General features: G+C 71.7%; 50 protein-coding genes (1 of these 50 only partly in view). 28 read left to right on the top strand and 22 right to left on the bottom strand.

Features of this window, described 5'->3' with window-relative positions:
• The first annotated feature begins 493 nt into the window (after nt 1–493).
• Genes panD through ABZ622_RS28625 form a run of 3 tightly spaced genes read left to right on the top strand, consistent with a single transcriptional unit; the run spans nt 494 to nt 1980 of the window.
• Entirely contained in the window at nt 494–919 is a 426-nt protein-coding gene (gene panD, locus ABZ622_RS28635; protein ID WP_360547978.1) for an aspartate 1-decarboxylase, read from the top strand.
• Nucleotides 920–948: 29 nt separating this feature from the next.
• Nucleotides 949–1311 (top strand): GNAT family N-acetyltransferase, encoded by a 363-nt coding sequence (locus tag ABZ622_RS28630; RefSeq protein ID WP_360547976.1) that lies wholly within the window; start codon nt 949–951, stop codon nt 1309–1311.
• 42 nt (nt 1312–1353) lie between these two features.
• Entirely contained in the window at nt 1354–1980 is a 627-nt protein-coding gene (locus tag ABZ622_RS28625) for an aspartate/glutamate racemase family protein (RefSeq protein ID WP_360547974.1), read from the top strand.
• A 352-nt stretch (nt 1981–2332) separates the two neighbouring features.
• On the opposite strand, the gene ABZ622_RS28620 is transcribed toward ABZ622_RS28625, so the two are convergent.
• Complete coding sequence (locus ABZ622_RS28620; RefSeq protein ID WP_360547972.1) at nt 2333–3709, bottom strand: helix-turn-helix domain-containing protein; 1377 nt, start codon at nt 3707–3709, stop codon at nt 2333–2335.
• A gap of 204 nt (nt 3710–3913) precedes the next feature.
• On the opposite strand from ABZ622_RS28620, the gene ABZ622_RS28615 reads away from it, so the two are divergent.
• Nucleotides 3914–5329 (top strand): M64 family metallopeptidase, encoded by a 1416-nt coding sequence (locus ABZ622_RS28615; protein ID WP_360547970.1) that lies wholly within the window; start codon nt 3914–3916, stop codon nt 5327–5329.
• A gap of 1 nt (nt 5330) precedes the next feature.
• On the opposite strand, the gene ABZ622_RS28610 is transcribed toward ABZ622_RS28615, so the two are convergent.
• The 3 genes from ABZ622_RS28610 to gndA form a co-directional block, all read right to left on the bottom strand.
• Nucleotides 5331–6128, bottom strand: coding sequence for a family 1 encapsulin nanocompartment shell protein (locus ABZ622_RS28610; RefSeq protein ID WP_360547968.1), 798 nt, complete (start codon nt 6126–6128; stop codon nt 5331–5333).
• Entirely contained in the window at nt 6128–7207 is a 1080-nt protein-coding gene (locus ABZ622_RS28605; protein WP_360547966.1) for a Dyp-type peroxidase, read from the bottom strand. The genes ABZ622_RS28610 and ABZ622_RS28605 overlap by 1 nt, the downstream gene beginning before the upstream one ends.
• Nucleotides 7208–7375: 168 nt before the next feature.
• Nucleotides 7376–8818: an NADP-dependent phosphogluconate dehydrogenase gene (gene gndA / locus ABZ622_RS28600; protein ID WP_360547964.1), complete on the bottom strand. Its 1443-nt coding sequence runs from the start codon at nt 8816–8818 to the stop codon at nt 7376–7378.
• 171 nt (nt 8819–8989) lie between these two features.
• Between gndA and ABZ622_RS28595 the strand changes: the two genes are divergently transcribed.
• Nucleotides 8990–9598, top strand: a complete 609-nt coding sequence (locus ABZ622_RS28595; RefSeq protein WP_360547962.1) for a TetR-like C-terminal domain-containing protein — start codon at nt 8990–8992, stop codon at nt 9596–9598.
• Complete coding sequence (locus ABZ622_RS28590; RefSeq protein WP_360547960.1) at nt 9591–10502, top strand: alpha/beta hydrolase; 912 nt, start codon at nt 9591–9593, stop codon at nt 10500–10502. Before ABZ622_RS28595 ends, ABZ622_RS28590 begins: the two co-directional genes overlap by 8 nt.
• Nucleotides 10503–10585: 83 nt before the next feature.
• Here ABZ622_RS28590 and ABZ622_RS28585 read toward each other — a convergent pair whose 3' ends face one another.
• The 4 genes from ABZ622_RS28585 to ABZ622_RS28570 form a co-directional block, all read right to left on the bottom strand.
• Nucleotides 10586–11905, bottom strand: coding sequence for a haloacid dehalogenase-like hydrolase (locus tag ABZ622_RS28585; RefSeq protein WP_360547958.1), 1320 nt, complete (start codon nt 11903–11905; stop codon nt 10586–10588).
• A 157-nt stretch (nt 11906–12062) separates the two neighbouring features.
• Entirely contained in the window at nt 12063–12848 is a 786-nt protein-coding gene (locus ABZ622_RS28580; RefSeq protein WP_360547956.1) for a 3-oxoacyl-ACP reductase, read from the bottom strand.
• A gap of 5 nt (nt 12849–12853) precedes the next feature.
• The gene (locus tag ABZ622_RS28575; RefSeq protein WP_360547954.1) at nt 12854–14242 is read right to left on the bottom strand and encodes an aldehyde dehydrogenase family protein; all 1389 of its coding nucleotides are present in this window, start codon (nt 14240–14242) and stop codon (nt 12854–12856) included.
• 103 nt (nt 14243–14345) lie between these two features.
• On the bottom strand, nt 14346–15710 hold the full coding sequence (locus ABZ622_RS28570) for a glutamine synthetase family protein (RefSeq protein WP_360547952.1): 1365 nt from the start codon (nt 15708–15710) through the stop codon (nt 14346–14348).
• 266 nt (nt 15711–15976) lie between these two features.
• Here ABZ622_RS28570 and eat point away from each other — a divergent pair, with 266 nt between their 5' ends.
• From eat to ABZ622_RS28555, 3 genes are all read left to right on the top strand, one after another.
• On the top strand, nt 15977–17446 hold the full coding sequence (gene eat, locus ABZ622_RS28565) for an ethanolamine permease (RefSeq protein ID WP_360547950.1): 1470 nt from the start codon (nt 15977–15979) through the stop codon (nt 17444–17446).
• Between the two features lie 123 nt (nt 17447–17569).
• Nucleotides 17570–18289: a gamma-glutamyl-gamma-aminobutyrate hydrolase family protein gene (locus tag ABZ622_RS28560; protein WP_360547948.1), complete on the top strand. Its 720-nt coding sequence runs from the start codon at nt 17570–17572 to the stop codon at nt 18287–18289.
• 132 nt (nt 18290–18421) lie between these two features.
• Complete coding sequence (locus ABZ622_RS28555; protein WP_360547946.1) at nt 18422–19834, top strand: transglycosylase family protein; 1413 nt, start codon at nt 18422–18424, stop codon at nt 19832–19834.
• Here the strand turns inward: ABZ622_RS28555 and ABZ622_RS28550 are convergent.
• Nucleotides 19804–20973, bottom strand: a complete 1170-nt coding sequence (locus tag ABZ622_RS28550) for a DMT family transporter (protein WP_360547944.1) — start codon at nt 20971–20973, stop codon at nt 19804–19806. The genes ABZ622_RS28555 and ABZ622_RS28550 overlap by 31 nt on opposite strands.
• Nucleotides 20974–21207: 234 nt before the next feature.
• Here ABZ622_RS28550 and ABZ622_RS28545 point away from each other — a divergent pair, with 234 nt between their 5' ends.
• The 3 genes from ABZ622_RS28545 (at nt 21208) to ABZ622_RS28535 (ending at nt 25331) form a co-directional block, all read left to right on the top strand.
• Entirely contained in the window at nt 21208–21903 is a 696-nt protein-coding gene (locus tag ABZ622_RS28545) for a (2Fe-2S)-binding protein (protein ID WP_360547942.1), read from the top strand.
• 204 nt (nt 21904–22107) lie between these two features.
• Nucleotides 22108–22722 (top strand): hypothetical protein, encoded by a 615-nt coding sequence (locus ABZ622_RS28540; protein WP_360547940.1) that lies wholly within the window; start codon nt 22108–22110, stop codon nt 22720–22722.
• Nucleotides 22723–22730: 8 nt separating this feature from the next.
• Nucleotides 22731–25331, top strand: a complete 2601-nt coding sequence (locus ABZ622_RS28535) for a PA14 domain-containing protein (RefSeq protein WP_360547938.1) — start codon at nt 22731–22733, stop codon at nt 25329–25331.
• Nucleotides 25332–25386: 55 nt separating this feature from the next.
• Here the strand turns inward: ABZ622_RS28535 and ABZ622_RS28530 are convergent, their stop codons facing one another.
• The 3 genes from ABZ622_RS28530 to ABZ622_RS28520 form a co-directional block, all read right to left on the bottom strand.
• A complete protein-coding gene (locus ABZ622_RS28530) occupies nt 25387–25842 on the bottom strand; it encodes an ATP-binding protein (protein ID WP_266430109.1) in 456 nt (151 codons plus the stop codon).
• A 99-nt stretch (nt 25843–25941) separates the two neighbouring features.
• Nucleotides 25942–27567, bottom strand: coding sequence for a CHASE3 domain-containing protein (locus ABZ622_RS28525; protein ID WP_360547936.1), 1626 nt, complete (start codon nt 27565–27567; stop codon nt 25942–25944).
• On the bottom strand, nt 27564–28799 hold the full coding sequence (locus tag ABZ622_RS28520) for a fused response regulator/phosphatase (RefSeq protein ID WP_360547934.1): 1236 nt from the start codon (nt 28797–28799) through the stop codon (nt 27564–27566). Before ABZ622_RS28520 ends, ABZ622_RS28525 begins: the two co-directional genes overlap by 4 nt.
• Nucleotides 28800–29099: 300 nt before the next feature.
• Here ABZ622_RS28520 and ABZ622_RS28515 point away from each other — a divergent pair, with 300 nt between their 5' ends.
• The 3 genes from ABZ622_RS28515 to ABZ622_RS28505 all read left to right on the top strand — a co-directional run bounded on the left by ABZ622_RS28515 (nt 29100) and on the right by ABZ622_RS28505 (nt 33681).
• Nucleotides 29100–30584 carry an SDR family NAD(P)-dependent oxidoreductase gene (locus ABZ622_RS28515; RefSeq protein WP_360547932.1) on the top strand — a complete coding sequence of 495 codons (1485 nt, stop codon included), beginning with the start codon at nt 29100–29102 and terminating at the stop codon, nt 30582–30584.
• Between the two features lie 347 nt (nt 30585–30931).
• Nucleotides 30932–31108, top strand: a complete 177-nt coding sequence (locus tag ABZ622_RS28510) for a hypothetical protein (RefSeq protein ID WP_360547930.1) — start codon at nt 30932–30934, stop codon at nt 31106–31108.
• A gap of 209 nt (nt 31109–31317) precedes the next feature.
• Complete coding sequence (locus tag ABZ622_RS28505) at nt 31318–33681, top strand: alpha-L-fucosidase (protein WP_360547928.1); 2364 nt, start codon at nt 31318–31320, stop codon at nt 33679–33681.
• Here the strand turns inward: ABZ622_RS28505 and ABZ622_RS28500 are convergent.
• From ABZ622_RS28500 to ABZ622_RS28490, 3 genes are read right to left on the bottom strand one after another with little or no spacing between them, the layout of a single operon-like run.
• Complete coding sequence (locus ABZ622_RS28500; protein WP_360547926.1) at nt 33659–35095, bottom strand: lipase maturation factor family protein; 1437 nt, start codon at nt 35093–35095, stop codon at nt 33659–33661. The two genes, ABZ622_RS28505 and ABZ622_RS28500, sit on opposite strands and share 23 nt — an antisense overlap.
• 19 nt (nt 35096–35114) lie before the next feature.
• Nucleotides 35115–35639: a DUF1990 domain-containing protein gene (locus ABZ622_RS28495; RefSeq protein ID WP_360547924.1), complete on the bottom strand. Its 525-nt coding sequence runs from the start codon at nt 35637–35639 to the stop codon at nt 35115–35117.
• The gene (locus ABZ622_RS28490; RefSeq protein WP_360547984.1) at nt 35636–36481 is read right to left on the bottom strand and encodes a YndJ family protein; all 846 of its coding nucleotides are present in this window, start codon (nt 36479–36481) and stop codon (nt 35636–35638) included. The genes ABZ622_RS28495 and ABZ622_RS28490 overlap by 4 nt, the downstream gene beginning before the upstream one ends.
• A gap of 158 nt (nt 36482–36639) precedes the next feature.
• Here ABZ622_RS28490 and ABZ622_RS28485 point away from each other — a divergent pair, with 158 nt between their 5' ends.
• Nucleotides 36640–37095 carry a hypothetical protein gene (locus ABZ622_RS28485; RefSeq protein WP_360547922.1) on the top strand — a complete coding sequence of 152 codons (456 nt, stop codon included), beginning with the start codon at nt 36640–36642 and terminating at the stop codon, nt 37093–37095.
• A 16-nt stretch (nt 37096–37111) separates the two neighbouring features.
• Here the strand turns inward: ABZ622_RS28485 and ABZ622_RS28480 are convergent, their stop codons facing one another.
• The 3 genes from ABZ622_RS28480 to ABZ622_RS28470 are packed head-to-tail and all read right to left on the bottom strand — an operon-like array spanning nt 37112 to nt 40275.
• Nucleotides 37112–38176, bottom strand: coding sequence for an iron chelate uptake ABC transporter family permease subunit (locus tag ABZ622_RS28480; RefSeq protein WP_360547920.1), 1065 nt, complete (start codon nt 38174–38176; stop codon nt 37112–37114).
• Nucleotides 38173–39207, bottom strand: a complete 1035-nt coding sequence (locus ABZ622_RS28475) for an iron ABC transporter permease (RefSeq protein ID WP_360547918.1) — start codon at nt 39205–39207, stop codon at nt 38173–38175. The genes ABZ622_RS28480 and ABZ622_RS28475 overlap by 4 nt, the downstream gene beginning before the upstream one ends.
• Nucleotides 39208–39225: 18 nt before the next feature.
• Nucleotides 39226–40275 (bottom strand): iron-siderophore ABC transporter substrate-binding protein, encoded by a 1050-nt coding sequence (locus tag ABZ622_RS28470; RefSeq protein ID WP_360547916.1) that lies wholly within the window; start codon nt 40273–40275, stop codon nt 39226–39228.
• Nucleotides 40276–40685: 410 nt separating this feature from the next.
• On the opposite strand from ABZ622_RS28470, the gene ABZ622_RS28465 reads away from it, so the two are divergent.
• Nucleotides 40686–41738: a chitinase gene (locus ABZ622_RS28465; protein WP_360547914.1), complete on the top strand. Its 1053-nt coding sequence runs from the start codon at nt 40686–40688 to the stop codon at nt 41736–41738.
• Between the two features lie 67 nt (nt 41739–41805).
• On the opposite strand, the gene ABZ622_RS28460 is transcribed toward ABZ622_RS28465, so the two are convergent.
• Nucleotides 41806–43173, bottom strand: coding sequence for an FAD-dependent oxidoreductase (locus ABZ622_RS28460; RefSeq protein WP_360547912.1), 1368 nt, complete (start codon nt 43171–43173; stop codon nt 41806–41808).
• A gap of 258 nt (nt 43174–43431) precedes the next feature.
• On the opposite strand from ABZ622_RS28460, the gene ABZ622_RS28455 reads away from it, so the two are divergent.
• The 10 genes from ABZ622_RS28455 to ABZ622_RS28410 all read left to right on the top strand — a co-directional run bounded on the left by ABZ622_RS28455 (nt 43432) and on the right by ABZ622_RS28410 (nt 54179).
• Nucleotides 43432–45498 carry a SpoIIE family protein phosphatase gene (locus ABZ622_RS28455; RefSeq protein WP_360547910.1) on the top strand — a complete coding sequence of 689 codons (2067 nt, stop codon included), beginning with the start codon at nt 43432–43434 and terminating at the stop codon, nt 45496–45498.
• A 156-nt stretch (nt 45499–45654) separates the two neighbouring features.
• Complete coding sequence (locus ABZ622_RS28450; RefSeq protein WP_360547908.1) at nt 45655–47043, top strand: wax ester/triacylglycerol synthase family O-acyltransferase; 1389 nt, start codon at nt 45655–45657, stop codon at nt 47041–47043.
• A 146-nt stretch (nt 47044–47189) separates the two neighbouring features.
• Nucleotides 47190–48182 (top strand): aldo/keto reductase, encoded by a 993-nt coding sequence (locus ABZ622_RS28445; RefSeq protein WP_360547906.1) that lies wholly within the window; start codon nt 47190–47192, stop codon nt 48180–48182.
• Nucleotide 48183: 1 nt separating this feature from the next.
• Complete coding sequence (locus tag ABZ622_RS28440; RefSeq protein ID WP_360547904.1) at nt 48184–48495, top strand: L-rhamnose mutarotase; 312 nt, start codon at nt 48184–48186, stop codon at nt 48493–48495.
• A 1-nt stretch (nt 48496) separates the two neighbouring features.
• The gene (locus tag ABZ622_RS28435) at nt 48497–49354 is read left to right on the top strand and encodes an amidohydrolase family protein (protein ID WP_360547902.1); all 858 of its coding nucleotides are present in this window, start codon (nt 48497–48499) and stop codon (nt 49352–49354) included.
• Nucleotides 49355–49387: 33 nt separating this feature from the next.
• Complete coding sequence (locus ABZ622_RS28430) at nt 49388–50248, top strand: DNA-formamidopyrimidine glycosylase family protein (RefSeq protein WP_360547900.1); 861 nt, start codon at nt 49388–49390, stop codon at nt 50246–50248.
• 88 nt (nt 50249–50336) lie between these two features.
• The gene (locus tag ABZ622_RS28425; protein WP_124720457.1) at nt 50337–51089 is read left to right on the top strand and encodes a LytTR family DNA-binding domain-containing protein; all 753 of its coding nucleotides are present in this window, start codon (nt 50337–50339) and stop codon (nt 51087–51089) included.
• A 62-nt stretch (nt 51090–51151) separates the two neighbouring features.
• Nucleotides 51152–51514 carry a hypothetical protein gene (locus tag ABZ622_RS28420; RefSeq protein ID WP_360547898.1) on the top strand — a complete coding sequence of 121 codons (363 nt, stop codon included), beginning with the start codon at nt 51152–51154 and terminating at the stop codon, nt 51512–51514.
• Nucleotides 51511–52992 carry a cation acetate symporter gene (locus ABZ622_RS28415; protein WP_360547896.1) on the top strand — a complete coding sequence of 494 codons (1482 nt, stop codon included), beginning with the start codon at nt 51511–51513 and terminating at the stop codon, nt 52990–52992. The genes ABZ622_RS28420 and ABZ622_RS28415 overlap by 4 nt, the downstream gene beginning before the upstream one ends.
• Nucleotides 52989–54179: a histidine kinase gene (locus ABZ622_RS28410; RefSeq protein ID WP_360547894.1), complete on the top strand. Its 1191-nt coding sequence runs from the start codon at nt 52989–52991 to the stop codon at nt 54177–54179. Before ABZ622_RS28415 ends, ABZ622_RS28410 begins: the two co-directional genes overlap by 4 nt.
• A gap of 19 nt (nt 54180–54198) precedes the next feature.
• Here the strand turns inward: ABZ622_RS28410 and ABZ622_RS28405 are convergent, their stop codons facing one another.
• A complete protein-coding gene (locus tag ABZ622_RS28405; protein WP_360547892.1) occupies nt 54199–54717 on the bottom strand; it encodes a hypothetical protein in 519 nt (172 codons plus the stop codon).
• Between the two features lie 125 nt (nt 54718–54842).
• Between ABZ622_RS28405 and ABZ622_RS28400 the strand changes: the two genes are divergently transcribed.
• Complete coding sequence (locus ABZ622_RS28400; protein WP_360547890.1) at nt 54843–55040, top strand: zf-HC2 domain-containing protein; 198 nt, start codon at nt 54843–54845, stop codon at nt 55038–55040.
• On the opposite strand, the gene ABZ622_RS28395 is transcribed toward ABZ622_RS28400, so the two are convergent.
• Together ABZ622_RS28395 and ABZ622_RS28390 are read right to left on the bottom strand one after the other, a co-directional pair.
• Nucleotides 54974–55543: a sigma-70 family RNA polymerase sigma factor gene (locus ABZ622_RS28395; protein WP_360547888.1), complete on the bottom strand. Its 570-nt coding sequence runs from the start codon at nt 55541–55543 to the stop codon at nt 54974–54976. The genes ABZ622_RS28400 and ABZ622_RS28395 overlap by 67 nt on opposite strands.
• 202 nt (nt 55544–55745) lie before the next feature.
• Nucleotides 55746–56827 carry the 3' portion of an amino acid permease gene (locus tag ABZ622_RS28390; RefSeq protein WP_360547886.1) on the bottom strand. Its footprint extends 361 nt past the window's final position, so only the last 1082 of its 1443 coding nucleotides appear in the window; its start codon lies beyond the right edge, outside the window; its stop codon occupies nt 55746–55748.

Here is a 56827-nt window from a genome sequence, read left to right as displayed (position 1 = left end):
TGCCCGAATGCCGTCTGCGTGTCCCCACCGTGCTGCGTCACCCGGGGACGGCATCGGATGGGTAACGCGCCGTGAGGGAAGGCCCGCTCCGTGTCCTCGGTCGACCAGATGTATGCCTCGACCGGGGGGAGTTGGGCCAGCTTCTCGGCAGTTCGGCAGTAAAGAGGGCATCTGATCCACGTAGTTGGTGTTTCGGGATGGTCTTGTGAGTGCAGGCCGTGGTTGCCCGTCCTGTGACCCTCGTGTGCCTGATTTGTCGTCAGGTGAGTCAGCAATTGGTCAGCGTCATTCCCTTCCGGACGGCTGCCTGAGCAGACCCCTGGTGGGCGGCATATCGACAACCTGGTTCCCGCGGAAGCGCAGGCAGGGAGCCTTCTCCTCGGAGTGAAACCATGTTCCTCACCATCTCCGAGTCCGACGCGTTCCGGTGTACGGTGAATACCGCCCTTGACCTGCAAAAAGCTGGCAGGGAGCCGTCATCCAGGAGTCCAAGATGCTGCGTACTCTGTTCAAGTCCAAGATCCACCGAGCCACGGTGACCCAGGCCGACCTGCACTACGTCGGTTCCGTCACCATCGACGCCGAGCTGATGGAGGCGGCGGATCTGCTGCCCGGCGAGCTGGTGCACATCGTCGACATCGACAATGGTGCCCGCCTGGAGACGTATGTCATCGAGGGCGCACGCGGCTCCGGTGTCATCGGCATCAACGGCGCCGCCGCCCACCTCGTCCACCCCGGTGACCTGGTCATCCTGATCAGTTACGCCCAGGTCGACGACGCCGGGGCGCGCGGTCTGAAGCCCCGCGTCGTGCACGTCGACGCCGACAACCGGATCATCGAAGTCGGAGCCGACGTTTCGGCCCCCGTACCCGGCACCGACACCGAACGGAGCCCGCACGCCGTTCCGGCGGCGCGCTGACCCGTCCGGCCACATCAGGGAGAATCGTCATGGCAGAACAGAACGAGCGCGTCGAACTCGACATCCGCGACGACCGGGCGAGCGGGAACCTGCTCGCGTACGAGAGCGGCAAGGCCGCCGGAGTCATCGCGTACTTCGTGATGGACGGTGACCCCGCCGCACTCGTCGCCGTGCACACGGTCGTCGAGCCCGGCCACGAGGGCAAGGGCATCGCGGGCGCCCTCGTCCAGGAGTTCTACGCCATGGCGGCCCGGGAAGGTGTGCCCGTGGTGCCGCTCTGCCCGTACGCCGCGAAGTGGGCGCTGCGCCACCCCGACCAGGCCCCCGAGGCCCCGGCCGAACTGGTGGAACAGGCGAAGACGCAGCTCAAGTCCCATCCCGAGCTGTACTGACCCACGCCGGCCACGTCGGCCGGGGGCTGTACCGTTCGGCAGATGACGCTCGCGCTGCTGCACACCTCCCCGGCCCACATACCGGTCTTCGACGCGCTCCGGGATGCCGGTCATCCCGGACTCGCGCTGCGTCACCTGGTGCGCGAGGACCTGCTCGCCAGGGCCAGGGAGTCGGGCCCCGAAGCGGTGGCGGGTGATGTCGGGGCGCTGCTCGCGGGCGCCGTCGCGGACGGCGCCCGCGCCGTGCTCTGCACCTGTTCGACGATCGGCGCCGTCGCCGAGGCGGAGTCGGCGACGCTCGGTGTTCCGGTGCTGCGCGTCGACCGCCCGATGGCGGCCGCCGCCGCGGCACGGGACCGAGTGGTGGTGCTGGCGTCGATCACCAGCACTCTGGCACCGACCCTCGCGCTGCTCGCCGAGGAGGCGGGGGACCGGGCCGTCGACGTGCGCACGGTCGTGGTGGACGGTGCCTGGGCGCGCTTCGAGGCCGGTGACCGGGACGGCTATCTGGACCTCGTCGCGGCCGCGGCCGACGCGGTCACGGACTGTGATGCCATCGTGCTGGCGCAGGCGTCCATGGCCGACGCGGTCACCCGTACGGTCACCCGCATTCCGGTGCTCTCCAGCCCCGGGCCGGGTCTCGACGCGGCGGCCGCCGCGGCACGCTGACCCCGTACGCCCGTCGGCCCCCGGCCGGTCATCCGGAACCTCCGCCCCTGGACTCGCCAGGCGCGGGCAGCCGCTCCGGGAGACGGTGGAAGCAGCTCCACCCGAACCGTTCGGAGGCCCCCGATGACGAATCCGTACCCCGACCCGGTGCCGCCGGCGCCCACCCCCGGACCGATGCCCGGGCCGCCGTCGCCGCTGCCGGAGCCGCCTCCTCCGCCACCCGGTCCCGTCCCGCCCGGCCCCGCGCCGAACCCGATCCCGAAGCCGCCCGAACCTCGCCCCGCCCCGGCCCCGGAGCCCTCACCCCGCCAGGGCGGGTGACGACGGGCGGGCAGCCTTCGTACGGCCGGGCTCACGCGGTGGGCGGGCGGATCGGCGCCGGGCCGAGTGTGGTGCTGCCGGGGGACGCCCGGTGGCCGAGCCCGGTCCGGTAGGCGTCCATCGCCGCCTCGGTCCGGCCCACGCGCCGCAGCAGATCGCCCAGCAGCCGGCAGATGTCCGCGAGGTCCCCGGCGGCGCCCGCCCGCTCCAGCAGGGCCAGCGCGGTGACGTAGTGCTCCTCGGCCGAATCGAGCTCGCCCGCCTCCTCGTGGATCAGGCCCAGCAGCCGGTGCGCGCCGCCCGCGTGGACCGATCCCCGGTCCGGGTGCAGTTCGCCGAGGAGCCGGTGCAGCAGCTCCCGGGCCTCGGTGGTCTTTCCGCGCCGGCGCAGCACATCCGCCAGCTCTACCTCGACCTGGGACGTGTACAGGGCCGCCCGCTTCGACGCCAGCATGTCGCGGGCGGCGCGCAGCTCGGTCTCGGCGCCGGACAGGTCGCCGTCCTGCGCGTGTACATAGCCCCGCATCCAGTGGCAGTGCGCGAGCTCGGTACGGATCTGCAGCTGCTGGTAGATCTCGGCCGCCCTGGCCAGTGAGGCATCCGCCTCCGCGGTGCGGCCCGCCGCTATGAGCGTACGGGCGACGCTCCGGTGCAGTCCGGCGACCAGCTCCGGATCGGACACCTGTGGTGCCAGGGCCAGCGCCAGCTCACCCGCCTGGGCGGCGCGGGCATGGGCGCCCATGTCCATGTACGGGGCGATCGCGGCCGTGTAGAGAAGCAACAGTGCGCCGGGGTCCTGGAGGCCCGAGGTGTTGAGCTCGTCGATCGCGCTCTCCAGCAGATAGCAGGCGTACCGGAGTTCGCCCGCCAGGAGGTGGGCCACGGCTCTGCCCCGGACGGCCGGGGCGCGCCGGGGGAGCGGGGCGCCGGCCAGCAGCTTCTCCGCGGCCTCGAAGTGCTCGCGGGCCGCGGGCAGATCGCCCGTCTCCAGCGCGCAGTGGCCCAGCCCGAGCACCGCCGCGGCACGTTCGTCCGGGAGCCCGTGCCGGACGGCCTCGGCGAGCAGGCCGGCGTAGGCGGTGGCGGCGGCCTCGGCCGCGCCGGTGGCCAGCGTCCGCTGGGCCTCGACCAGCCTCAGCCGCAGACCGGTCGCGAGATGGGCGGGGCGCCCCGTCGCCAGTTCCTCGTAGCTGACGCCGAGCCGCTCCGCGAGGTGGCGCACCGCCGCCTCCGACGGGCGCACCCGGCCCGCCTCCAGTGTGGAGACGTAGGCGGGGGTGTAGGCGGGCTCCGCGAGCTGCCGCTGCGTCAGACCGCGCTCGGTGCGCAGCCGTTGGACCCGGCGGCCGACGGCTCCGGGGTCGCCCCCGGCCCCCGCGCCCCCGCTCGCTGTGCGCTTCTCGTCCATCGCGCCGCCCCTTCCGCCTCGCCCCGCTCCGAAATGCGGTCCCTGCATCGTAATTGCCCGGTTACGAGCATCAACCACCCGGTGTTCGGGTCTTGTTCGAAGTCCCGCGCGCCTCTAGGTTAATCATCGCATTAAGTCGAGTTAACTCATGGGTTACGTGCTGTCCGTGCCCTGCAAGTCGCCCCGCATCCGTAGGAGTTGGCCATGCGAATACGCCCCCACACGCGTCGCGCGACAGGAGCTCTGGCGGCGGTCGCCCTCGCCGGCCTCCTGGCGGCGACCGCCGCCACCGCGCCGGCCTCGGCCGTCCCCACGGGTGCCGGCGGCGACCGGCACGTCGCCGCCGAGTACTTCCCCGACCCTGGCGGGCCGGGCCGGACCGTCGAGGTCCCCGCCAACACCCCTGTACGGAAAGGGAAGTCCGCCGCGCTACCGAGCGCGGCCGAGGCCGCCGTCGACGGCACGGTGGGTGAACAGGCGGTGACCGGTCCGTCCGACGACCGGCTGGACATCGTGATCATCGGCGACGGCTACACGGCCGGCCAGCAGGGCGACTTCCACACCGACGCCACCGCCAAGTGGGCCGACATCACCGCCCTGGAGCCCTACAAGAGCTACCAGGGCCTCTTCAACGTATGGACCGTCGACGCGGTCTCCGACGAGTCCGGCATCAGCGGCGATCCCGGTGCGGACACCGTCAAGGACACCGCGCTCGGCAGCTACTTCTGGTGCTCCGACATCGAGCGGCTCATCTGCACCGACATCGACAAGGTGGCCGCGTACGCCGCGAAGGCGCCGGCCGCCGACCTCGTGGTCGTGATCGCCAACTCCACCAAGTACGGGGGCGCGGGCTACTCCGGCCTCCTGGCCGAGGGCCGTCCCTTCAACGGGGTCTCGACCCTCTCCTCCGACCACGCGTCGTCCAGCCTGATCGCCGCCCACGAGATCGGGCACTCGGTCGGCCTGCTGGACGACGAGTACACGTATCCCGAGTACGGGACGTGGACCGGCGGCGAGCCGGGCGGGATCAACTCCACCACCTACACCGCCGCGCAGCTCACCGAGAAGCGGGCCAAGTGGTACCGCTGGCTCGGGCAGAGCGATCCGGCGGGCGGCACGGTCGGTACGTTCGAGGGCAGCGCCTACTACCCGCTCGGGCTCAACCGCCCCACCGAGTCGTCGATCATGCGGGAACTGAGCAACACCGAGTTCAACCTGCCCGGGCGCGAGGCGATGATCGCCGGGTTCTACCGTGCGGGCAACGCGCTGAGCAGCACCGTCGACACCGGAAACGCGATCGGTCCGGGCCGGCGCATCGCCGTGCGCCCGGCGGACCTCAATACCTCGGCTGCCGCGACCGCCACCGGATCCCGCACCCATCGGCCCGGTCTCGCCAGGCCCGAGCTGCGCTGGTACGTGGACGGCGTGGAGAAGGCGTTCGCCCGTGGACGGACCGCGCTCACCCCGGCAGCGCTCGGGGTCCGCGCGGACGGCCGGGCCCACCGGGTGACCGCCGAGGCCGTCGACCGTACGGACGCCATCCGCGACCCCGCCGTCCGTGCCCTGGCCACCGACACCCTGACCTGGAACGTCAGGGCGACCGGACACCGGGGGCGGTAGGTCAGGCGATGATCGGGACCACGGCCTCGGGCGTCAGCATCCGGAAAGTGAACGCCTGATGGAAGTAGAGCCGGATGCTCGTGGCGTCGTGGTCCTGGTAGCCGATCGACAGGTCCTGGCCCAGGCGCAGTTCGAAATCGCCGCCACGGGTCGACAGCAGCACCCCGCCCGTGACGGCGGGCGCCCACAGGATCTGGTCGTCCAGCAGCCGGGCCAGGTGGGTGGCGACCGGGTACCCGTGGTCCGAGGTCTCGGTCGCCTCGGTGTAGGCGTCGGCGCCCAGCAGCAGCCGGTACGGGCCGTCGACACCGGACAGCCGCAGCCGGGTCAGCGCCTGGCTGACGGTGGCCGGGTAGTCCCGGGCATCGGCGGGCAGCGACAGCGGCGCGTGCGAGGAGCCGTCCCGCAGGCCGGTGATCCCGGCCGAGGCGTAGCCGTCGATGATCGCCATGTCCTCGGCGAACGCACAGGTGCGGGCGGCGTCCTTGACGGGCTGCCAGTCGCTGTCGTCCGAGCCGCGCTCGACGTCGTCCACGGCCGACCGGGTCACCGTGAACGGCACACGCCACTCGATGACCGGCACCGAGGTGCGGGCCCGGGCGATCACGTCCGGGGTGGGCGGATCGATGTCGCGCAGATGACCGTCGCCGATGGCCGCCAGTTCGGGGCCGTCCGGACCGGTGACGTCGACGACCCGGCGGCCCGCCACATGGCGGCTGAAGGTGCGCCGGGCCTCTTCTTCGATCTGGTCCCAGGCGGCTTCCGTGACAGGGGCGAGTTCGCGGTGGAGATTGTTCATCACTGGGCGCTTTCTTGCAGGCTGCCGATGCGCAGCGAACCGTCGGCCGGAGTGGCCGGGGCCGGGGTCTTCGCCGTCACCGGCGCGGACGCGGGCTCCGGCACGGTGTCGGCCCCCGCCGACGAGGGCGGGGGCGGCGGGGCGTCGAGGAAGTCGGTGCCGGGGGCGTAGAAGAGCGTTCCGGTGACCGCCGTCGAGAAGTCGAGAATGCGGTCGTGGGTGGCGGGCGGACTGCCGAGGAACATGTTGCGGAGCATCTGCTCGGTGATCCCCGGATCGGCGGCGTAGCCGATGAAGTACGTGCCGAACTCCCCCTGTCCGAAACTGCCGAACGGCATGTTGGCCCGCAGGATGTCGTGCTCCGTGCCGTCCGGGTCGGTGATCGTGTTGAGAGCGATGTGCGAGTCGGCGGGCTTGGCGTCGTCGGCGAACTCGATGTCGTCGAACTTGGTGCGCCCGATGACGCGCTCCTGCTCCTCGGTGCTCAGCGCGTTCCAGGACGTGAGGTCGTGCAGGTACTTCTGCACGATGACGTAGCTGCCGCCCGCGAACGCGGGATCCTCGGCGCCGACCAGGGCCGCCGAGACGGCGTCCGCCCCCACCGGGTTCTCCGTGCCGTCGACGAAACCGAGCAGGTCCCGGTGGTCGAAGTAGCGGAAACCCTGCGTCTCGTCGACCACGGTCACCGCTCCGCCGAGCCGGTCGAGCAGTTGGGTCGCCCACTCGTAGCACACGTCCATCCGCTCGGCCCGGATGTGGAACAGCAGATCCCCCGGGGTGGCCGGCGCATGGTGCTTGGCGCCGTGCAGTTCCCGGAACGGGTGGAGCTGCTCCGGCCGCGGCCCGTCGAACAGCCGGTCCCAGGCCCCCGAGCCGATGCCGGTCACACAGGCCAGCCCGGCGTCGGGGAACCGGAAGCCGATGGAGCGGGCGAAGGCCGCGAGATCGGGCAGCACCTCGCGCACAGCGGGTTCGCCACCGGGCTCGATCGTGGCCACCAGGATGAGTGCGGCGCTGGTCAGTGGCGCGACGACGGGCTGGGCCGCGGTGGGGTCCGGTTCCGCGGTGGCGTCGGGCATACGAAGGCTCCCTGGGGTGGCAACGTCGGGGAAGGGCCGTGGACCTGTGGTGCGGACGGGACATGGGTCCGCTGCTACTTACGCACGGGCGCGACGCCGTCGCCATCCGGCTCACCCGGCCGGGTGAGCCCGACGGCGGGCCGGTGGGCCCGCCCCGCCGTCGCCGCCTCAGCCCGCGACGACCTCCGACCGGTCGCCGCCCCAGAGTGTGTGGAACGAGCCCTCGCGGTCGGTGCGACGGTAGGTGTGCGCGCCGAAGAAGTCGCGCTGCCCCTGGGTGAGTGCCGCGGGCAGCCGGTCGGCACGCAGTCCGTCGTAGTACGAGAGCGCGGCGGCGAAGCCCGGCGTGGGCACCCCCTGCCGGACGGCCTCGGCGACCACCGCCCGCCAGTCGTCCTGGGCCGCGCCGATCTCCTCGGCGAACTGCCGGTCGGACAGCAGGCTCAGCAGGTCGGGACGGGCGTCGTAGGCCGCCCGGATCCGGTCCAGGAAAGCCGCCCGGATGATGCATCCGGCCCGCCAGATCGACGCCACCGCGCCGAGGTCGATGTTCCAGTCGTACGCCTCGCCGCCCGCCCGGATCTGGTGGAAGCCCTGCGTGTACGAGACGATCTTGGACGCGTACAGCGCCTGCTCCACCCGGTCGGCGAAGGCGGCGGCCTCCTGCTCGCCGAGCGGGGTCGGCGACGGACCCGGCAGGTCCCGCGCCGCCTCGCGCAGATCGGCGTGCCCGGACAGCGAACGGGCGAAGACGGCTTCCGCGATGCCCGAGACGGGCACCCCGAGGTCGAGCGCGACCTGCACCGTCCAGCGGCCCGTGCCCTTCTGCTCGGCCCGGTCCTGGACGATGTCCACGAAGGGCTTCCCGGTCGCCGCGTCGGTGTGGGCGAGGACCTCCGCCGTGATCTCGATCAGATACGAGTCGAGGCGGCCGGTGTTCCAGCTGCGGAAGGTCTCGGCGATCTTCGCGGGGGAGTACCCGGCCACGGCGCGCAGCAGGTCGTACGCCTCCGCGATCAGCTGCATGTCCGCGTACTCGATGCCGTTGTGGACCATCTTCACGAAATGGCCGGCCCCGTCGGGGCCGATATGGGTGGTGCAGGGGGTGCCGTCCTTCGCCCGGGCGGCGATCTTCTCCAGCAGCGGCCCCAGCGACTCGTACGACCGGGCCGAACCGCCCGGCATGATGCTCGGGCCGTTCAGCGCGCCTTCCTCGCCGCCGGAGATGCCGACGCCGACGAAGTGGATGCCGCGCTCGCGCAGCTGCTTCTCCCGACGGCGGGTGTCCTCGAAGTGGGCGTTGCCGCCGTCGATGACGACATCGCCCTCTTCCAGGAGCGGGGCGAACTCCTGGATCACGGCATCGGTGGGATCGCCCGCCTTCACCATGACGACGAGCCTGCGCGGACGCTCCAGCGCCGCGACGAACTCCTCCGGGGTGTGTGCGGGGACGAAGGAACCCTCGTCGCCGAACTCCTCGACCAGCGCGTCCGTCTTCGCGGTCGTCCGGTTGTGCAGCGCGACCGTGAATCCGTTGCGGGCGAAGTTGCGTGCGAGGTTGCGGCCCATGACCGCGAGACCTGTGACGCCGATCTGTGCAGTGCCGCTCATCTGTGTGCTCTGCAATCTGTTTCGGGGATGCCCGGGCCTTCAGCAATGCCGGGATCTTCAGTATGGATACGGGGTGCCGCAACGGCCCGTTCGGCGTCGCCCGGATGGAGTCACCTGTGTATATTAGGAAAATACCTAGGGTGTCTAGGTTGGTTTCGACGGAGGTGGCGAATGGTTCGCGCGGGTCTCACGACCGAACGCGTGGTGGCCGCGGCGGCCGATCTGGCCGACTCCATCGGCTTCGACAAGGTCACCATCTCCGCACTGGCCCGCGGCTTCGGGGTCAAGGACGCCAGCCTGTACTCGCACGTCAGGAATCTGCACGACCTGCGTACCCGGGTCGCCCTGCTGGCCGCCGGGGAGTTCATCGACCGGATCGGCACCGCGGTCGCGGGCCGGGCCGGGAAGGACGCCCTGGTCGCGTTCGCCGACGCCTACCGGGCCTTCGCGCTGGAGCGGCCCGGACGGTACGAGGCGACGCAGATGCGGGTCGACCCCGAGATCGTCGCCGGGTCGACCGCGTTCCACCGCACCGTCGAGACCACCGGCGCGATGCTGCGCGCCTACGGACTGGCCGAGCCCGATCTGACGGACGCGGTACGGCTGTTGCGCAGTACCTTCCACGGCTACTGCGCCCTGGAGGCGAGCGGCGGCTTCGGCGCGCCCCGCGACGTACAGACGTCCTGGGAGCGCTCCGTCGAAGCCCTGCACTTCCTGCTGGAGCACTGGCCGTCCGCCACGGGTGAAGACGCCGACGAGGGGGAGGACGGACATGGCTGACCACATGCTGCCGGAGCGCACCGGACAGCTGAAGGTGCCCGGGGCGACGCTGTACTACGAGGTGCGCGGCGAGGGCCCGCTGCTGCTGCTGATGCCGGGCGGCAGCGGCGACGCGGGGCTTTACGACCGGATGGCGGCGCGACTGGCCGACAGCTGGACGGTCGCGGCCCTCGACCCGCGCGGCTACTCGCGCAGCGTTCTCGACGGCGCGCCGGAGGACCAGCGGGTGGCGGTGCAGAGCGAGGATGCCCACCGGCTGATCGAGCTGTTGTCGCCGGACGGCGGGCCGGTGGCGGTCTTCGGCTCCAGTTCGAGCGCGATCGTCGCGCTGGACCTGCTCTCGCGCCACCCGGAGCGGCTGCACCGAGTGGTCGCGCACGAACCGCCGTTGGTGGAACTGCTGCCCGATCCGGAACGGGGACGCAGGCTCTTCGCCGCGGTGCGCGACTCCTTCCGCAGGGACGGGGTGACCGCGGCGCTGGCCACCATGACCGAAGGGCTGACGGACCCGGAGGCCCCTGGGCCGGCCGGGGGCGGGCACCGGGCGGCGCCCGAACCCACCGCGCGGGAGGCCGAGGCGTTCCGGCGGATGGGGGCCAACCTCCCGGTGTTCCTGGAGCATGTGCTGTGTTCGTTCAGCGGTCACGTGCCGGACCCGGCGGCCCTGGGACGCGGCGCGGAGAAGCTGGTCATCGGTGTCGGGGAGGACTCCCGCAACCTGCTGACGGCGATTCCCGGTGTCCGGCTGGCGGACCGGGGGATCGGCAGGCTCGTGGAGTTCCCCGGCGGGCACATCGGTTGTGTCGAGGACCCCGAGGCGTTCGCCGCGCGACTGCGGGAGGTGCTGTGCGACCCCGCGCCGGAGAGGGCGCGGGCGCCTCTGAACGGCAATCACGGACCGTGATGCGCGTCAGCGGCTGAGACGCGGGGCTCGTGGTGGCTGGGGCGGCCGGATCCGCCGGCCCCGGCCACCACGCGTACCGGACGTCAGCCCGCGAAGACGGTGTCGGGCTGATCGGGGATCACACTGCTGTCGCCGCGGAGCACCGGCCCCGAGGTTCCGTTCGACGCGGTGTAGCCGGTGGTGGCACACGGATAGGCGCCGTTCAGCCGGCCTTTCGGCGCGATGAACATGGGGTTGACCAGCCACTTGCCGTCCGCGTCGTCGTAGGAACGGCACATCAGCTCGGCCTTGTTGCGGTTCAGGGCCAGTCGCAGCCCGGTCGCGTCACGGAGCATCGACACATCGGTGTCGGAGTCCCCGGCGGCGAACACCGGCCGTCTCGCGGGGTCCTGCACCCGGGAGGCGGCCGCACCGCGCACACCGAAGATCTCCTTGTTGATCCAGCAGCGCTTGCCGTCGATGTAGGTGATCTGCGAGTCCTCGCCGGGGCGCGCGGTGCCGCAGGCGCTCAGGTGCGAGGTGTAGCGGCCCCGTTCGGTGGTGGACCGGATGCCGATCACGTTCCCGGGCGCGACATCGACGCCCCTGGCCCAGACGTCGACCACGGGCTGCGGCGAAGCGGAGACGATCCACACGTCGAATCCGGCCCGGCGCAGCGTGCGGATCAGGTCCCGCTGCTGGTCGTAGTAGCGGACATAGCCGGTGGCGTCGGTGGTGCTGCCGACCCGCTGGGTGGCGCCCACGGGGGCGGCCAGGTTCTCGGCGCGGGCCGCGGCGGCGAAGGAGCGGACCTGCGCCGCCGTCCAGCCGTGGGTGAGCTGCGCCAGCCAGGCGTACGAGGGTTCCGTCGTGCGCCGGTCGTAACCGGCGAAGGCGTCCTGCCCCGAGGTGGTGGTGGCCTCGCTGTAGACGGAGAGGATCTCGTCGGCGCAGGCGGTGTCGGTCGCGGTCGGCAGGGTGCGGTCGAGACCGGTGCCGTCCGGGCAGGCGGCGCGCAGCGACTCGGCCGCCGCGTCGGTGAGGTGGCGGCTGGTGGTGCGCCAGTCACCGTGCTCGGGCTGCCGGATCCGGGAGTTGCGCAGCAGCCAGAACATGGTGGCGTCACCGACGTCGTTCTTGATGACGGTGTTGTCCCAGTCGAAGACCGCCACCGGCGCGGCCCGGCCGCCGCGGTGGTGTGGCGAGCAGCTTCCGTAGCGGTCGATGAGCCGCTGGATACGGGCCTGGTTGGCCCCGTACCAGGCCGTGGAGACGGACAGCTGCGGACAGGCGCGGCCGGGACGGTCGTGGGCGCCGGCGGGTGCGGTGACGGTGGTCAGGGCCGCCGCCAGCGCGAGCGCGGCGACGGTCAGCCGTGCGGCGGAACGCCGCACGGTCCGGGATGCGGGACGGGATCCGGGCACGTCGAGGACTCCTGTGGTGTGGGCGGACATCGCGGACGGGGCAGAGCGAACGGCCGGGCGTCCGGTGACGCCCGGCCGCAGGCCCGGTGGCGGCCCGGCCGGGCGGCGTGGTCGTACGGCCGGGGCCGCGGCGACCCGCGGTCCCGCCGCACGCCGCCTAGAGCGGGGTGACGTAGGCGCCGGAGATCCCGCCGTCGACCAGGAAGTCGGTGGCGTTGACGAACGAGGAGTCGTCGCTGGCCAGGAAGGCCACGGCGGCGGCCATCTCGGTGGGCTCCGCGAACCGGCCGAGCGGGATGTGCACCAGCCTGCGCGCGGCCCGCTCCGGGTCCTTGGCGAACAGCTCCTGGAGCAGCGGAGTGTTGACCGGCCCGGGGCACAGCGCGTTGACCCGGATGCCCTCCCGCGCGAACTGCACGCCGAGCTCGCGCGACATGGCCAGCACGCCGCCCTTGGACGCGGTGTACGAGATCTGCGAGGTGGCGGCGCCCATCCGGGCCACGAAGGACGCCGTGTTGATGATGGAGCCCTTGCCCTGGCGGCGCATGTACGGGATGGCGGCCTTGCAGCACAGGTAGACGGAGGTGAGGTTGACCTCCTGCACCCGGCGCCAGGCTTCGAGACCGGTCTCCAGGATGGAGTCGTCCTCCGGCGGCGAGATCCCCGCGTTGTTGAACGCGATGTCGACCGAGCCGTATGTGTCGAACGCGGCCTTGAACAACGCCTCGACCTGCTCGGCGTCGGTGACGTCGGTACGTACGAAGAGGCCGTCGACCTCCTCGGCGGCGGCCTTGCCGCTCGCCTCGTCCACATCGGCGCAGACGACGTGCGAGCCCTCGGCGGCCAGGCGCCGGGCGGTGGCCAGCCCGATGCCGCTCCCGGCTCCGGTGACTACGGCGGTGCGGCCGACCAGGCGGCGGCAGACAGCGGTGGTGTCGGTCATGGTGATCAGGCCTCCGTGCTGATGAAGACGTTCTTGGTTTCGGTGAAGGCGGCGAGTGCGTCGGGGCCGAGCTCGCGCCCCAGTCCGGACTGTTTGTAGCCGCCGAAGGGGGTGGCGTAGCGGACACTGGAGTGCGAGTTGACCGAGAGGTTCCCGGCCCGCAGTCCCTGGCCGACCCGCAGGGCACGGGCCACGTCACGCGTCCAGATCGACCCGGCCAGACCGTACTCCGTGGCGTTCGCCAGCCGTACGGCGTCCGCCTCGTCGTCGAACGGCAGCACCACGGCGACCGGCCCGAAGACCTCGTCGACGGCCACCGGGGCATCGGGCGACACCCCGGCGAGCACGGTCGGCGGGTACCAGAACCCGGGGCCGTCGGGTGCCGTGCCGAGGATCGTCCGTACGCCGTCGGGCAGGGCATCCACGAACCCGCTCACGCGTTCCCGCTGGACGGCCGAGATCAGCGGACCCATCCGGGTCTTCTCGTCCGACGGGTCGCCGACCACCACGGCGGCGACGGCCGGTGCCAGCAGATCGAGGAAGCGCTCGTAGGCCGGGCGCTCGACCAGGATGCGGGTCCGGGCGCAGCAGTCCTGGCCGGCGTTGTCCAGGAAGGACATCGGCGTCGCGGCCGCAGCGGCCTCCAGGTCGGCGTCGGCGAAGACGACGTTGGGGCTCTTGCCGCCCAGCTCCAGGGTGAGGCGCTTCACGCGTTCGGCGCAGCGGGTCATGATGTGCTTGCCGGTCCGGGTGGAGCCGGTGAAGACGATCTTGGCCACGCCAGGGTGGTCCACCAGGGCGGCGCCGGTCACCGGACCCTCGCCCGGCAGCACCTGGAACAGTCCGCCGGGCAGCCCGGCCTCCAGGGCCAGCTCCGCCAGGCGCAGCGCGGTCAGCGGGGTGGTCTCGGCGGGCTTGAGCAGCACGGCGTTGCCGGCGGCGAGCGCCGGGGCCGCGCCCCAGGCGGCGATCGGCATCGGGAAGTTCCACGGGGCGATGACCCCGACGACGCCGAGCGGTTCCAGCAGGGTGAAGTCGATGCCGCCGGCGACCGGGATCTGCCGGCCCAGCAGGCGTTCGACCCCGCCGGCGCAGTAGTCGAGGAGGTCGCGCACATTGCCCGCCTCCCAGCGGGCGTTGCCGATGGTGTGACCGGCCTCGCGGACCTCCAGAAGGGCCAGTTCCTCGATGTGTTCGTCGACGGTGGCGGCGAACCGGCGGAGCAGCCGGGCGCGGTCGGCGGGTGCCGCCGCGGCCCAGACGCGCTGGGCGGTGGCGGCGCGGGCGACGGCCGCGTCGACAGCGGCGGCGTCGGTGGTCGGGACGGTGGCGATGACCTCGGCGGTGGCCGGGTTCAGGACGCTCAGGCTGTGCGGTGCGGACTGGTGCGACACGTACGGGCCTCGATCGGGAGTGAGGGACGTGAGGGGCGTGAAGGGTGTGAAGGGCGTGCGGGGCCCGAAGGGAGTGCGGGGGACGTGCGGGACGGGACGGCGGTCACAGGCGCTCGAAGGAGCGGCGCAGCTCCCAGTCGGTCACGGCGGCGTCGTAGGCGGCGAGTTCGACACGCGCCATGTTCAGGTAGTGCGCGACGACCTCCTCGCCGAACGCCTCCTTGGCGATGGGGCTGGCCTCCCACAGATCGGCGGCCTCGCGCAGGGTGGTCGGCACCTGCTCGTACTCGGCGGTGTAGGCGTTGCCCGTGCAGACCTCCGGCAGCGCCAGCTCGTGCTCCACGCCGTACAGCCCGGCGGCGACCAGTCCGGCGGTGGCGAGATACGGATTGACGTCGCCACCGGGCAGCCGGTTCTCGAAGCGGCGGGAGCGGCCGTGGCCGACCACCCGCAGGGAGCAGGTGCGGTTGTCGTGGCCCCAGGCGACGGCGGTCGGCGCGAAGGAGCCGGGCTGGAACCGCTTGTAGGAGTTGATGTTCGGCGCGTACAGCAGGGAGAAGTCGCGCAGGGCGGCGAGCTGTCCGGCGAGGAAGTGCCGCATCAGGTCCGACATGCCGTCCGGGCCGTCACCCGACATCGCGTTGTCACCGTTGTCGTCGGTGAGCGAGAGGTGGATGTGACAGGAGTTGCCCTCGCGCTCGTCGTACTTGGCCATGAAGGTGAGCGAGACGCCCTCCTGCGCGGCGATCTCCTTGGCACCGGTCTTGTAGACGGCGTGCTGGTCGCAGGTGACCAGCGCCTCGTCGTAGCGGAAGGCGATCTCGTGCTGGCCGAGGTTGCACTCGCCCTTGGCCGACTCGACGGTCAGCCCGGCCGCCTGCATCTCGTTGCGGATGCGGCGCAGCAGGGGTTCGACGCGGCCGGTACCGAGGATGGAGTAGTCGATGTTGTACTGATTGGCCGGGGTCAGCCCGCGGTAGCCGCGGTCCCAGGCCTGCTCGTAGGTGTCCTTGAAGACGATGAACTCCAGCTCCGTGCCCACCTGGGCCCGGTAGCCGAGACCGGCCAGCCGGTCCAGCTGACGGCGCAGCACCTGGCGCGGTGCGGCGACGACCGGGCCGCCGTCGTTCCAGGCGAGGTCGGCGACGAGCAGCGCGGTGCCCTCGTGCCAGGGCAGCAGCCGCAGGGTGTCCAGGTCCGGGACCATCGCGAAGTCGCCGTAGCCGCGCTCCCAGGAGGACATCGCGTAGCCGTCGACGGTGTTCATGTCGGTGTCGACGGCCAGCAGATAGTTGCAGCCCTCGGTACCGTGCTCCAGGACCTCGTCGAGGAAGAACCCGGCGGCGAACCGCTTGCCCTGGAGCCGGCCCTGCATGTCGGGAAAAGCCAGGACGACGGTGTCGATGGCCCCGCCGGCCACGAGCGAGCGCAGCTCCTCGACGGCGAGCGGGGGTGTGCGGTCTGCCACGGGATTCCTCCTTGGGTGCACCGAGATCCGTAAGGTATGGCAGAAAACCATTGCTTGGGAAGAGGGCCCGGCCGACGGTGCCGAATCGACTCGGGAGGCGCCCGGGTACCCGTCGCGAGCAGGGCACACATCCGTAACCACTGTTTGACGCGCGCCCCTTGTGTTTCCCCTGACGTTCCACAAAGGTGTGGCGACGAACCTTTGATGCGCCCTTTTCGTCTGCCACGCCTCGACGCAGCGCCGTCGACACACATCTGGAGCGCCCCATGGCCCAGGGAACCGACACACCCACCAGCCCACCCGGCGACACGGCCGGCGCGGTGACCGGCAAGGACGAGTACCTGCACCGCCGTACGCTGCGCCGGGGCAGCGCGGGGTGGCTCCTGCTCACCGGACTTGGTGTCGCCTATGTCGTGTCCGGCGACTACTCCGGCTGGAACATCGGCCTGTCCAAGGGCGGCTTCGGCGGGCTCGCCGCGGCCACCGTGCTGATGGGCCTGATGTACGCGTGCCTGGTCTTCGCCCTGGCCGAGCTCTCCGCCATCCTGCCCACCGCGGGCGGCGGTTACGGTTTCGCGCGCCGCGCCCTGGGCACCTGGGGCGGCTTCCTGACCGGTACGGCCATCCTCATCGAGTACATCCTCGCCCCCGCCGCCATCTCGCTGTTCATCGGCGACTACGTCGAGTCCCTCGGCCTCTTCGGGCTCACCTCCGGATGGCCCGTCCATCTCGCCTGCTTCGCCGTCTTCATCGGGATCCACCTCTGGGGTGTCGGCGAGGCACTGCGGTTCAGCCTGGTCGTGACCGCCGTCGCCGTGGCCGCCCTGCTGATCTTCGCGATCGGCGCGTTCACCGAATTCGACGCCGACCGCCTCAACGACATCCCGGTCGACACCGGCGCACTCGGCTCCTCCTCCTGGCTGCCCTTCGGACTCCTCGGCATCTGGGCCGCCTTCCCCTTCGGCATGTGGTTCTTCCTGGGCGTCGAGGGCGTGCCGCTCGCCGCCGAGGAGGCCAAGGACCCCGTCAGGTCGATGCCGAGGGCGCTGGCCATCTCGCTCACCGTCCTGGTGGGCCTCGCGGTGCTCACCTTCCTCTCCGCCACCGGCGCACAGGGCGCGAAGGCCATCCAGGAGGCGGGCAACCCCCTCGTCGTCGCACTGGAGGGCGACGGCGCTCCCACCGCGCTGAGCCGCTTCGTCAACTACGCGGGCCTGGCGGGCCTGGTGGCCTCCTTCTTCTCGCTGATCTTCGCCGGCTCCCGCCAGCTGTTCGCACTCTCCCGGGCCGGCTACCTGCCCCGCTTCCTCTCACTGACCAACCGCCGCAAGTCCCCCTACCTCGGCCTGCTGATCCCCGGCGCGATCGGCTTCGCACTGGCCGCCTGGATCGGCAACGGCGGCCGGATGCTGAACGTCGCCGTCTTCGGCGCCACCATCAGCTACGCCCTGATGGCGCTCTCCCACATCGTGCTGCGCCGACGCGAACCCGACCTGGAACGGCCCTACCGCACGCCCGGCGGCGCGCTCACCTCGTCCGTGGCCTTCGTGCTGGCATGCTCGGCCCTGGTGGCGACCTTCCTGGTGGACCGGGACGCCGCGTTCATCGCGCTCGGCGTGTACGTGGTGGCGCTGGCCTACTTCGCCTTCTACAGCCGTCACCGCCTCGTAGCGAGCGCCCCGGAGGAGGAGTTCGCCGCCCTTGCGGCGGCCGAGGCCGAACTGTCGCGGGACTGAACGGGACCGCGCGAAAAGGGTGTTGTACGCATGCCCGCACCGCCGCCACCGCGCCCGTACGCGCCGGCGGCGGCGCCACGACCGAACAGCGAATGAACAGCGAACGAACCAGAGGAGGGGCCCATGGCCCGGCCCGTCATCGGCATCAGCACCTATCAGGAACCGGCCCGATGGGGCGTCTGGGACACACCGGCCGTCCTGCTGCCCGCCGTCTACCCGCGTCTGGTACGGGCGGCCGGCGGCCTGGCGGTCATGCTGCCGCCCGACGACACCGCCGACGCGGCACGGGAGACCGTGGCGGCCCTGGACGGTGTGGTCATCGCGGGCGGCGCCGATGTCGAACCGGCCCGCTACGGCGAGGTGTCCGACCCCCGCACCGGTCCGCCCGCACGCGAGCGCGACACCTGGGAAATCGCCCTGATCGAGGCGGCGATCGCCCGGCACGTCCCGCTGCTGGGCATCTGCCGGGGCATGCAACTGCTCAACGTCGCGCTCGGCGGCACCCTGCACCAGCACCTGGACGGACACGCCGGCGGCCCCGGCGTCTTCGGCGAACACCTCGTCATTCCCGTTGCCGGTACGGCGTACGCGGCGGCCGTCGCGGAACCGGACGTGGTGCCCGTCTACCACCACCAGGCCGTGGACCGCCTGGGAGCCGGCCTCACGGCGAGCGCCCATGCCGCCGACGGCACCGTGGAGGCCGTGGAACTCACCGGCCACGACAGCCTGGTGCTGGGGGTCCAGTGGCATCCCGAGATGGGCCACGACACCCGGGTCATGGCCGCCCTCGTGGACGCGGCCCGGCACCACGCAGCCTCCTGGAAGGGCCCGCTCGTACCGTGACCGCCCGGCGCGGGCGGTGACCGCTGGACCGGCCGGGGCGGGTGAGTCCGGCCGCTGTCTTGTCACCGCCCTTTGCCGGCACATAAGTTGGGCGCTTGCGACGTGTCCTACTGCCTGTGGGGGAGCCAAGTCATGGCCGCGAACGGACGGCACCGCAGATATCAGCCGAGCCGGATCAACCGTGCCTCACTCACGGTCACCGCGGGCGGTGCGGGCCTCGCGCTCCCGTTCGTCGCGGCAGCCTCGGCAGGCGCCGCGACCCCGGATGTGTGGGAGAAGGTCGCCGCCTGCGAGTCGACCGGCAACTGGCACATCAACAACGGCAACGGCTACTTCGGCGGACTGCAGTTCACCCGCTCGACCTGGGCGGCGTACGGAGGCACGGTCTACGCCCCACGCGCCGATCTGGCCACCAGGGACGAGCAGATCTCCATCGCCGAGAAGGTGCTCGAAGCCCAGGGGCCGGGTGCCTGGCCCAGCTGCTCGACCAAGGCGGGGCTGAGCAGCCGCGGGGACGCCGCCGACATCAGCCCGCAGTCACAGCGCACCGGCCACGTGAAGGCCCCGGCCAAGACCTCCCCGGCCAAGACCTCCCCGGCCGAGACCCTCTCGGACCGGACCGTCTCCGGCAGGCCCACGACGAAGCGGACCTCCGTCCCCGCCACGCCGACCACCGTGCCCGGCAAGCACGAGTCGTACACCGTGGCACGCGGTGACTCGCTCTCCGCCATCGCGGCGAGCGAGCGCGTCCGGGGCGGCTGGCAGCACCTCTACGCGCAGAACCGCGAGGTCGTCGGGGACGACCCGGACCTCATCCTGCCCGGGCAGCGCCTGAGCCTGGAAACGGCCCGGCCCGCGAGGACGGGCACGCCCGCGCAGGCGAAGCCGAAGGCCGAGCCGAAGCCCCGGAAGTCCACCGCACCGCAGCGGTCGGCGGCGCCGGAGCGTCCGGAGGCGGAGCCTCACCAGCAGGCCGCCGAACCGAAGCGACAGGCCGCCGTGACGAAGCCCCGCCACGACACGGCCAAGCCGAAGCCCCGCCACGACACGGCCAAGCCGAAGCCGCACCCGAGCACCGCCAAGCCGAAGCCGCACCCGAAGAAGGCCGAGAGCCACCGGCCGAAGCCGCGCACGGAGCAGCACCCCGGACTCGTGGCACCCGTCGCGGCCGGCATCGGCACCCCGTACCACCAGTCCGGCTCCTGGGCCAGCGGCTATCACACCGGGGTCGACTTCCCGGTCCCGACCGGTACGTCGATCAGGGCGGTGGCCTCCGGCACGGTCGTCTCGGCGGGCTGGGGCGGCGCGTACGGCTACCAGGTCGTCATCCGGCACAGCGACGGCAAGTACAGCCAGTACGCGCACCTGTCCGCGCTGCACGTGCGTGAGGGCCGCCATGTCTCGGCGGGCCAGCGGATCGCGCGCTCGGGCTCCACCGGGAACGTCACGGGACCGCATCTGCACTTCGAGATCCGCACCGGCCCCGGCTACGGATCGGACATCGACCCGCTGGCCTACCTCAGGGCGGGCGGCGTCAGAGTCTGAACGGTGCCCTGGGGGCCGGTCGGGTCATCGGGACCGGCCGGCCCCGCAGGTCCGGTGTTCCGCGACATCCCCGGCCCGAAGGCCACCCGGCCCAGACACTCCAGCGGCATCAGCACAGGCATGGGACGACGCGCCGCGGAGAACGTGCCCCGGACCACCTCGACGGTCCCGCCGGGCGCCGACGGCACGGGGGCCGATTCCGCGGCCGCCACGTCCTCGCGCTCCATGCCGTCACTACTTCCCACGCCCGCGCGCTCCCCGTCCGCCGCGGCGTCCGGGAGCCCGCCGTCCGCCGCCCGGGCGTCCCGGTGCTCCGCGCCCAGCCGCTCCGTCGTGAGCAGGATCAGACCGCCCGCGGCGACCACCGCACAGGCCAGCGCGAGCATGGTTCCGGCCGTGCCGTGCCGGAACTGCTCGCCGAACATCGTGAGACCCACGACCGCCGCTATCACCGGGTTCACCACGGTCACCGTCGCCAGCGGCGCGGTCAGCCCGGCGCCCCGGTACGCGGCCTGGGAGACCAGCAGCCCGGTGGCGGCGAAACCGGCGATCGCCAGCAGCGCCGGCACCCCGGCCCCCACCGCACCGGAGGCCAGCCCCACCGCCACGGTCTTCGTGAACACCGACGCGATGCCGAACGCGATGCCCGCCGCTCCGGCCAGGACCACGCTCCGTACCACCGGCCGGTGCACACCCTTGGAGATCAGCAGGAGCAGCGCGACCGCACCGAGCGTCGCACCGGCGACGATCAGCTGGTCCCGGCCGTTCAGCGCGTGCGACTCGGAGTTCCCCGTGAGCGCGAGCAGGCCCGCCAGGCCGACGGTTGCCATGATCGCGCCCCGCCACGCGGTGGCTCCCGCCCGGCGGCGTACGAAGAGCGCCGCCATCGGCAGGGCGAAGACGATGGTCAGCGCACCGAGCGGCTGGACGAGGCTCAGCGGGCCGTAGGCCAGCGCCACGACGTGGAGCACCGCGCCCACGCCGTTCAGCGCCACGGCGGCCCACCAGACCCGGTTGCGCAGCGGTGCCGGCGAGTGACCGCTGCCGGTCGTCGCCACGCGCTCCTGGACGATCGCCCCGGCCGCGTACGCGACCGCGGAGACCAGTGACAGCAGCACGGACAGCGCAAGGGAAGTCATGTACACCACGATGTCCCTTCGACACGGCTGCGTCGTCGTCCTTGAGACGGCGATTCGGCGTACTGCCTCAGGAGTACGACCGTGGTCCCAGTGTCCTCCTCCGGAGGGTAGTTCTCCCCCGTAGGGCTCAGGAGCCGTAACCCCTCAGGGGTACGGTGAGCGCCGGGCCGCGGCATGCCGGGGCGGCCGCACAGTCGGGACCGGTGACCGGAACGCCCGGAGGGAGCACGTGCGATGGGCGGGTCCGCAGCGGCCTCGATGGGCGGATTCTTCGCGCTGCGGACCACCGTGCCGCCGCAGGGGGCGCACCGCCCGCTGGCGCGGTTGTACGCGGGGGAGCAGGCCCCGCTCACGGCCCGGATCGACACGGTCGCCGCCCGGCTGGGCACCTCCGAGCGCAGGGTCGCCGCCTCGGTCGCGCACCTGGGGCTGGCCTCCCGTCTCTGGTCGGTCGCACTCGGACCTGCGGCACTGACCGGCCGCTTCCCCGCCCTCTCGCCCGGCGGCCTCCACTGGGATCCCCGGCACCCGGCCCCCGACGACCTGTGGCTGGACGGCACCGATTCGCTGCCCGCCACCGCCTGCCGGATCCGTGAAGTCGTCCAGTACGGCCACCTCGTACCCCTGGCCGAGGCGGTCCACCGGGACGGCGCGCTGTCCGACCGGCTGCTGTGGGGCAACGCGGGGTCCGCGCTGGCCGGAGCCCTGCGCCAGCTCCTGGCCTGGGCGCGCACCCACCACCGCCCCGACGCCGCGGCGCGGGCCCGCGCACTGGCCGCCGAACTCTTCGGCCACCCGGACCTCCGGAACACCGGTGCCCCGCACGACACGGCCTTCCGCCGCCGCAGTTGCTGTCTGTACTACCGCACACCGGGCGGTGGCCTGTGCGGGGACTGCGTCTTCGAAGGTGCCGGACCAGGCAGCGCCTGACCGGGAGCGCCCGACCCGGAAGCGCCGCCAGGACGGCGAACCGTCCGCACGCACGAGAGCGACGCAGACGGACGACGCGGACGAGCGACGTATCCGGGGGCTTCATGCGGACGGACACGACGCCCGGGACGGCGGCAGCGAGGCGTTCGCCCGCGTCTTCGTCACTCCCGAGCTCGACGGCCGGACCTGCGTGTTCGGCGCCTGGTGCGACCCCGCGAGGAGGAACGCAGCGAGGACGTCCCGCGGTTGTGCACCCGGCTCAGCGTCCGGAACGGGCAGGCCCGGGCGTACTGCTACGGGGCCCAGGGCGACGGTTCCGCCTGGCTCGTGGCCGAGCGGGGCACGGTGCCCCGGCGCTGCTGCGAGACCGGCGAGGGCGAGGACGAACTGCTCACGCCGGGCGAGCCGTTGCCGTTCGAACGGGCGTGCCGCGCCGAGCTCGGTCCGAGCCCCGAATGGGACGCGGCGCAGGAGTCCGGCAAGGACGAGGCGCAGTGGCGGACCGCCGCGTTCGACCTGGCGCCGGAGCCGGCGAAGGCCCTCGGCGTCAGCCCGCTCGCCATCGGACCGGACACCTGCGCACACGGCGTCGGTGTCCTTGCCACGACCCCGCACGGGGCGGCCCACGGCGTGCCGACAGGCGCGTATCGCGTCCGGGGGCGGGCCGGGGAGCCCGATCCCGCGGCGCCGGACCACGGCGACCCACTCGATGTGTCATGTACCTGGACACCGGCTCGGATGTCGTGCTGTCATGCCAACTGCCGTTCCTTCCAACGTTGTACATCGTGTTGCAACGAGCCGCCACCCTTCCTCAGCTAGGAGGATCCGTGCGCATCAGAAAGAAACTGGTACTGCTTCTCGCCACAGTTCTCGGCGCCGCCGGTCTGACCGCCGTGCCCACCGCGTCGGCCGCCCCCGACCCCGGCGACGTGCATGGTCTCAAGGGCGAGTACTACACCCAGTCCGCCCCCGGCGCCTTCGACTTCGGGCAGCTCAGGGCGACCGGATTCGACCCGGACATCGACTTCCCGACGCTGGAGCCCCGGCTGGCCTCGGCCACCGGGCAGAACGACGACGTCAGCATCCGGTGGACCGGGAAGATCGTGCCGGAGAAGACCGGAGCCCATCTCTTCTCGATGATCGGGGACAACGGCTTCCGGCTCTGGATCGACGGGAAGCCGGTCATCGACCACTGGGTCGACGACTGGGAGAAGGAACAGACCTCGCAGCCGGTGGAGTTGACGGCCGGCCGGGCGTACGACCTCAAGGTGGAGTTCTTCGAGCACCAGGGCGGATCCAACCTCCACCTGAAGTGGACCGGACCCGGCGGCAGCAAGGTACCGGTGCCGCAGTCCGCCTTCCGGCTGCCCGACGGCTTCGCATACGACGGGGCCGTCGCCGCCACCGTCCTCGCCGACGGACGCACGCTCAAGCTGGACTTCGCGCAGAAGCTCGCGCCCCCGCCCGCCGGGCTGGTGAACCATCTCGACGCCGTCATCGGCGGCGCCGAGTGGCCGCTCGGCGCGGTCCAGGCCGATCCGGCCGACCCGCGCAGCCTGACCGTGGCGCTCAAGGAACCCGTCGTCGGCAACAAGGCCGGTGACGCACCCGGGCTCGCCGATGTCCGCTACGACGGCGCGGGAGCCCTGGCCGGGGAGGACGGAAAGGCCGTCGGGGCCTTCTGGTCCGGCGGACCGAACCGCTCCACGTACGAGCTGCGTACCCGGTGGGCCGACGAGGTGGGCCCGCACAACGCGCTGCCGGAGTACCCCCGGCCCCAGCTCACCCGGGACAACTGGCAGAACCTCAACGGTTCCTGGGAGTTCGCCGTGGCGAAGGCGGGGGAGCGGCCCCCGGTCGGCAGGAAGCTCGGCGAGAAGATCCTCGTGCCGTACCCGGTCGAATCGCAGCTCTCCGGGATCGAGCGGCACGAGGACCGGATGTGGTACCGCCGCACCTTCACCGTGCCCGGGGACTGGAAGGTCGGCTCCGGCAAACGGCTCCAGCTGAACTTCGGGGCCGTGGACTGGCAGTGCGAGGTGTACGTCAACGGCAGGAAGGTCACCGAACACAAGGGCGGCTACGACAAGTTCGGCGCCGACATCACCGACGCGCTGAAGCCGGGACGCACCCAGGAACTCATCGTCGGAGTCCACGACCCGACCGACGCGGCCGACGGCGAGAACCCGCCGATGGGCAAGCAGCGCCTCGACCCCAGCGGCATCTGGTACACCCCGTCGTCCGGGATCTGGCAGACGGTGTGGATGGAACCGGTCGCCGCCGACCACGCCGACTCGCTGAAGCTGACCCCCGACGTCCGGGGCGAGAAGCTCGCCGTCGAGGTGCGCGGGGTACGGGACGGGGTGCCCGTCACGGCGACCGCGTACGACGGCGGGCGCAAGGTCGCGACCGTCGGCGGGCACACCGGTGCCGCACTGGACCTGCCGGTGCCCGACCCGCATCTGTGGTCCGCCGCCGACCCGCATCTCTACCGGCTGGAGGTCCGCGTCGGATCGGACCGGGTCGGGAGCTACTTCGGGATGCGGTCGATCGCCGTCGAGAAGGTGAACGGCACCCCGCGCACCGTTCTCAACGGCAGGCCGGTCTTCCTGATGGCCACCCTCGACCAGGGCTTCTGGCCCGACGGGCTGCACACCGCGCCCACCGACGAGGCCCTCGCGTACGACCTGAGGATGCACAAGGCGATGGGGTTCAACTCCGTACGCAAACACATCAAGGTCGAACCCGACCGCTGGTTCTACTGGGCGGACCGGCTGGGCCTGCTGGTCTGGCAGGACATGCCCGCGATGAACACCGTCGACCCCTCCACCGCCGCCCGCGCCGAGTACGAGCGCGAGATGAAGGAGATGATCGACGAACACGCCGGCCATCCGTCCGTCGTCATGTGGGTCACCTTCAACGAGGGCTGGGGCCAGTACGACCAGGCCCGCATCGCGGACCTGGCCAAGTCCTGGGACCCGACCCGGCCGGTGAACAACATGAGCGGGCTCAACTGCTGCGGAGCGGTGGACGGCGGCAACGGCGACATCGCCGACGCGCACGGCTACCCGAGCCCCGCGCTGCCGCAGCCCGACGGGAAACGTGCCCTGGTCAGCGGTGAGTACGGGGGACTGGGCCTGGCCGTGCCGGGGCACGCCTGGGCCGTACAGCAGTCGTACATCGCGGTCGACCCGGCCACCTACACCGACGACTATCTGGCCCGGCTCGACGAGGTGCGCAAGCTCGCCTGCAAGGGCGGCAACGGTGCCGTCTATACCCAGATCTCGGACGTCGAGGGGGAGCTGAACGGACTGCTCACCTACGACCGCCGGATCGTGAAACCCGACGTCGAACGGATCCGGGCGGCGCAGGAAGCGCTCGTCCGCGACGCGTCGAACCCGGTCGTGGCGGGGTGCCCCGCCACCTGACCCATGACCTGGTCGTGGGGCGGGCGGCGTCCCGCCCGCCCCACAGCTCGGCTGCTCAGCTGCTCAGTTCGAACTCGGCCCGGATGCGCTTGCCCACCGGCACCCGCTCCGCGGTCAGCCGGTCGCACAGCGCCACCACGATCTCCATGCCGTGGCCGCCGGGGCGCGTCGGGTCGGGGGAGTAGAACAGCGGCAGGGCGGTGCTGGAGTCGTACACCGTGACGCTGACGCGCTCCGCCGTGCCCTCCAGCTCCAGCAGATAGGGGCCCTGGCTGTACCGGTCCGCATTGGTGACCAGCTCGCTCACCGCCAGCAGCAGATCGCTGCGGGTGTGCTCACCGAAGACCGCGAGCCACTCGGCGGCCAGCCGGACCAGAAAACGATCGGCCAGCGCCCGGGCCTGCGCGATGCAGCCGGGCTCGCCGTCGAACACCTCGGCGCTGTGCAGAACCTCCGTGGACCGGTCCGGGCAGGGGCAGCCGGCCGGTCGCGAGGTGACCTGTTCGTTCATGTGCTCCAGCCAGGGCGACGCAGGGGTGTTCGGTGACAGCTTCTCGACGTCCGCCTACCCGCGACGAACGGTCCCACTCCGGGAAGAACCCGGCAGATCTCAGCCATCGCCGACCTGCCCGGCTGCCGAGTCCGCGCGGGGTTGCTCCGCCGCGGAGCAAGCGGGCGCGGCGGGGGAGACGGGCAGGGTGAAACGGATCCGGGTGCCGTCCCAGGACTCCTCGTCCAGCCAGATCCGGCCTCCGTGTACCTCCACGATCTTCCGGCACAGCGCCAGACCGATGCCCGTGCCCTCGTACTCGTCCCGGCCGTGCAGCCGCTGGAAGATCACGAAGACCTTCTGCGCGAACTCCGGCGCGATGCCGATCCCGTTGTCCGAGACGCAGAAGTACCAGTCCTCGCCCTCCCGGACACAGCCGACCGTGATCCGGCACGGCACTTCGGGCCGGCGGAACTTCACCGCGTTGCCGATCAGGTTCTGCCAGACCATGGAGAGCGCCGTCGCATCCCCGGTCACCTCGGGCAGCGGGGACTCCCGTACGACCGTGGCACCGGACTCCTCGACGACCAGCGCGAGATCGGCCAGCGCCCGGTCGAGCGTCCGGTCGAGGCCGACCGGCTTCCACTTGTCGTGCACCCGCCCCACGCGGGAGAAGGCGAGCAGGTCGTCGATCAGCACCTGCATCCGGGTCGCACCGTCCACCGCGTAGTCGATGTACTGACGGGCCCGGCCGTCCAGAGACGGAGCGCACCGCTTCTCCAGGAGCCGGCAGAACGAGGCGACCTTGCGCAGCGGCTCCTGGAGATCGTGCGAGGCGACATAGGCGAACTGCTCCAGCTCCGCGTTGGACCGGCGCAGCTCCTGGGCCTGCTCCGCCAGCAGCTGCTCGCGCTCCTGGGAATCGGCGAGCTCCCCGACGATACGGCGGCGCATGTCCTCGACGGCCGCCGCGACCGCCCGCACGTCCGACGGACCGCCGACCTCGATCCGGTTGCTGAACGCCCCCGACCGGACCGTGTCGGAGGCGGCGGCCAGCCGGCTCAGCGGCCGCCCCACCATCCGGTGCAGCAGCAGCCCCAGCGCCACCACGGCTGCCAGGAAACCCACGACCAACGCGATGAACACCCGGTCCCGGGTGGTGCGGGCGGTACCCAGATCCGCGCGGGCCAGGTCGCGCGCCGCGTCGAGATGGGCCTGCTGGGCCTTGTACAGCCGCCGCAGCGTGTCGAACTCGTCCTTGCTCTGCCGGATCGGGACCGAGGACTCGGAGGCCGGACCGCCCCGGCGGACCGCGGCGACCAGCGGCTCGGCGTGCCGGCCGCGCCACTCCCGGGCGGCCGCGGCGATCCGGTCGAGGTCGTCGGCGAAGGGCTGCTCGTCCCCGACGAGCGCGCGCACCCGGGCCAGCCGCAGGCTCTCGTCCCGCATCCCCTCCTCGTAGGGCCGCAGGAAGGTCGCGTCACCGGTGAGCGCGAAGCCACGGACCCCGGTCTCCTGCTCCAGCAGGGCGTTCTGCAGCTGGTAGGACGAGGAACGGGCGGGCTGGATGCGGTCCACCAGGTCGGTGGTGCGGTCGGATATCCGGGACTGCACCAGGCCACCGACGAGCCCACCGGCGCAGACGATCAGCACGAAGACGGCGAGGATCAGATGGACCCAGCGCTGGACCGACAGGCGTGAGGCAATGCCGGGCCGGGTGCCCGGCGATACGTCGCGGCCGCTCATCGCGTGCCGCTCCGACCCCAGCCCAGGTGGAGCACGGCGACGTCGTCGGCAAGACCGCCGTACGGGGACGCCGCCGCGGCGGCCTCGTCGACCAGCGTGTCCACGAAATCCCGGGCCGCCAGCGCCCCGTGCCTGCGGGCCATGGCGAGCAGCCCCTCCTCGCCCAGCCGGGAGCCCGGTCCCGAACGCCCCTCGAAGAGCCCGTCGGTGAACAGTACGAGCCGGCCGTCCCCGGGCAGCGAAAGCTCCGAGGCGCTCCACCGCTCCGCTCCCGTCCCCGGCACCAGCCCCAGCGCCATCCCGGGCTCCGGCTCCTCCCAGCTCACCCGGGCCCCGCCGCGCAGCAGCAGTCCGGGGTGCCCGGCCCGCACCACCCGCACCCGGCGCCGGTCCGGGTCGAAGGCCAGTGAGGTGACGGTCGCGAAGACATGCGGGTCGGAACGCTCGGCGACCAGGATCTCCTCCAGCAGCCGGACCTGTTCGAGCTGGCCGGTCGCGCACAGTACCGCCGTACGCCACGCCACCCGCAGACAGACCCCCAGCGCCGCCTCCGCCGCCCCGTGCCCCGACACATCGCCGATCACCGCGTGCACCGTGCCGTCGGACGTCTGCACCACGTCGTAGAAGTCCCCGCTGAGCAGGGCGTGCGCCCGGCCCGGCTCGTACCGCGCGACCGCCTCGAAGGAGTTGTCGAGCAGCAGCGGCACCGGCAGCAGACCGCGCTCCAGCCGGGCGTTCTCCTGCGCCATCAGACGGTTGGCACGCAGCGCCGCCGCCGCCCGCTCGACCTGCTTGCGCTGGAGGGCGTAGCGGACCGAGCGGCCCAGCGCCTCCGGATCGAGCCGTCCCTTGACAAGGTAGTCCTGGGCGCCGGTCGCCACGGCCGACAGGCCCGTATCGGACTCGGCCCGGCCGGTCAGCACCACGATGGCCGCGTCCGGCGCCGACTCGACGAGCTGGGTGACGGCGTCCAGACCGAACACGTCGGGCAGATGCAGATCGAGCAGCACACAGCACGGGGTGCGGCTCCCGGCCAGGAAGCGGCGCGCCTCTGCCAGTGTCTTGCACCAGGTCAGCGCGGAGTCCAGCTCGCTGTCCGCGAGCATCTCCTCGACCAGCAGCGCGTCGCCGGCGTCGTCCTCGACCAGCAGGATCACGGCGTCGACGTCCCAGACCGAGCCGTTGCCGACCGCGGGAGGACTCGGCTGTACGGGGACGGCGTCCGAACGCACAGGTTTCGCCGGAGAGCCGTCGGCGGGGAGCCCGGTCACACTGCACCCCCCCTTGTACGCGCGGCACGGCCCACCCCGGCCGTATGGCAGCGAAGCATATGTGACCGCCCCGTGGAGGGGACGTCCGGGCGCGGGCGGCCCACGCCCGTCGGCGTCCGGGCCGATCGGCCGTGGAACCGTGCGGGAAGTCACGCGAACGGAGCAGCGGCCGCTGCATGGCAGACTTGATCGGGGCGTTCGGCCCGGCAGGAGCAGGTACGGCGGTCGGCGCCACGAGAGACGGATGACAGAGGAACGGCAATGACGGTGACAGAGGACAGCCCGGAGCTCGCTCCCGGAACTGAGGAGTTCGGTCCCGGCATCGACCCGGAGCGGCTGGCCGTCTGCCTGAGCGTGCTCGACGAACTCGACAGCATCGAGGTCGACCACCCGGACGCGATCCTCGTGCGCCGCGCCACGGCCGGGATCTACCGGACGGTGAAGCAGCGCCGCCGCCAGGATCGCCGCGCCGCCAAGACCGCCCACGACAAGGCGGTCACCGAGGCCACCGCGACCGGCTCGGCCGACCGGATCGACGACGAGACACAGGGCGTCCTGCCGTCGTCGTCCGCCCGCGCCGAGATCGCGGGCGTGCTCCAGCGGCCCCGCTCCTGCTACATCTGCAAGACCCGGTACGTCGAGGTGGACGCCTTCTACCACCAGCTCTGCCAGCAGTGCGCGAAGGAGAACCGCTCGCGCCGCGACGCCCGGACCGACCTCACCGGCCGGCGCGCGCTGCTGACCGGCGGCCGGGCCAAGATCGGCATGTACATCGCGCTGCGGCTGCTGCGCGACGGGGCGCACACCACCATCACCACCCGCTTCCCCAACGACGCGATCCGCCGCTTCAAGGCGATGCCGGACAGCGACGAGTGGATCCACCGGCTGAAGATCGTCGGCATCGACCTGCGCGACCCCGCCCAGGTCGTCGCGCTCGCCGACTCGGTCGCCGCCGAGGGCCCGCTGGACATCCTGATCAACAACGCGGCGCAGACCGTGCGCCGCTCGCCCAACGCCTACAGCGAGCTGGTCAACGCCGAGTCGGCGCCGCTCCCGGCGGGCGAGCTGCCCGCCGCCGAGGTCATCGGCACCTTCGGCAGCGGCACCGTCGACCGGGTCGCGGCCCTGCCGAGTGCCCGCAAGGAGGGGCTGAGCGCACAGGACGTCACCGAGCTCGCCCTGGTCACCGGCTCCGCGTCGCTGGAGCGGATCGCCGCCGGGACGGCGATCGACGCGGGCGGACTGGTGCCCGACCTGCACGACACCAACAGCTGGATCCAGACGGTCGAGGAGGTCGAGCCGATCGAGCTGCTGGAGGTCCAGCTCTGCAACTCCACCGCCCCGTTCATCCTGATCAGCCGGCTCCGCCCGGCCATGGCCGCGACGGCTGCCCAGCGTGCGTACGTGGTGAACGTCTCGGCGATGGAGGGCGTGTTCAGCCGCGGCTACAAGGGCGCCGGCCACCCGCACACCAACATGGCCAAGGCCGCCCTGAACATGCTCACCCGCACCAGCGCCCAGGAGATGTTCGAGAAGGACGGCATCCTGATGACCGCCGTCGACACCGGCTGGATCACCGACGAGCGCCCGCACCCCGACAAGATCCGCCTCGCCGAGGAGGGCTTCCACGCCCCGCTCGACCTGGTGGACGGCGCCGCCCGCGTCTACGACCCGATCGTGCGCGGCGAGGCGGGCGACGATCTGTACGGCTGCTTCCTCAAGGACTACGCGCCCGCCAACTGGTAGTCGGCGGGTGATGCGGCGTCCGTGAGCCGTCATGGACCCGGTCGGGAGTCGCTCCCGGCCGGGTCTTCTTCGTGCGTGGTGGCTGAAAGTGACCTAGAGCACACGTTCCATCGAGCGCGGAAGCGCTCATTTGGTTACCCTGATGTGAACGGACGTAATCGAGGAGTCCACAAACCTTCCTCGACCGTCCCGGGACAGGCTTGTCAACCAGGCCGCCGTCCCGCCCCGTACCCGGCGCCACCGCGACCGAACTGTTCTTGCCCCTGCCCCGCACGGGCAGCCGATTCCCGGTAATGAGGCCGGAACATCGGCGACGCCCGGGGCTACGCGACACAAAGGAGTGCGCGGTGACGACACCGGAACTGACGAAGCACGAGAAGCGGCCTGCCGAACGGCACGGAGACCGGGCCCGCAGGCCCGAGAAGCTCCGGAACATCGAGGTCTGGGCCAGGTCCGCGCCGATCCGGCTGGCCGGCTACGAGGACGACCTCGCCGAGCCGCACATCCTGCCCGGCATCGACTGACTCCGCTTCACACCCCGGCACCGAACACCCGAGCTCCGGCCCGCATCGCGCGGGCCGGAGCTCGGGCGTGGAGGCCCCCTCGTTCGGGGACCCGATGCGTCAAGGCCGCCGTGGCCGGTTCATTCATCGGATGGGTGCGGGGAGGGAGTTTCATTCCGTCTGGAAGATTGCATTGACAGGTTCGCGTCGCGCTCCAATCATCGGATGTCATGACCGAACTTCCCAGGCGCCATGTACTCGGAATGACGGCAGGGGCGGCAGTCGGCGCCGCCCTGCTCACCCCCGCCACCGCCGAAGCGGCCCCGTCCCCCGCAGCCGCCCCGCGCACCGGAGCCGGCACGGACGGCGGCGGGTGGGGCACCGTTCCCGCCGCCGTCCCCGTGCCTCTCGACACGTGGTTCGACAACGACGGAATCGACACGGCCGACGCCCGCGGCGGCGACTTCGACGGTTCCGGCTACACCTTCCCGGGTGAGGAACTCCCCGCCGGAGAACGGGAGATCGGCGGCACCGCCTTCCTCTTCCCCGGCTCCGCGGCCGGGACCAAGAACAACGTCGTCGCCCTCGGCCAGCGCATCGGCCTGCCGCCCGGCCGCTATCTCTCCGCGCTCTTCCTCGCCTCGTGCAGCTACGGCGCCGCGTCCGGCCGGGCCACGGTCCACTACGCCGACGGCACCACGGCGACCCCGGCGCTCGGCGGGCCCGACTGGTACGGCGGCAGCGGCGCCCTCACCGCCCCGTACCGCTACACCGCCGACGGCGCCAAGGACCCGCACCAGGTGTCCATCGCCGTCAGCGAGATCGCGCTCGACCCGGCCAGGGAAGCCGTCGCGATCACCCTGCCCACCACTCAGCCCGCCGAGGCGAACAAGTCGTCCCTGCACATCTTCGCCCTCTCGCTCCAGCCGGCCGCCCAGGGACGGGCGCTGTCGCTGCGCGACGCCCGCTCCACCACCTCGTTGCTGGAATCCGGCGCCCAGAGCGTCGAGGCCACCGTCGTCAACGCGGGCACGGTCGGCATCCTCGCCGCCGACGGCCTCGCCCTCTCCGTGGACGTGCCCGGGGCCCGTACCGTCGAGCCCTCCCACGTCAGCCGTCTCGCGCCCGGCGAGCAGGCCCGCGTCCGCATCGGTATCCGCAGCAGACCGGGCACCGCTCCCGGCACCGCCCGGGAAGGCGACGTCGTCGCCCGCGGGCGCGGAGCCCGGGCGGCCACGGTCCGGCGCTCGCTCACCCTCGGCGTCCCCGACTACGCACCGACGGACGCCTCCCTCTCCACCCATCAGGCGCCGTACTGGTTCCAGCAGGCGAAGTTCGGGATCTTCATCCACTGGGGGGTCTACTCGGTACCCGCCTGGGCGCCGGTCGGCACCCAGTACGCCGAGTGGTACTGGAGCCAGATGCAGGACCCCAACAACCCCACCTACGCCCACCATCGCGACACCTACGGCGAGTCCTTCGCCTACGACGACTTCATCCCGCGGTTCCGCGCCGAACGCTTCGACCCGCGGTCCTGGGTGGAGCTGTTCCGGGACGCCGGTGCCCAGTACCACGTCCTCACCTCCAAGCACCACGAGGGCTTCGCGCTCTGGGACACCAAGCTCTCGGACCGCAACTCGGTGAAGATGGGGCCCCGGCGCGACCTGGTCAAGGAGCTCTTCGACGCCTCGCGCCGCTACACCCCCGAACTCCACCCCGGGCTGTACTTCTCCATGCCCGAATGGTTCAACCCCGACCACCCGTGGATGGGCCACGCCCCGCGCAACCCGTACACCCTGGAGCCGGTCCCGTACACCGGTCACACGGCGGGCAGGGACTACGTCACCGAGTTCCAGGGCCCACAGATGCTGGAGCTGATCCACGGCTACGGCCCCGAGATCCTCTGGTGCGACATCGGCGGCGACAACGACAGCCACCGGGTGCTGGCCGAGTACTTCAACCATGCGAAGAACCGGGCCCGCCCGGTCGAGGTCACCGTCAACAACCGCTCCGGGATCGGCGCGTACGACTTCACCACGCCCGAGTACACGACGTACGACCAGATCGTCACCGCGAAGTGGGAGTCCAGCCGCGGCCTCGACCCGTACAGCTACGGCTACAACGCCCAGACGCCGGACGAGAAGTACATGACGGCCGAGGAGATCGTGCACTCGCTCGTCGACATCGTCTCCAAGAACGGCAACTTCCTGCTGGACATCGGGCCCAGGGCCGACGGCACGATCCCCGACATCATGCAGCGCAGGCTGCGCGAGACGGGGGAGTGGCTGAAGACCAACGGGGAGGCCATCTACGACACCACGTACTGGTCACGGATGCCGCAGCTCGGTGAGGACCTGCGGTTCACCCTGCGGCCGGACCGGGCGTTCTACATCCACTCGCTGGCGCGGCCCGGCGCGACCCTCACCGTCGAGGCGCCGGTGCCGGTCCGCGGCGGTGACCGGGTCACCCTGCTCGGTCACGACCGGCCGCTCAACTGGCGGGTCCGGGGCGGCTCGCTGGTGATCGACGTACCGGCGGCGGCCCGCCGGACCGGGAAGCACGCCTGGGTGTTCAAGATCGCCTGGTCGGGCTGAGCCAGGCAGGACCGAGCGAGACGGGGCGCATGAAGTCCCGTACGTAGGTCCGGTGCCACCAGCGCCCGGTGGCCCGCAGTTCGCGCCAGGTCGTGTACCGGTAGTGGTACACCCTGGCGCGGACATGCGCGGGCGGGGCGTCGGGGAACGGGTTGTGACGCAGCAGCCGCAGGGTGTCCCGGTCGTTCTCCAGCAGCCGCTCCACGAATGGGCCGAACCAGGGCCGGGCGTACGCGGGGGAGAGCGCCGCGAACCACATCAGCCAGTCCAGCCGCAGATGGTACGGGGCGAACTGGCGGGGCATCCGGCGCGGGTCGCCCGGCTTGCCGCGGAAGCCGTACTCCCGCCAGAGGGTTCCCTCGTGGAGCACCTGCTCGTCCGTGCCCTCGACCACCACCTCCAGCCGGACCCGGCTGATGCTGCCGAACGCGCCATAGGTGTTGACCAGGTGCAACGGGTCGAACGAGCGGTTCATCACCTGGCGGCGGGAGACCAGATTGCGCGCCGGCCGGTAGCTGAGGAGGACGACCAGCGCGGTCACCGCGATGACCACGATCTCGTACCAGAGCGGCGGCGCGGACTGCGCGGGCGGCGCGGTGAACAGGGACCAGTCGACGGCGGACAGGGCGAGGGTGATCGTCATCCAGTTCAGCCAGGCGAAGTTCCCCGAGACGACCAGCCACAGCTGGGTGACGATCATCAGCCCGGCGGCGGCGCTCGCCACCGGCTGCGGGGTGAACAGCAGCACCGGAACCAGCAGCTGGGTGACATGGTTGGCCGCCACCTCGGCCCGGTGGACGGGCTTCGGCAGCCGGTGGAAGAACCAGCTCAGCGGTCCCGGCATCGGCTGGGTCTCGTGGTGGAAGTACAGACACGTCAGCCTGCGCCAGCACTCGTCGCCGCGGATCTTGATCAGTCCGGCGCCGAACTCCACCCGGAACAGCACCCAGCGCAGCAGCCACAGCACCAGCACCGGGGGAGCCGTGTGCGCGTTGCCGAGGAAGACGGCGAGGAAGCCGGTCTCCAGCAGCAGCGACTCCCAGCCGAAGCCGTACCAGGTCTGGCCCACCTGCACGATCGAGAGGTACAGCGCCCAGGGCAGGGCCCAGAGCAGCATCGCCGCCCAGAGCGGAACGTACGAGTCCGCGCCCGCGAGCAGGGCCACGGCCAGCGCGCAGCCGGTCCAGGCGACGAGTGCGAAGAAGCGGTCGGAGTAGTGCAGCCGGAAGAGCCCCGGCGCGTCGCGCCAGTCGGTGCGGCGCAGGAACTCGGGTACCGGCAGCATGCCGCGTTCGCCGATCAGCGCCCGGAACTGGAGCGCGGCGGTGAGAAACGCGACCAGGTAGACCGCGGCCAGCGCCCGCTGGAAGATCAGCCGGCTGAGCCAGTACCCGTCTGCGGTGAACCAGTTCATCACCTCCAGTATCGGCGATTCAGCCCCGCCCGCCGCGCTCCTCGTCCACGATGCGACGCAGTGTGCTGCCCAGCCGCCGGGCGTACAGCCGCTGGAGCACCGGTACGACGGGTCCGGCGAGCCGGGTGTACCAGGCGGCCGGGCGGCTGAACGCCATGACGGTGAACCACACCGTCCCGTCGTCCGCCGACTCCACCACGAAGCACTCCTCGCCGCGTTCCGGGTGCCGGACCTCGGTCCCGTAGGCGAACCCGATGCGGTCCTGCTCGTACGCGGTCCAGACGACCTGGCAGGGTGCGGTGAACCGGAGCGGGCCGATGCCCAGCGACACCCGGACACGTACCCCGTCCCCGGCGCGGGGCGCCGAGGCCCGGACCTGGGCCCCGCTGGTGCGGTGCATGCGCCATTCGGTGATCGCCGCGCCCGCCGCTTCGAGGTCGGCCCGGCCGCGCCCGACCGGGGTCCGGTGGTGGAGGTGGTGGTACCCGGTGGGGAGCGGGCCGAGACGGGTGGCGCCGACCTCGGGGTAGCTGAGGGTGCTCATGCGGTCCTGCTTTCTACGGGGTCGGTGTGATCGCGCAGCCGCTGCCAGGCGAGCACCGAGCAGAGCGCGAAGCCCAGCGCGTTGCCGAGGCCGTGGGTCGCGGCCATCCAGGTCAGTGAGGGGTGCGGGATTCCGGTGGCCTCGCCGAGCGCCCAGCTCAGGGCGAGCACCATGGTGACGGCCAGGACGGCGGACGAGACGGCGAGCAGGTTCCGGGTGATCCGGTCCCGCTGCCCGCTGCGGACGGACCGCCAGGTGAGGAGGGCGACGGTCCACATTCCCGCGGTCAGGACGACCGCGCCGGCCAGTTCGGCCCAGTCGCCGATGAAGTAGCCGATCAGGACGAGCAGGGTGCCCAGCGGGACGCTCAGCGCGGCGAACCTTCCCGCGGCGCTGTCGGCGACCCGGCAGACGAGCCCGGCGACCAGCGCGGCGGCGAATCCGGCGAAGTGGAAGTGCGGCACGGTCAGCGCGAGGATGCCGAGCCCGAAGCCGAAGAGCGGGTGCCCCGAGCGTTCGGCGACCAGCGCGAGGGCCGCGACCGACGGGGTGACCAGGGCGGTGAGCAGGGCGACCTCGGCCGGTGCTGTGGACCTCGACGGACTGCGGAGCAGCCGGTGCGGGGCGTGCAGCGCGAGGAGTAGGGCGCCGAGCGCGTAACAGAGCGCGAGGGCGGTGGCGGCGGGGCCGCGCGGCAGCCACAGCGAGACGACGCCGGGAACGGCGAAGAGCGGCCACAGCCGCCGGATCCGGTCCAGCTCGGCCGCACCGGTCAGCCGCAGTCCCGCCGGAACCACCACCAGCATGCCCAGCATCACGATCGAATTGACCAGTACGGACATCGCCGCCCCCGACTTGAACGTGTTCAACTGTGTTTCGGCGCCGACTCTACGAGCTTTCTTGAACGTGTTCAAGTGGGGGTGTGCGGGGGCGGGGAGGGGCTGGTAGCGCGAAGGACGGGAGGGGGGAAGACCCGGGCGCCGGTGGCAGGATGCCGGGCATGGAAATCATCCCTGGACGCGGTGTCGGCCCCGTCATGATCGGTGACCACCGGACCCGGGTCGAGGAGCGCGTCGGCCCGCCGGTCCTCGGCCCCGCCGTCGGCCGCCGTGCCGTGTACGACACCACGCCGACGCTCGTGATCACCTACGCACCCGACGGCACCGTGGAACTCGTCGAGATCGGCTACAGCGGGCAGGGCGGCGAGGCCGAGGCGCGATTCGACGGGATCCGGCTGACCCACCGGCTGATCGACGACGTCGTCGCCGAACTGCACGCCAAGGGGTACACCAGCACACCGTGCGACATCGGCCACGACTTCCACGCCGGGTTCTCCGTCTGGTCCATGCGCGTGCTGGAGGCGCGTGAGGTGGACCCGACGGCGGGGGAGGACGACCCGAGGTGTGTCGTCGAGGGTGTGTCCGTGGCGCCGTACGGCTGTTTCGCCGGCGAGTAGCGTACGGCGCCGCGCCTCACAGCGCTCCCCGGCGCCACTCCCGTACCAGCAGACTGCCGAGGTACACGCCTCCGATGGCCATCGTGTAGATCCCGACGGGCAGGTTGTCGAAGAGCGGCAGCTGCTGGGCGCACAGATCCGCGAGCACCAGCAGCAGCGCGCCGGTCAGCGCCGACAGCGCCAGGTGCGGGCCGGAGACCCGGGTGATCCGCTTGGCGACCTGCGGGGACGTCAGCGCGATGAACGCGATGGGACCGGCGACACTGACCGCCCCCGCCGAGAGCACGATCGCCAGAACCACGGCGGCCGTCTTGGTGCGGCGGGGCTCCGAGCCGAGCGCGGCCGCGATGTCGTCGCCCATCTCCCCGATGTCCAGCCGCCGGGAGAGGAGCACGGTGAGCGGGGCCACCACCAGCAGCACCAGCCAGATCGTGGTGGTGTCCTCCCACGACCGCGCCGACAGGCTGCCGTTGACGTAGGCGCTGAGCACGGCGGCCCGGTCCCGCTCCATGGCGTAGACGACGTACTGGGTGATCGCGGTGCCGATCGCGGCGACCCCGATGCCCGCGATGACCAGCCGGGCCGGGTTGCGGAACCCGGTGCCGGTCGACACATAGACCAGCACCATGGCGAGGACGGCGCCGATCAGCGCGCCGAGCGCCACCGGCACGGTGTCCGGGAAGAGCAGCGCGGAGATCGCGGCGCCCGCCCCGGCCCCGGACGCCAGCCCGATCACATCGGGGCTGCCGAGCGGATTGCGGGTGACGGACTGGAACAGCGCCCCGGAGAGCCCGAGTGCCGCACCGGTGCCCACCGCGACCGTCAGCCGGGGGCCGCGCAGCCGCTCCAGCACGAACGCGTTCTTGCCCTCGGCGCCGCCGGTCACCGCCCCGGCCAGGTCGGCGAGCGGAATGCCGAGCCGCCCGAGCGACAAGGTGGCGACGGCGCCCGCCACCAGCAGCACCAGCAGCACGAGGGCTGTCAGCACCGACACCCGGCGGACCGGCACGGCCACCCTCCCGCCGGCCCTCAGCACCCTCCGGGGCGAAGCGGTGCGGACCGCGGCCTGCTGCGACGTCATGCGTTGCCCCTCATCCTGCGTACGGCGACGAGCAGTGCGGGCGCCCCGATGAACGCGGTCACGACACCGACCATCAGCTCCTGCGGGCGCATGACCACCCGGCCCACGACGTCCGCGAGGAGCAGCAGCGCCGGACCTGCCAGCGCCGAGAAGAGAATCTGCATGCGGAAGTCGACGCCGGCCACGGCCCGCACCACATGCGGAACGGCCAGTCCGACGAAGGCGATCGGACCGACCGCCGCCGTCGCAGCCGCGCTCAGCAGCGTGGCCGCGAGCAGCCCGCCCGCCCGCACCAGCGCCGGGTTCGCTCCCAGGGACGCCGCCGTCGAATCGCCGAGCGCGAGGGCGTTGAGGCCGGGACCGAGCACCGCGGCGAGCACCAGACCGGCCACGGCGAACGGCAGCACCGACCGGAAGACGTCGAAGTCCCGTCCGCCGAGCGCGCCGACGACCCAGTACCGGTAGCTGTCGAACACCTTCGGACGCCCCAGGGTCACCGCCTGGATGAACGCCATCAGCACGGCGGAGAGCACCGCGCCGGCGAGCACCAGCCGGACGAGACCGCCGCCCGACCCCGCGGAACCGATCGCATGGACGAGCAGGCCGGCGAGCAACGCACCGGGCAGCGCCCACCACATGGTGGCCGTGGCGCCCGACGCCCCCAGGAACGCCGTCGCGGCGACGATGCTCGCGGAGGCGCCCGCGTTGATCCCGAGCAGGCCCGGATCGGCCAGCGGATTGCGGGTCACCCCCTGCATGAGGGTGCCCGCGACGGCGAGACAGAGTCCGGCCAGCACGCCGAGCGCGGTCCGCGGACAGCGGCTCTCGACGATGGTGGTGACATTCGGGTCCGCGCTGCCGGACAGGACGTCCAGCACATCGCCGAACGAGGTGGTGCGGCTGCCGAACATGACGCTCGCGAGCACGGCGAGCACCAGGACGGCGACTGCGACGACGAGGAAGAACACCCGCCGAGCGGCGCCGGTCCGTGAGGTATCGGCGCCGCTCGGCGGTGCGTGCGTGATGGCCATGTGCGGTGGTGGCCGGGCTCAGCCGTTGTCGGCGGCCTTGACGGCCTTGTCGATCAGCGGCAGGTAGCGGTCGATCACCCACGGCACGGTGAGCGGGTTGATGATCGAGGAGGCCGTGACGAAGGAGTTGTCGTTGCTGTACACCATGGCGCCGCTCTTGACCCCGGGCATCGCCGCGTACAGCGGCTGGGCCTCGATCTCCTTGCGGGACTTGTCATCCATGTAGAAGGTGAAGAGCAGATCGCTGTCCTTCAGCTTCTCGGCGTTCTCCAGGCCGATGAGCGCCGAGTCGGTGCCCTTGGTCTCCTTGAAGGAGTTCACCACCGGGTCGACGGTGAGACCGAGCGAGGTGAGCATCTTGACGCGCTGCTCCTCGGGCTTGAACACACCGAGGGTGCCGGGGCCGGTGTTGTAGATGTACGAGAACTTGTAATTCTTGTAGTTCGGCCGGGTCGCCGCGGCGTCGGACAGCTGCTTCTCGATCTTCGAGACGAGGCCCTTCGCCTCGTCCGTCTGCCCCAGCGCCTTGCCGATGATGTCGATCTGCTGGTCCCAGTCCGTGCTCCACGCCAGATCGGGATAGGCGACGGTGGGCGCGATGTCCTTGAGGATGTCGTAGTCCTTCTGCGTGATCCCGGACCACGGCGCGAGGATGACATCCGGCTCCAGCTCGGTGATGGCCTCGAAGTCGATGTCCTCACCGCCGGTGAACTGGGTCGGCAGCTTGTCGCCGGACTTCTTCACCGCGTCGTGGATCCAGGGCAGATAGCCCGTCTTGTCGCTTCCCCACTCGTACTTCTCGATGCCCACCGGGGTGTGGCCGAGCGCGATGGCGGTCTCGGCGGAGCCCTGGCCCAGGGTGACGACCCGTTCGGGCTGCTCCTTGATCTCCGCGGTGCCGAGCGCGCTCTTGATGGAGACGGGGAACGCTCCGCCGCTCTTCCCGGATGCGCCGGAGGTCTCCTTGCCGTCGTCGCTCGACGAGCAGCCGCCGAGGGCGAGAACGAGGGCTGCGGCGGCGGCAGTTGCGGCGAGCGTCCGGCGACGCGCGCGGGTGAACCGGGACATGGATGTTCCTCATGTTTGAACGGATGGAGCAGCAGCTCCCCGAGACCGCGTGAGGGCATGCCGAAGGAGTGCCCGTACGGGGGTACGACAGGCGGCCCCCGATGCAGATCGCAAGGAGTTAGGGAAGCCTAAGCTAAGCCTTTCTGTGGCGACAACCGGCCCCCCGGTAAGCGCTTCGGATCCCCTCTCGGGCCGGTTCGGTGCCGCGGTCCGGTCGCGACTTTGGTCCAGACCTATTGACGGAAGGTCCGGGTCTCCCTAGCGTGTGGCGAGCCGTGAAATGCGAGACCGCATTCCGCCTGGGGTTGTCAGGGGCATGCCATTCACGCGCCAACTCGCCCCGCGCCGGGCCGTCTCGGGCAGCAGTACCGCCCCGGCGGCGCCCGGCCGCGACAGGAAGGGAACTGAGCATGTTCGGTCGGACATCGCGCCTGCTGGGGGTCGGCCTCGCGGCGGCATGTGTCGTACAACTGCTGGTGGGCGCGGAGCCGAGCAGCGCGCAGGACGAGACCTGCGCGGTCAAGTCGAAGCCCGCCGGGAAGGTGCTCCAGGGGTACTGGGAGAACTGGGACGGCGCGGCGAACGGTGTGCACCCGCCGCTCGGCTGGATCCCGGTCACCGACAGCCGCATCCCGCAGCACGGCTACAACGTGATCAACGCGGCCTTCCCGGTCATCCTCTCGGACGGCACCGTCCTGTGGGAGGACGGGATGGACTCCACCGTGAAGGTCCCGACCCCGGCGGAGATGTGCCGGGCGAAGGAGTCCGGGCTTACCACGCTGATGTCCATCGGCGGCGCGGCCGCCGGTATCGACCTCAACTCCAGTGCCGTCGCGGACCGGTTCGTCGAGACGATCGTGCCGATCCTCAAGAAGTACAACTTCGACGGCATCGACATCGACATCGAGACCGGTCTGACCGGCAGCGGCAACATCAGTCAGCTGTCGGCCTCGCAGACCAACCTCATCCGCATCATCGACGGGGTACTCGCGCAGATGCCCTCGAACTTCGGCCTGACGATGGCGCCGGAGACGGCCTATGTCACCGGAGGGAGCATCACCTACGGCTCGATCTGGGGCGCGTACCTGCCCATCGTGAAGAAGTACGCGGACAACGGGCGCCTGTGGTGGCTCAACATGCAGTACTACAACGGCAGCATGTACGGGTGCGCCGGCGATTCGTACTCGGCGGGCACGGTCGAGGGGTTCACCGCTCAGACCGACTGTCTGGACAAGGGGCTCGTCATCCAGGGCACCACGATCAGGGTCCCGTACGACAAGCAGGTTCCGGGGCTGCCGGCCCAGCCGGGCGCGGGCGGCGGCCACATGTCGACCGGCCAGGTGTCACAGGCCTGGAACCACTACGGCAACAGCCTCAAGGGTCTGATGACCTGGTCGCTCAACTGGGACGGCTCGAAGGGCTGGACCTTCGGCGACAACGTCAGGGCGCTGCAGGGCCGCTGAGGCACCGCGGCGCCCCGCCGGCCCGGCCGGCCGTGACGGCGGCCGGCCGGAAAGGTGCGCCGTACGGTCAGGAACGGGGCTCGGAGGCGTCCAGCATGGCCTCGCGCTCCACGACCTTGATCCGCTCGCGGTCCTGCTCCTCGCCCAGCGCCCGCTCGTGCGCGTCCAGGCGGTACCAGCCCTCGCGGGTGGTGTAACGGACGCCGCGCTCCTCCAGGAAGGCGGTGACGGCCTCCGGCTCGGGCCGGACCGGGGCGGGCAGCCGTCCCTCGGCCCGGTCCTCCAGCAGGCAGGCCACGGTCTCGTTGGCGTCACCCTTGGTGTGGCCGATCAGGCCGATCGGACCGCGCTTGATCCACCCCGTGACGTACACCGAGGGCATGTGCTCCCCGCCGTCGACGACGCGTCCCGCGGCGTGCGGGACGGTGCCGGAGACCACGTCGAACGGGAGCTTCGGGAGCTCCTGCGAGTAGTAGCCGACCGCGCGGTAGACGCTCTGTACGTCCCAGTCGGTGAAGTCGCCGGTGCCCTTGACGTTGCCGGTGCCGTCGAGCTCGGTCCGCTCGGTGCGCAGGCCGACGACCCGGCCGTCCTCGCCGAGGATCTCCACCGGGGACTCGAAGAAGTGCAGGAACAGCTTGTGCGGCCGGTCGCCGGCATCGCGGATGGCCCAGTTCTCCAGTGTGGAGGCGACCATGTTGGCCTGCTTGTTGCTCCGCCGGGTCTCGATCGAACCCGCGTCGTACTCGATGTCCTCGGGGTTGACGATGACCTCGATGTTCGGCGAGTGGTCCAGCTCCCGCAGCTCCATGGGGCTGAACTTGGCCTGCGCGGGGCCCCGGCGCCCGAAGACGTGCACTTCGAGGGCCTTGTTGGCCTTGAGGCCCTCGTGGACGTTGGCGGGGATCTCCGTCGGCAGCAGCTCGTCCGCCGTCTTGGCGAGGATCCGCGCCACGTCCAGGGCCACATTGCCCACGCCGAGGACGGCGACCTTCTCCGCCTCCAGCGGCCAGGTGCGGGCCACGTCGGGGTGGCCGTCGTACCAGGAGACGAAGTCGGCGGCGCCGTGGGAACCGTCCAGGGCGCTGCCGGGGATGTCGAGCGCGCGGTCCGCGTCGGCGCCGGTGGAGAAGATCACGGCGTCGTAGAAGGACCGCAGATCGTCCAGGTCGATGTCGCTGGGGTAGTCGACGTTGCCGAACAGCCGCAGCTGCGGCTTGTCGAGCACCTGGTGGAGTGCCTGGACGATGCCCTTGATCCGCGGGTGGTCCGGGGCCACTCCGTAACGGATCAGGCCGAAGGGGGCGGGCATCCGCTCGAACAGGTCGATCGAAACACCCGGTTCCTGGGCGGCCTCGGATTTCAGCAGCGCGTCCGCTGCGTAGATGCCGGCGGGGCCGGCTCCGACTATGGCGACGCGGACGGGGCGGGTCATCAGGTGCTGGTCCTTAGAACGTGCTGATGTGGACAGTGCAGCTCAGGTTAAAGGTAAGGCTGGGCTTACCGTGCTCCTCGGGACACCGTAACCGGTGCCGTCCCGCGACCTCGGGGCGGTTCGCCCTACGAGACGTCCGAGCCCGCCGTCCGGTGCCCGAAATGGCTTGAAGTGCACTCGGGTGGAGCGGGGCGAGGACTCGCCCGCCCATGCGAGGTTCGCTCGAAGAATCGGACAAATGATGGCAGAGTGACCCACATGGATGATCGGGTAGCGGGTGCCCTGTCACTCCCGGACGACTGGCCCGCCCACCCGGATCTCAGCCTCGCCCTGAACCGTATGGGCAGCTTCGACTGGGATCTCGACAGTGGCCTCATGCACATGGACCGGCCCGCGCTCGGCGTGTTCGACCTGCGGGCCGAGGAATACGACGACCGGCCGGAGTCGCTGGGGCAGCGGGTGCCGGCGGACGAGGGCGTGCGGCTGGACGCCATGGTCGCGCAGGCGCTCAAGAGCGGGCAGAGCAACTACGGCGCGTACTTCAGGATCAAACGGCGCGACGGCAGCCTCCGCTGGACCCACACCCAGGGCTTCATCCGGCGGGACGGTACCGGCCGCCCGCACCGCATCATCGGTATCGTCCGCGACGCGACCCAGGAGCTGGCCGACTCCACCGCCCGCCGAGAGCTGGACCTGGAGCGGCGCCGCCGCACCAGCCTGGTGGACGGCACCACGGCCGCCCTGGCCCACGCCCGCACCGTCGGGGACGTCATCGAGGTGCTGAAGAACTCCCAGGGCCTGGCGCATCTCGGGGCGACCAGCCTGGTCATGGGGCTGATGGAGGCGGGGCGCATCCATCTGGTCGCCGACGGTCCGGAGGACTCGTTCGTGCCCGGCACCCGGTACACCCGGACGGACGAGCAGTACCCGATGAGTGAGGTCGTGCGCACGCTCGCGCCCCGCTTCATCGAGTCCGCCACCGACTTCGCCACCTCGTACCCCATCCTGTGGCCCCACATCAGCCACCTCGGCATCACCTCGGCCGCCTATCTGCCGCTGATCGCCCAGGCCCGGCCCATCGGTGCGCTCGGCCTGCTCTACAGCGACAAGGACGGCTTCACCGGCGACGAGCGCAATCTGCTGGTCGCGCTCGGCAGCTCCATCGCCCAGAGCCTGCAGCGGGCCATGCTCTACGAGCAGGAGCACGACCTCGCCGAGGGCCTCCAGCAGGCCATGCTGCCGCGCAGGATCCCGGACGTGCCGGGGGCGCAGGTCGCCGTCCGGTACCGCTCGGCCAGGCTGGGCCGGGACATCGGCGGCGACTGGTACGACGTCATTCCGCTGCCCGGCGGCCGGGTCGGGGCCGTCATCGGAGACGTACAGGGTCACGACACCCATGCGGCGGCCGTCATGGGGCAGCTGCGCATCGTGCTGCGCGCCTACGCGGCCGAGGGGCACAGCCCCGCCACGGTGATGGCGCGGGCCTCCGTCTTCCTGCACGAGCTGGACACGGACCGCTTCGCGACCTGTACCTACGCCGAGGTCGACCTGACCACCGGAGTGGTGCAGCTGGTCCGGGCCGGTCATGTCGACCCGCTGGTGCGCGAGAGCGACGGCAGCTGCCGTCGGCTTCCCGCGGAGGGCGGACTGCCGCTGGGGCTCTCGGCCGAGTTCGGACGGCTCGAATACCCGGTCAGCACCGTCGAGCTGGACCCCGGCCAGACCCTGCTGCTGTTCACCGACGGGCTCGTGGAGCTGCCGGGCGCCGATCTCGACGAGGGCATACAGCTGCTGACGGCCATGGTGCGCAACGGCCCGCAGGACCTCCAGCGGCTGGCCGACCGGCTCTGCGAGGAGGTCGACGAGCGCGGCGGCGAGGACGATGTCGCGGTCCTGCTGCTGCGCCGCAAGGTCGCCCACGCGCCCCAGCCGGGCGGCCGGCTCCAGCAGCACGTCGCACAGAGCGACCCGGAGGCGCTGAGTTCGGCGCGGCACATGATCCGGGCGGCGGTGCGTGCCTGGGGCGCCAAGGTGCGGGCCGACGAGGTCGAGCTCGCCGCCGACGAGCTGATCACCAACGCGCTCATGCACACCGACGGCGGGGCCATCGTCACCATCCGGGTGCTCACCGGCCCCGAGCGGCGGCTGCGGGTCGACGTCGAGGACCGGTCCAGCGCGCTGCCCAGGCGCCGGGACGCCGGGGAGGCCGGGGTCTCCGGGCGGGGGCTGATGCTGGTGGACCGGCTGGCGGACCTGTGGGGCGTGGAGTCCCGGGGCAGCGGCAAGTGCGTCTGGTGCGAATTCGTCATCCCGGCACACGAGTGAGGGAAGCGCACTCACCTACCCGCAACGCATTTCCCCCGGGAAGCGCACTTTCTACTCGACAGTAACAGAACGTAACATGTCTGTACTTGACCGTAACCGACCGCGAGCGATTGACTGCGACCCGTCAGTGTTTGTCTTCGATGACATGAGGACCCGTTGGGAACTGAGCTGCTGGCACCCCTCGATCTGGCCTTCTGGCACCTCGAATCCGATGCCCACCCGATGCACCTCGGCGCACTCGCCGTCTTCTCCCCGGCCCCCGGCCCGGCGCGCGGCGCCGACGCGGATACCGTGCTCGAACTCCTGGGCACCCGCGCCGCCGCCATTCCCCGGCTGCGGATGCGGGTCAGGGACGTGCTGCTGCCCGTCGGCGGTGCCGCCTGGTTCGTGGACAAGGACTTCGACGTGCACCGGCACATCGAGCGGGTACGGCTGACCGGTGCGCAGTCGCGGGACGAGGGCGGCGAATTCATGGCGGGCGCCACCCGGCTCGCCGGCGAACTGATGGAACGGCCGCTCGAACGCGGGCTGCCGCCCTGGCAGATGTACGTGATCGGCGGCTCCGACGGCGGGCCCTTCGCGGTGCTCGTCAAACTCCATCACGCGCTGGCCGACGGCATGCGCGCGGTCGCCATCGGCGCCGGGATCTTCGACGAGATCGCCGCCGCCGGACGCCCCCGGACCGGGGCCCCCGCCCGCCGGGCGCGCACCGTCCCGCCCCGCTCCTGGATGCCCGGCCCGCGCCAGGTGGCCGGCCTCGCGCTCGGCCGGATCGAGGACCTCGGGCGGGCGTTCGGCGTCGGTGCCTCCATGGTGCGGGCCAGCCGCCTCGACCCGCGCGGGGCGCCCGCCCTCACCGCGAGCTCCAGCGGCACCCGGCGCCTGGCCACGGCGGACCTGGACCTCGAAGCCGTCCGGCGGATCCGCCGCGCCGCGGGCGGCACGGCCAACGACGTCCTGCTCGCCGTCGTCGCGGGAGCGCTGCGCCGCTGGATGCAGGAGCGCGGCGAGCCGCTGCCCGACGAGGACCCGCGCGCCCTGGTGCCGGTCTCCCGCCGCAGGCCGGGCCAGGCCGCGGCGAGCGGGAACAAGCTCTCCGCCTATCTGCTGGGGCTCCCGGTCGGCGAACCCGACCCGTGGCGGCGGCTCGCCCTCGTCCGTACCGCCATGGACCGCAACAAGGCCGCCGGCCCCTTCCGCGGCGCCGGCGCTGTCGCCGTGCTGGCCGACCAACTCCCTTCGCTGGCCCACCGATTCGGCGCGCCACTCGCCGGGAACGCCGCCCGGATGCTCTTCGACGTCCTGGTCACCAGCGTGCCGCTGCCGCGCTCGGCACTCTCGCTCGGCGGCTGCCCGCTGCGCGCCGTCTACCCGATGGCGCCGCTCGCCAGGGGGCAGTCCCTCGCCGTCGCACTGTCCACGTACGGTGGCCGGGTGCGGGTCGGGCTGGTGGCCGACGGCAAGGCGCTGCCCGATCTGGACCGGCTGGCGCGCTGCGCCGACGACGAGGTGGCCGAGCTGCTCGCACTGCTGCCGACGCACTGACCGACCGCCGCCCCGATCAGTCATAGATCGGACAGATATCCGGGAAAGTGTCACAGTCGGTGGCCCCTGAGGTGTTGACGTGCCCAAGTGATCCGATGAATATTCGCTGTGTGCAAGAAGCGATCATTGGGGAGGGCGGCGGAAGCATGCGGCGCAACAAGCTGGGAAGCAGCGCGGTCGAGGTCACCGAGCTGTCCTTCGGGGCGGCCGCCATCGGCAATCTCTTCACCGCCGTCGAACCGGCACGGGCGGCCGCGGCGGTCGACGCCGCCTGGGTCGAGGGCATCCGCTACTTCGACACCGCACCGCACTACGGACTCGGCCTCTCCGAACGGCGACTGGGCGAGGCCCTGCGCGGCCGGCCCCGCGACTCGTACACGCTGTCCACGAAGGTGGGACGGGTGCTCGACCCGCTGCCCGCCGGAGCCGCCGGCTCCGGGAACGGCCCCGACGCCCTGTCCGAAGGCTTCGCCGTACCCGCCACCCACCGCCGCCGCTGGGACTTCAGCGCCGACGGCGTACACCGCAGCATCGAGGACAGCCTGGAACGGCTCGGGCTCGACCGCATCGACATCGCCTATCTGCACGACCCGGACGACCAGGCGGAAGCCGCGTTCCACGAGGCCTACCCGGCACTGGAGAAGCTGCGCGCCCAGGGCGTCGTTGGCGCCATCGGCGCCGGGATGAACCAGACCGCGATGCTGACCCGGTTCCTGCGCGACACCGACGTCGACGTGGTGCTCTGCGCCGGGCGCTACACCCTCCTCGACCAGTCCGCGCTCACCGAGCTGCTGCCCGAGGCCGCCGCCCGGGGCCGCAGCGTGGTCGTCGGCGGCGTCTTCAACTCCGGACTGCTCGCCGACCCGCGCCCCGGCGCCACCTACGACTACGCGGCCGCGCCCCTCTCCCTCCTGGACCGGGCCCTGCGCATCAAGGCCGTCACGGAGGGCCACGGCGTCCCGCTGCGCGCCGCCGCCCTGCACTACCCACTCGCCCACCCAGCCGTCGCCGGAGTCCTCGTGGGCACCCGCTCCCCGGACGAGGTGCGCGACGCCGCCGCCCTGCTCCGCCGCGAGATCCCCGACGAACTCTGGGACGAACTGCGCGCCGAGGGCCTGCTGACCGAGAACGGACACTGACATGAGAATCGCCCTGCACACCAAGGTCCGCGCCGACCGCGTCGAGGAGTACGAGGCCGCGCACCGCGAAGTCCCGGCGGAACTCACCGCCGCGATCCGCGCCGCGGGCGCCACCTCCTGGACGATCTGGCGCAGCGGCACCGACCTCTTCCACGTCATCGACTGCGAGGACTACGCCGCACTCCTCGCCGAACTGGAGCAGCTCCCCGTCAACGTCGCCTGGCAGGCCAGGATGGACGAACTGCTCGACGTGTCGCACGACTACTCGGCCGACGGCGCCGCGGCCGGGCTCCCGGTCGCCTGGGAGCTGTGACATGGCGGGCCGGCAACGGATCGTCGACGCCCACCACCATGTGTGGGACCTGTCGGTACGCGACCAGGACTGGATCACCGGCGACGGACTCGCCCCGCTCCGGCGGAACTTCGCTCTCGCCGACCTGGAGCCCGAGGCGCGCGCCGCCGGGGTGTGCGCCACCGTCCTCGTCCAGACCGTCACCGTCCCCGACGAGACCCCCGAGTTCCTGGCCCTCGCCCACGGCAGCGACCTCGTCGCGGGCGTCGTCGGCTGGTGCGACCTCACCGCACCGGACGTCGCCGACACCCTGGCCGCACTGCGCGAACTCCCCGGCGGCGACCGGCTCGTCGGCATCCGCCACCAGGTCCAGGGCGAACCCGACCCCGGCTGGCTGCTGCGCCCCGACGTGCTGCGCGGACTGCGCGCCGTCGCCGACGCCGGACTCGTCCACGACGTCGTCGTACAGGCCCGCCAGCTGCCCGCCACCGTCCAGGCCGCCGCACTGCTGCCCGAGCTGACCTTCGTGCTCGACCACGCCGGCAAGCCGCCCGTCGCCGCCGGAGAACTGCGCCCCTGGGCCGACGACGTCCGGGCCCTGGCCGCCCGCCCCAACACCGTCTGCAAGCTCTCCGGGCTGGTCACCGAGGCCGACCCGAGCGCCTGGACCGTGCGCGACCTGCGCCCCTACGCCGACACCGTCCTCGACGCCTTCGGCCCCGACCGGCTGATGTTCGGCTCGGACTGGCCCGTCTGCCGGCTCGCGGCGACGTACGGGGAGGTCGTCGACGCGGCACGCGCCCTCACCGACGCCCTCACCGAGGACGAAGGCGCCCGGGTGTTCGCCACCACGGCCGAGCGGGTCTACGGCCTCCGATAGGCAGCCCGCCGACGCTTCCGGCAGTCTGGAACCATGCCCGAACTGCCGGAAGTCGAAGCCCTGCGGGTCTTCCTCGACGACCACCTGGTCGGCAAGGAGATCGACCGCGTCCTGCCGCTCAACGTCAGCGTCCTCAAGACGTACGACCCACCGCTGTCCGCCCTGCACGGCACCACGGTCACCGGCATCGCCCGGCACGGCAAATTCCTGGACATCGGCGCCGGACCGCTGCACCTGATCACCCATCTCTCCCGGGCCGGCTGGCTGCGCTGGAAGGACTCCTTCCCCGCCGAGCCGCCACGTCCCGGCAAGGGCCCCCTGGCGCTGCGCACCGTGCTCACCGGCGGTGACGGCTTCGACCTCACCGAGGCGGGCACCACCAAACGCCTCGCCGTACACCTGGTGCACGACCCGGCCGAGGTGCCCGGCATCGCCCGGCTGGGCCCCGACCCCCTCGCCGGCTCCTTCGACCGCGACGCGTTCGCCGCGCTGCTCGCCGGGGAACGCCGCCGGATCAAGGGCGCCCTGCGCGACCAGTCGCTGATCGCGGGCATCGGCAATGCCTACAGCGACGAGATCCTGCACGTCGCGAAGATGTCGCCGTACCTGCTCACCGCGAACCTCACCGACGAGCAGATCACCACCCTCCACACCGCGATGCGTACCACGCTCCAGGACGCGGTGGCCCGCTCCAGCGGCCTCGCGGCCGGGAAGCTCAAGGCCGAGAAGAAGAGCGGGATGCGGGTCCATGGACGCACCGGCGAGCCCTGCCCGGTCTGCGGGGACACCATCCGCGAGGTGTCGTTCAGCGACACCTCGCTCCAGTACTGCCCCACCTGCCAGACCGGCGGCAAGCCGCTGGCCGACCGGCGCCTGTCCCGGCTGCTCAAATGACCGGCCGGGGTGCGGGGGCCGCACGGTACGCGAAGAAGCGGTGAATCACCCGGCCCCGCACGCCCGCGCGCGCTCTACACTCCGGCCCATGCTGCGCGTACTCGCCGTCGACGACGAAGAACCCGCCCTGGAGGAACTGCTCTACCTCCTGCGCGCCGATCCCCGGATCAGCAGCGCCGAAGGGGCCACCGGGGCCACCGAGGCACTGCGCCGCATCGGCGCCGCCGTAGAAGCGGGCCCGGACGACCCGGCCGCCATCGACGTCGTGTTCCTGGACATCCACATGGCGGGCCTCACCGGCCTCGACGTCGCCCAGCTGCTGGCCGGGTTCGCCGCGCCGCCGCTCATCGTCTTCGTCACCGCCCACGAGGGCTTCGCCGTCCAGGCCTTCGACCTGAAGGCGGTCGACTACGTCCTGAAACCCGTACGCCGCGAGCGGCTGGCCGAAGCGGTGCGCCGCGTCGCCGAACAGGTCGGCGACCGCTCCGCGCCCGTGCTCGACACCGCGGGCGACCAGATCCCGGTGGAGCTCGGCGGAGTCATCCGGTTCGTCCCGATCGACGACATCGCCTACGCCGAGGCCCAGGGCGACTACGCCCGGCTGCACACCGCCACCGGCAGCCACCTCGTCCGTGTCCCCCTCACCACCCTGGAGGAGCGCTGGCGGGCGCGCGGCTTCGTGCGCATCCACCGGCGCCACCTCGTCGCACTGGGCCGGATCGACGAACTCCGCCTCGACGCGGGCAGCATGAGTGTGCGCATCGGCTCCGCGGAACTCGCGGTCAGCCGCCGCCACACCCGCGCGCTGCGCGATCTGCTGATGCGCCAGACCGGCCGCTGACCAGCGCCTACCAGGATCCGGCCCTTCCCACGGCGGTCCGGTGCCGCATACACTCCGGGCCCATGTTCGCAGAGTCGGCGCCCCGGCGCGAAGTGGTGACGGGGGAGCCCCGGCGAGTGCGCCCGCTGCCCCGCTACCGCACCCAGTCGGAGATCGACGAGCAGACCGCGCTCGGCGGCGCGTACGTCCGTTCGCTGATGCGCAGCCAACTGCGCGCCGGACTCACCGCGTTCGCGGTCCTCGCCGTGGTCGTCGGGACGCTGCCGCTGGTTTTCGAGGCACTGCACAGCGCCGCGCTCGTCTGGGCGGTCCTCGGATTCGCCGCCTATCCGCCGCTCGCCCTGATCGCCTGGTGGTACGTGCGACGGGCCGAGCGCAACGAACGCGACTTCGCCCGGCTCGTGGAAGGCCGCCCCGCACAGTGAGCCGTACGTACGCGGTGGCGGCGGTCGCCGCCGTCGTTCTCGCGACCGTCCTCGTCGGCGGTTTCGGACTGCGCATCTCCCGCACCACCTCCGACTTCTACGTCGCCTCACGCACCGTGCGGCCCCGGCTCAACGCCGCGGCCATCAGCGGCGAATACCTCTCCGCCGCCTCCTTTCTCGGCATCGCGGGCCTGGTGCTGGTGCACGGCCCGGACATGCTCTGGTACCCCGTCGGCTACACCGCGGGCTATCTGGTCCTGCTGGTCTTCGTCGCCGCACCGCTGCGCCGCTCGGGGGCGTACACACTGCCCGACTTCGCCGAGGGGCGGCTGGAGTCACGGCAGGTGCGCAGACTGGTCAGCGTCTTCGTCGTCGCGGCGGGCTGGCTCTACCTCGTACCGCAGCTCCAGGGCGCCGGGCTGACGCTCAAGATCCTCACCGGGGCGCCCGGCTGGCTCGGCGACATGCTCGTCGCGTCCGTCGTCGTCATCGCCGTCGCCGCGGGCGGCATGCGGTCCATCACCTTCGTACAGGTCTTCCAGTACTGGCTGAAGCTGACCGCGCTCCTCGTCCCCGCGATCTTCCTGGTACTCGCCTGGCAGGGCGACGGACGGCCCCGCGTCAGCTTCGACGAGCAGCTCACCGTCTTCCGCGCCGACCACCCGCTGTACGCCACCTACGGGCTGATCGTCGCGACCTTCCTCGGCACCATGGGCCTGCCGCACGTCGTCGTCCGCTTCTACACCAGCCCCAACGGCCGCGACGCCCGCCGCACCACGGTCGCCGTCCTCGCCCTGATCGGCGTGTTCTACCTGCTCCCCCCGGTCTACGGCGCACTGGGCAGGCTGTACGCCCCCGAGCTGATCCACGGCGGGGACGCGGACGCAGCCGTGCTGCTGCTGCCCGGCCGGATCGTCGGCGGGATCGGCGGGGACCTGCTCGGCGCGCTCATCGCGGGCGGCGCCTTCGCCGCGTTCCTGTCGACCGCCTCCGGGCTCACCATGGCCGTCGCCGGGGTCATCACCCAGGACGTGCTCCCCTCGCGCGGGGTACGGCACTTCCGGCTCGCCACCGTCCTCGCCATGTGTGTGCCACTGGCCGGTTCGCTGATCGTCAGCCGGGTGCCGGTGGCCGACTCCGTGGGCATGGCGTTCGCCGTCTCCGCGTCCTCCTTCTGCCCGCTGCTGGTCCTCGGCATCTGGTGGCGGCGGCTGACCCCGCCCGGCGCCATCGCCGGACTGCTGCTCGGCGGCGGCTCCGCGTTCCTGTCCGTCGCCATCACCGTCAGCGGCGCGGTCCGCCCGCCGGGCTGGCCGCACACCCTGCTCGCCTGGCCCGCCGTCTGGTCGGTGCCGGTCGGCTTCCTCGCGATGATCCTGGTGTCCCTCGCCACCCCCGGCCGGATACCCCCCGGCACCAACGCCGCCATGACCCGCTTCCACCTGCCCGAGGCCCTGACGTCGGGGAGGCACCGATGACCGGCGCCGGATACGCCGTACTCGTCCTGCTCGCCCTCCTGCTGCTCGCTGCCGGATTCCTGCTCGGCCGGCGCACCGCCCGGCCCGTCCGCACCAGCGACGTCGGAACCCCCGTCGAGCACGCCACCTTCGAGACCCTGCACACCGCCTCGCTCGCCGCACCCCCGCTGCGTGCCGGTCTCACCGAGGAGAGCGCCCGCAGATCCGCCCGCCGGCTGCGCTCCCTGCTCGGCACCGACGCGCTCTGCCTCACCGACCGCGACCGGGTGCTCGTCTGGGACGGCGAGGGCGAACACCACGGCCGCCACGTCATGGACCAGGTGCGGGCGCTCCTCGCCAGCGGCCGGGACACCGCCTTCCACAGCGACTGCGACGACCTGGACTGCCCGCTGCGCTGGGCCGTCGCCGTGCCGCTCACCGTCGACAACCGGGTGCTGGGCACGCTGATCGCCTACGCCCCGCGCGAGTCCGCGGTGCTGGCGCGGGCCGCCGGAGAGGTGGCCCGCTGGGTCTGCGTACAGCTGGAACTCGCCGAACTCGACCGTTCCCGCACCCAGCTCATCGAGGCCGAGATCAGAGCGCTGCGGGCCCAGATCTCCCCGCACTTCATCTTCAACTCACTCGCCGCCATCGCCTCGTTCGTCCGCACCGACCCGGAACGGGCCCGCGAACTCCTGCTGGAATTCGCCGACTTCACCCGCTACTCGTTCCGCAGCCACGGCGACTTCACCACCCTCGCCGACGAGCTCCACTCCATCGACCAGTACCTGGCACTGGTACGGGCCCGCTTCGGCGAACGGCTTCTGGTCACCCTCCAGGTCGCCCCCGAGGTGCTGCCCGTCGCCCTGCCGTTCCTCTGCCTCCAGCCGCTCGTCGAGAACGCCGTCAAACACGGCCTCGAAGGAGCCGTCACCTCCAGCCGCATCACCATCAGCGCCCTGGACGCCGGCTCCGAGGCCGAGGTCGTCATCGAGGACGACGGCACCGGAATGGACCCGGAACGGCTGCGCCACATCCTGCGGGGCGAGGGCGGCCACTCCACCGGAATCGGACTGCTCAACGTCGACGAACGGCTGCGCCAGGTGTACGGGGACGACTACGGCCTGGTCATCGAGACGGGCATCGGCGCCGGGATGAAGGTCACCGTACGGCTGCCGAAGTACCGAGCCGGTGTCCACGGTTCCTGACCGGCCGGCCCGGTACCCGTCAGTGGAGATGGATCGCCAGATGCCCCAGCGGCAGCCCCAGCTGCCAGGCCGGCGTCCACACCTGGGCCACCTCCTCCGCGTCCGGCTCCTCGCCCGCCGGCTCCCGGGGCGGCGGAGCGATCGCGTCGAGGTCGGCCGCGAGCAGCTCGGTCTCCTCCAGCCACCGCCAGGCCGCGCGGGCCAGCGCCAGATCGGGATCCGGGCCGGCCGTCCCGCCCGCCGGGGCCGCGGCCGGCGAGCCCAGCCGCTCCCGGACCCAGCCGCACCACGTCGCCCCGTACGCCGTCAGCAGGCGCAGCTCGTCCAGCCGGGCCGCGGGCAGCGCGTCGGCCACCGAGCCGTCGGAGAGGAATATGGTGAGGGCCAGGGCGTCGCGCCCCGCGCGGTACTCCAGCGTGGACGGCTCCATCAGATCGCCGGTCCGCAGCAGTTCGTCGGCGATGTACTCCGCGTACATCCAGGCCATCGGGACCAGCAGGCCGCCCCCACCGGTTCCATCCTGACGCTCCGGGCGCATCCCGTCTCGCCTCTTTCTCTGTTCGGCACCGCGCTTCACGGAGCATTGAACCGGGGGAGCGCGCCCCGCGTGGCCAGAAGGACAGGATCCGTCACCACCGGATGCGTCGACGACACGAGGATGCGATGACCGCCGATCCCGGGGAGGGCCCGCACGTGCGCCATGTGCTGGGTGCCTACGTACTCGACGCGCTCACGCCCGACGAGACCTGTACGGTCTCCCGCCATCTGCAGTCCTGCGACCGCTGCGCCGCCGACTACGTGGAGGCCGCGGAGGCCGTCTCCCTGCTCGCCCTGCTGCGCGAGGACGATCTGCTGGAGTAGCCGGGGAGGTTGCGGGAGAGCTGGCGCAGCGCGTAGTAGGACCGGGACTTGACGGTGCCCGCCGGGATGCCGAGAGCCCGGGCGGTCTCGTCCACGGTGAGCCCGCGGAAGTACATCTGGACGAGGACCGCGCGGTGTTCCGGGCTGAGGGTGCGTACCGCATCGCGCACATCGAGCGCCGAGACCGTGGTCTCCGCGGTGTCGTCCCCGGCCGCCGTGGTCTCCAGCACGGCGTCGCAGACCTCGGTGGGCCGGGCCTGCCGGGAGCGGCGGGCGTCGATCGCGAGCCGCCGCGCGACGGTGAAGAGCCAGGGCCGCATCGAGTCGTACGCCGAGTCGAAGGCCTCCGGATGCTGCCAGGCCCGGACCAGGGTCTCCTGGAGCAGGTCCTCGGCGCGCTGCCGGTCGCCGAAGGTCAGACCGAGCAGGAAATGGAGCAGGGCGGGCCCGTGCTCCCGCTGGAGATCAGCGAGGGCCCGCTCGTCGGTCGTCGTGGTGGTCATCGTGAACGCCCTTCCCGCCGAGGTCCCTGCGGCTTCGCTGCCGACTGGCGTATACGAACGCATCGGGGCGCCGAGGAACAGGCGATGGGCGGTCCCGTGCGACGAGCGGTCGCACAGTGCGGCGAATGGTGCGGTGAACGGTCGGGCGGCGGCCGGCGCGGTGCGCGCGAGGGGGCCGGGCGGCCGCCGTCCGATGGACCGGTCAGCTCGTCCCCGGGCCCGTTCCGGGCGTCTTCGCCATGTTCGACTTCCGGTACGAGTAGCCGAAGTAGATGACCAGACCGATCAGGAACCAGACCACGAACCGCACCCAGGTCTGCCACTGGAGGAAGGTGATCAGCCAGATCGAGAACACCACCCCGAGGGCCGGGACGAACGGCATGCCGGGGGTACGGAAGGTGCGCGGCAGGTCCGGCTGCTTGTAACGCAGCACGATCACCGCGATGCACACCACGACGAACGCCAGCAGAATGCCGATGTTCGTCAGCTCGGCGGCCTCGCCGATCGGCAGGAAACCGGCGATCAGGGCCGAGGCCGCACCGACGATCCAGGTCACCCGGGTCGGCACGTGCCGGGTCGGGTGGGTCTTGGCGAACCACTTCGGCAGCAGTCCGTCGCGGCTCATCGAGAACCACACCCGGGTCACGCCGAGCATGAAGGTGAACATCACCGTGAGGATGCCGATGATCGCGCCCACCGCGACCACGTCGGCGAGCCCGCCGAGCCCCACCGACTTGAAGGCAGTGGAGAAGCCGGACTCCGGGTCGATGTCCTTGTAGCTCTGCATCCCCGTCAGCACCAGGCAGGCCGCCACGTAGAGGACCATGGAGATCGCGAGGGAGTAGAGGATCGCCCTCGGCATGTGGCGCTGGGCGTCCTTGGACTCCTCGGCCGCCGTCGACATGGCGTCGTACCCGAACACCGCGAAGAACACCGTGGCCGCACCGGTGAAGGCCCCGCTCACCCCGAACGGGAAGAACGGGTTGTAGTTGGCGGGGTTGATGTGGAACACGCCGACACCGATGACCAGCAGGACGACCAGGACCTTCAGGACGACCACGACGGTCTCGAACCGGGCCGCGTTCTTGATCCCGAGGGTGAGCAGGTACGCCACGAGCAGACAGAGCAGCGCGGCGAACAGGTCCACCTTGTGGCCGTCGCCGGTGCCGGGCGCGCCCAGCATCCACTTCGGCACATCGAGCCCCATCTCCCCGAGCAGGAAGCTGAAGTAGCCGGAGATGCCGATCGCGACCACCGCCACGATCGCCGTGTACTCCAGGAGCA

This window comes from Streptomyces sp. NPDC007164 (genome assembly GCF_040634135.1).
GTDB lineage: Bacteria > Actinomycetota > Actinomycetes > Streptomycetales > Streptomycetaceae > Streptomyces > Streptomyces sanglieri.
The sequence above is the reverse complement of the archived record's forward strand: the minus strand, read 5'-3'. Positions and strand labels throughout refer to the sequence as shown.

Excerpts from the sequence above, each read along its gene's own strand:
- ABZ622_RS28515 (WP_360547932.1), top strand. The coding sequence starts at position 29,100 with ATGACGGTGACAGAGGACAGCCCGGAGCTCGCTCCCGGAACTGAGGAG.
- ABZ622_RS28460 (WP_360547912.1), bottom strand. The coding sequence starts at position 43,173 with ATGACCCGCCCCGTCCGCGTCGCCATAGTCGGAGCCGGCCCCGCCGGC.
- ABZ622_RS28480 (WP_360547920.1), bottom strand. The coding sequence starts at position 38,176 with ATGACGTCGCAGCAGGCCGCGGTCCGCACCGCTTCGCCCCGGAGGGTG.
- ABZ622_RS28455 (WP_360547910.1), top strand. The coding sequence starts at position 43,432 with ATGGATGATCGGGTAGCGGGTGCCCTGTCACTCCCGGACGACTGGCCC.
- ABZ622_RS28630 (WP_360547976.1), top strand. The coding sequence starts at position 949 with ATGGCAGAACAGAACGAGCGCGTCGAACTCGACATCCGCGACGACCGG.
- ABZ622_RS28530 (WP_266430109.1), bottom strand. The coding sequence starts at position 25,842 with ATGAACGAACAGGTCACCTCGCGACCGGCCGGCTGCCCCTGCCCGGAC.
- ABZ622_RS28610 (WP_360547968.1), bottom strand. The coding sequence starts at position 6,128 with ATGAACAATCTCCACCGCGAACTCGCCCCTGTCACGGAAGCCGCCTGG.
- ABZ622_RS28595 (WP_360547962.1), top strand. The coding sequence starts at position 8,990 with ATGGTTCGCGCGGGTCTCACGACCGAACGCGTGGTGGCCGCGGCGGCC.
- ABZ622_RS28400 (WP_360547890.1), top strand. The coding sequence starts at position 54,843 with ATGACCGCCGATCCCGGGGAGGGCCCGCACGTGCGCCATGTGCTGGGT.
- ABZ622_RS28555 (WP_360547946.1), top strand. The coding sequence starts at position 18,422 with ATGGCCGCGAACGGACGGCACCGCAGATATCAGCCGAGCCGGATCAAC.
- ABZ622_RS28500 (WP_360547926.1), bottom strand. The coding sequence starts at position 35,095 with ATGAACTGGTTCACCGCAGACGGGTACTGGCTCAGCCGGCTGATCTTC.
- gndA (WP_360547964.1), bottom strand. The coding sequence starts at position 8,818 with ATGAGCGGCACTGCACAGATCGGCGTCACAGGTCTCGCGGTCATGGGC.
- ABZ622_RS28525 (WP_360547936.1), bottom strand. The coding sequence starts at position 27,567 with ATGAGCGGCCGCGACGTATCGCCGGGCACCCGGCCCGGCATTGCCTCA.
- ABZ622_RS28435 (WP_360547902.1), top strand. The coding sequence starts at position 48,497 with ATGGCGGGCCGGCAACGGATCGTCGACGCCCACCACCATGTGTGGGAC.
- ABZ622_RS28405 (WP_360547892.1), bottom strand. The coding sequence starts at position 54,717 with ATGCGCCCGGAGCGTCAGGATGGAACCGGTGGGGGCGGCCTGCTGGTC.
- ABZ622_RS28505 (WP_360547928.1), top strand. The coding sequence starts at position 31,318 with ATGACCGAACTTCCCAGGCGCCATGTACTCGGAATGACGGCAGGGGCG.
- ABZ622_RS28495 (WP_360547924.1), bottom strand. The coding sequence starts at position 35,639 with ATGAGCACCCTCAGCTACCCCGAGGTCGGCGCCACCCGTCTCGGCCCG.
- ABZ622_RS28445 (WP_360547906.1), top strand. The coding sequence starts at position 47,190 with ATGCGGCGCAACAAGCTGGGAAGCAGCGCGGTCGAGGTCACCGAGCTG.
- ABZ622_RS28420 (WP_360547898.1), top strand. The coding sequence starts at position 51,152 with ATGTTCGCAGAGTCGGCGCCCCGGCGCGAAGTGGTGACGGGGGAGCCC.
- ABZ622_RS28590 (WP_360547960.1), top strand. The coding sequence starts at position 9,591 with ATGGCTGACCACATGCTGCCGGAGCGCACCGGACAGCTGAAGGTGCCC.
- ABZ622_RS28475 (WP_360547918.1), bottom strand. The coding sequence starts at position 39,207 with ATGGCCATCACGCACGCACCGCCGAGCGGCGCCGATACCTCACGGACC.
- ABZ622_RS28580 (WP_360547956.1), bottom strand. The coding sequence starts at position 12,848 with ATGACCGACACCACCGCTGTCTGCCGCCGCCTGGTCGGCCGCACCGCC.
- ABZ622_RS28395 (WP_360547888.1), bottom strand. The coding sequence starts at position 55,543 with ATGACCACCACGACGACCGACGAGCGGGCCCTCGCTGATCTCCAGCGG.
- ABZ622_RS28425 (WP_124720457.1), top strand. The coding sequence starts at position 50,337 with ATGCTGCGCGTACTCGCCGTCGACGACGAAGAACCCGCCCTGGAGGAA.
- ABZ622_RS28615 (WP_360547970.1), top strand. The coding sequence starts at position 3,914 with ATGCGAATACGCCCCCACACGCGTCGCGCGACAGGAGCTCTGGCGGCG.
- ABZ622_RS28430 (WP_360547900.1), top strand. The coding sequence starts at position 49,388 with ATGCCCGAACTGCCGGAAGTCGAAGCCCTGCGGGTCTTCCTCGACGAC.
- ABZ622_RS28560 (WP_360547948.1), top strand. The coding sequence starts at position 17,570 with ATGGCCCGGCCCGTCATCGGCATCAGCACCTATCAGGAACCGGCCCGA.
- panD (WP_360547978.1), top strand. The coding sequence starts at position 494 with ATGCTGCGTACTCTGTTCAAGTCCAAGATCCACCGAGCCACGGTGACC.
- ABZ622_RS28545 (WP_360547942.1), top strand. The coding sequence starts at position 21,208 with ATGGGCGGGTCCGCAGCGGCCTCGATGGGCGGATTCTTCGCGCTGCGG.
- ABZ622_RS28490 (WP_360547984.1), bottom strand. The coding sequence starts at position 36,481 with ATGTCCGTACTGGTCAATTCGATCGTGATGCTGGGCATGCTGGTGGTG.
- ABZ622_RS28470 (WP_360547916.1), bottom strand. The coding sequence starts at position 40,275 with ATGTCCCGGTTCACCCGCGCGCGTCGCCGGACGCTCGCCGCAACTGCC.
- ABZ622_RS28410 (WP_360547894.1), top strand. The coding sequence starts at position 52,989 with ATGACCGGCGCCGGATACGCCGTACTCGTCCTGCTCGCCCTCCTGCTG.
- ABZ622_RS28605 (WP_360547966.1), bottom strand. The coding sequence starts at position 7,207 with ATGCCCGACGCCACCGCGGAACCGGACCCCACCGCGGCCCAGCCCGTC.
- ABZ622_RS28625 (WP_360547974.1), top strand. The coding sequence starts at position 1,354 with ATGACGCTCGCGCTGCTGCACACCTCCCCGGCCCACATACCGGTCTTC.
- eat (WP_360547950.1), top strand. The coding sequence starts at position 15,977 with ATGGCCCAGGGAACCGACACACCCACCAGCCCACCCGGCGACACGGCC.
- ABZ622_RS28465 (WP_360547914.1), top strand. The coding sequence starts at position 40,686 with ATGTTCGGTCGGACATCGCGCCTGCTGGGGGTCGGCCTCGCGGCGGCA.
- ABZ622_RS28485 (WP_360547922.1), top strand. The coding sequence starts at position 36,640 with ATGGAAATCATCCCTGGACGCGGTGTCGGCCCCGTCATGATCGGTGAC.
- ABZ622_RS28440 (WP_360547904.1), top strand. The coding sequence starts at position 48,184 with ATGAGAATCGCCCTGCACACCAAGGTCCGCGCCGACCGCGTCGAGGAG.
- ABZ622_RS28550 (WP_360547944.1), bottom strand. The coding sequence starts at position 20,973 with ATGACTTCCCTTGCGCTGTCCGTGCTGCTGTCACTGGTCTCCGCGGTC.
- ABZ622_RS28620 (WP_360547972.1), bottom strand. The coding sequence starts at position 3,709 with ATGGACGAGAAGCGCACAGCGAGCGGGGGCGCGGGGGCCGGGGGCGAC.